This is a genomic window from Streptomyces sp. NBC_00820 (assembly GCF_036347055.1).
Classification (GTDB): domain Bacteria; phylum Actinomycetota; class Actinomycetes; order Streptomycetales; family Streptomycetaceae; genus Streptomyces.
The window spans coordinates 7376484-7431366 of record NZ_CP108882.1; the positions used below are offsets into that span (position 1 = coordinate 7376484).

Annotated in this window: 52 protein-coding genes and 2 pseudogenes (1 of these 54 running past the window's edge); 26 read left to right on the top strand and 28 right to left on the bottom strand. The window is 72.8% G+C overall.

Features of this window, described 5'->3' with window-relative positions; genetic code table 11:
• Positions 1–301: the 5' portion of a MarR family winged helix-turn-helix transcriptional regulator gene (locus OIB37_RS32895; protein WP_330461246.1), read on the bottom strand. Its footprint begins 149 nt before the window's first position; the window shows 301 of its 450 coding nt (coding positions 1–301); its start codon is at positions 299–301; its stop codon lies beyond the left edge, outside the window.
• Between the two features lie 79 nt (positions 302–380).
• Between OIB37_RS32895 and OIB37_RS32900 the strand changes: the two genes are divergently transcribed.
• From OIB37_RS32900 to OIB37_RS32910, 3 genes and pseudogenes are all read left to right on the top strand, one after another.
• Positions 381–1445 (top strand): ABC transporter permease, encoded by a 1065-nt coding sequence (locus tag OIB37_RS32900; protein ID WP_330461247.1) that lies wholly within the window; start codon positions 381–383, stop codon positions 1443–1445.
• A 39-nt stretch (positions 1446–1484) separates the two neighbouring features.
• Positions 1485–1805 carry a hypothetical protein gene (locus tag OIB37_RS32905; protein ID WP_330461248.1) on the top strand — a complete coding sequence of 107 codons (321 nt, stop codon included), beginning with the start codon at positions 1485–1487 and terminating at the stop codon, positions 1803–1805.
• Positions 1775–2182: pseudogene (locus OIB37_RS32910) on the top strand (ROK family protein); the annotation flags it as partial. The gene OIB37_RS32905 and the pseudogene OIB37_RS32910, both read left to right, overlap by 31 nt.
• A gap of 42 nt (positions 2183–2224) precedes the next feature.
• On the opposite strand, the gene OIB37_RS32915 reads toward OIB37_RS32910, so the two are convergent.
• Complete coding sequence (locus OIB37_RS32915) at positions 2225–4255, bottom strand: NPCBM/NEW2 domain-containing protein (RefSeq protein ID WP_330461250.1); 2031 nt, start codon at positions 4253–4255, stop codon at positions 2225–2227.
• A 173-nt stretch (positions 4256–4428) separates the two neighbouring features.
• On the opposite strand from OIB37_RS32915, the gene OIB37_RS32920 reads away from it, so the two are divergent.
• A complete protein-coding gene (locus tag OIB37_RS32920; protein ID WP_330461251.1) occupies positions 4429–4563 on the top strand; it encodes a hypothetical protein in 135 nt (44 codons plus the stop codon).
• A 93-nt stretch (positions 4564–4656) separates the two neighbouring features.
• Here the strand turns inward: OIB37_RS32920 and OIB37_RS32925 are convergent, their stop codons facing one another.
• Together OIB37_RS32925 and OIB37_RS32930 are read right to left on the bottom strand one after the other, a co-directional pair.
• Positions 4657–5028: a VOC family protein gene (locus OIB37_RS32925; protein WP_330461252.1), complete on the bottom strand. Its 372-nt coding sequence runs from the start codon at positions 5026–5028 to the stop codon at positions 4657–4659.
• Between the two features lie 325 nt (positions 5029–5353).
• A complete protein-coding gene (locus OIB37_RS32930) occupies positions 5354–5680 on the bottom strand; it encodes a hypothetical protein (RefSeq protein ID WP_330461253.1) in 327 nt (108 codons plus the stop codon).
• Between the two features lie 694 nt (positions 5681–6374).
• Between OIB37_RS32930 and OIB37_RS36375 the strand changes: the two are divergent.
• Positions 6375–6494: pseudogene (locus OIB37_RS36375) on the top strand (Cmx/CmrA family chloramphenicol efflux MFS transporter); the annotation flags it as partial.
• 516 nt (positions 6495–7010) lie between these two features.
• Here OIB37_RS36375 and OIB37_RS32935 read toward each other — a convergent pair.
• The 6 genes from OIB37_RS32935 to OIB37_RS32960 all read right to left on the bottom strand — a co-directional run bounded on the left by OIB37_RS32935 (position 7011) and on the right by OIB37_RS32960 (position 14527).
• Positions 7011–7976 carry a pirin family protein gene (locus OIB37_RS32935; RefSeq protein WP_330461254.1) on the bottom strand — a complete coding sequence of 322 codons (966 nt, stop codon included), beginning with the start codon at positions 7974–7976 and terminating at the stop codon, positions 7011–7013.
• A 114-nt stretch (positions 7977–8090) separates the two neighbouring features.
• A complete protein-coding gene (locus tag OIB37_RS32940; protein ID WP_330461255.1) occupies positions 8091–8678 on the bottom strand; it encodes an HD domain-containing protein in 588 nt (195 codons plus the stop codon).
• 112 nt (positions 8679–8790) lie between these two features.
• On the bottom strand, positions 8791–10776 hold the full coding sequence (locus tag OIB37_RS32945; RefSeq protein ID WP_330461256.1) for a PE-PGRS family protein: 1986 nt from the start codon (positions 10774–10776) through the stop codon (positions 8791–8793).
• Positions 10777–10918: 142 nt separating this feature from the next.
• Positions 10919–11893 carry a pyridoxal-phosphate dependent enzyme gene (locus tag OIB37_RS32950; protein ID WP_330461257.1) on the bottom strand — a complete coding sequence of 325 codons (975 nt, stop codon included), beginning with the start codon at positions 11891–11893 and terminating at the stop codon, positions 10919–10921.
• Positions 11894–12074: 181 nt separating this feature from the next.
• On the bottom strand, positions 12075–13403 hold the full coding sequence (locus OIB37_RS32955) for a vWA domain-containing protein (RefSeq protein WP_330462059.1): 1329 nt from the start codon (positions 13401–13403) through the stop codon (positions 12075–12077).
• A 266-nt stretch (positions 13404–13669) separates the two neighbouring features.
• Entirely contained in the window at positions 13670–14527 is an 858-nt protein-coding gene (locus OIB37_RS32960) for an AAA family ATPase (protein WP_330461258.1), read from the bottom strand.
• A 165-nt stretch (positions 14528–14692) separates the two neighbouring features.
• Between OIB37_RS32960 and OIB37_RS32965 the strand changes: the two genes are divergently transcribed.
• From OIB37_RS32965 to OIB37_RS32980, 4 genes are all read left to right on the top strand, one after another.
• Entirely contained in the window at positions 14693–15265 is a 573-nt protein-coding gene (locus tag OIB37_RS32965) for a TetR/AcrR family transcriptional regulator (protein WP_330461259.1), read from the top strand.
• 328 nt (positions 15266–15593) lie between these two features.
• Positions 15594–16274 carry an ABC transporter permease gene (locus OIB37_RS32970; protein WP_330461260.1) on the top strand — a complete coding sequence of 227 codons (681 nt, stop codon included), beginning with the start codon at positions 15594–15596 and terminating at the stop codon, positions 16272–16274.
• Entirely contained in the window at positions 16271–16942 is a 672-nt protein-coding gene (locus tag OIB37_RS32975; protein WP_330461261.1) for an ABC transporter permease, read from the top strand. The genes OIB37_RS32970 and OIB37_RS32975 overlap by 4 nt, the downstream gene beginning before the upstream one ends.
• Positions 16939–17907 carry an ABC transporter substrate-binding protein gene (locus tag OIB37_RS32980; RefSeq protein ID WP_330461262.1) on the top strand — a complete coding sequence of 323 codons (969 nt, stop codon included), beginning with the start codon at positions 16939–16941 and terminating at the stop codon, positions 17905–17907. Before OIB37_RS32975 ends, OIB37_RS32980 begins: the two co-directional genes overlap by 4 nt.
• A 28-nt stretch (positions 17908–17935) precedes the next feature.
• Here OIB37_RS32980 and OIB37_RS32985 read toward each other — a convergent pair whose 3' ends face one another.
• From OIB37_RS32985 to OIB37_RS33000, 4 genes are all read right to left on the bottom strand, one after another.
• Positions 17936–19090: an ABC transporter ATP-binding protein gene (locus OIB37_RS32985; RefSeq protein ID WP_330461263.1), complete on the bottom strand. Its 1155-nt coding sequence runs from the start codon at positions 19088–19090 to the stop codon at positions 17936–17938.
• A 78-nt stretch (positions 19091–19168) separates the two neighbouring features.
• A complete protein-coding gene (locus tag OIB37_RS32990) occupies positions 19169–19843 on the bottom strand; it encodes a LutC/YkgG family protein (RefSeq protein WP_330461264.1) in 675 nt (224 codons plus the stop codon).
• Positions 19840–21357: a LutB/LldF family L-lactate oxidation iron-sulfur protein gene (locus OIB37_RS32995; protein ID WP_330461265.1), complete on the bottom strand. Its 1518-nt coding sequence runs from the start codon at positions 21355–21357 to the stop codon at positions 19840–19842. The genes OIB37_RS32990 and OIB37_RS32995 overlap by 4 nt, the downstream gene beginning before the upstream one ends.
• On the bottom strand, positions 21354–22109 hold the full coding sequence (locus tag OIB37_RS33000) for a (Fe-S)-binding protein (protein WP_330461266.1): 756 nt from the start codon (positions 22107–22109) through the stop codon (positions 21354–21356). The genes OIB37_RS32995 and OIB37_RS33000 overlap by 4 nt, the downstream gene beginning before the upstream one ends.
• A 256-nt stretch (positions 22110–22365) precedes the next feature.
• Between OIB37_RS33000 and OIB37_RS33005 the strand changes: the two genes are divergently transcribed.
• The 3 genes from OIB37_RS33005 to OIB37_RS33015 all read left to right on the top strand — a co-directional run bounded on the left by OIB37_RS33005 (position 22366) and on the right by OIB37_RS33015 (position 25736).
• Entirely contained in the window at positions 22366–23667 is a 1302-nt protein-coding gene (locus OIB37_RS33005) for an alpha/beta fold hydrolase (protein ID WP_330461267.1), read from the top strand.
• A 144-nt stretch (positions 23668–23811) separates the two neighbouring features.
• Entirely contained in the window at positions 23812–24702 is an 891-nt protein-coding gene (gene sigJ / locus OIB37_RS33010) for an RNA polymerase sigma factor SigJ (RefSeq protein WP_330462060.1), read from the top strand.
• Between the two features lie 113 nt (positions 24703–24815).
• Positions 24816–25736: a pentapeptide repeat-containing protein gene (locus OIB37_RS33015; RefSeq protein ID WP_330461268.1), complete on the top strand. Its 921-nt coding sequence runs from the start codon at positions 24816–24818 to the stop codon at positions 25734–25736.
• Here OIB37_RS33015 and OIB37_RS33020 read toward each other — a convergent pair.
• The gene (locus OIB37_RS33020; protein WP_330461269.1) at positions 25698–27278 is read right to left on the bottom strand and encodes a cytochrome P450; all 1581 of its coding nucleotides are present in this window, start codon (positions 27276–27278) and stop codon (positions 25698–25700) included. The genes OIB37_RS33015 and OIB37_RS33020 overlap by 39 nt on opposite strands.
• A 119-nt stretch (positions 27279–27397) precedes the next feature.
• Between OIB37_RS33020 and OIB37_RS33025 the strand changes: the two genes are divergently transcribed.
• Both OIB37_RS33025 and OIB37_RS33030 read left to right on the top strand, forming a co-directional pair.
• Positions 27398–28003, top strand: coding sequence for a TetR/AcrR family transcriptional regulator (locus OIB37_RS33025; RefSeq protein ID WP_330461270.1), 606 nt, complete (start codon positions 27398–27400; stop codon positions 28001–28003).
• 127 nt (positions 28004–28130) lie between these two features.
• Positions 28131–28856 (top strand): DUF2470 domain-containing protein, encoded by a 726-nt coding sequence (locus tag OIB37_RS33030; protein ID WP_330462061.1) that lies wholly within the window; start codon positions 28131–28133, stop codon positions 28854–28856.
• Between the two features lie 134 nt (positions 28857–28990).
• On the opposite strand, the gene OIB37_RS33035 is transcribed toward OIB37_RS33030, so the two are convergent.
• From OIB37_RS33035 to OIB37_RS33045, 3 genes are all read right to left on the bottom strand, one after another.
• Entirely contained in the window at positions 28991–30343 is a 1353-nt protein-coding gene (locus OIB37_RS33035) for a lactonase family protein (protein WP_330461271.1), read from the bottom strand.
• 150 nt (positions 30344–30493) lie between these two features.
• Entirely contained in the window at positions 30494–31747 is a 1254-nt protein-coding gene (locus tag OIB37_RS33040) for an FUSC family protein (protein ID WP_330461272.1), read from the bottom strand.
• Positions 31748–31912: 165 nt separating this feature from the next.
• Positions 31913–32407: an FBP domain-containing protein gene (locus OIB37_RS33045; RefSeq protein ID WP_330461273.1), complete on the bottom strand. Its 495-nt coding sequence runs from the start codon at positions 32405–32407 to the stop codon at positions 31913–31915.
• Between the two features lie 121 nt (positions 32408–32528).
• On the opposite strand from OIB37_RS33045, the gene OIB37_RS33050 reads away from it, so the two are divergent.
• Positions 32529–33455, top strand: a complete 927-nt coding sequence (locus OIB37_RS33050; protein ID WP_330461274.1) for a DUF3626 domain-containing protein — start codon at positions 32529–32531, stop codon at positions 33453–33455.
• Between the two features lie 220 nt (positions 33456–33675).
• On the opposite strand, the gene OIB37_RS33055 is transcribed toward OIB37_RS33050, so the two are convergent.
• Entirely contained in the window at positions 33676–34317 is a 642-nt protein-coding gene (locus tag OIB37_RS33055; protein ID WP_330462062.1) for a helix-turn-helix transcriptional regulator, read from the bottom strand.
• Between the two features lie 247 nt (positions 34318–34564).
• On the opposite strand from OIB37_RS33055, the gene OIB37_RS33060 reads away from it, so the two are divergent.
• Together OIB37_RS33060 and OIB37_RS33065 are read left to right on the top strand one after the other, a co-directional pair.
• A complete protein-coding gene (locus OIB37_RS33060; RefSeq protein WP_330461275.1) occupies positions 34565–37759 on the top strand; it encodes a bifunctional cytochrome P450/NADPH--P450 reductase in 3195 nt (1064 codons plus the stop codon).
• 198 nt (positions 37760–37957) lie between these two features.
• Entirely contained in the window at positions 37958–39247 is a 1290-nt protein-coding gene (locus tag OIB37_RS33065) for an ROK family protein (RefSeq protein WP_330461276.1), read from the top strand.
• A 245-nt stretch (positions 39248–39492) separates the two neighbouring features.
• Here OIB37_RS33065 and OIB37_RS33070 read toward each other — a convergent pair whose 3' ends face one another.
• The gene (locus tag OIB37_RS33070; protein ID WP_330461277.1) at positions 39493–40545 is read right to left on the bottom strand and encodes a PHP domain-containing protein; all 1053 of its coding nucleotides are present in this window, start codon (positions 40543–40545) and stop codon (positions 39493–39495) included.
• A 262-nt stretch (positions 40546–40807) separates the two neighbouring features.
• On the opposite strand from OIB37_RS33070, the gene OIB37_RS33075 reads away from it, so the two are divergent.
• A complete protein-coding gene (locus OIB37_RS33075) occupies positions 40808–41053 on the top strand; it encodes a hypothetical protein (RefSeq protein WP_330461278.1) in 246 nt (81 codons plus the stop codon).
• Positions 41054–41065: 12 nt separating this feature from the next.
• Here OIB37_RS33075 and OIB37_RS33080 read toward each other — a convergent pair whose 3' ends face one another.
• Positions 41066–42298 (bottom strand): ricin-type beta-trefoil lectin domain protein, encoded by a 1233-nt coding sequence (locus OIB37_RS33080; RefSeq protein ID WP_330461279.1) that lies wholly within the window; start codon positions 42296–42298, stop codon positions 41066–41068.
• Positions 42299–42391: 93 nt separating this feature from the next.
• Positions 42392–43057, bottom strand: coding sequence for a VanZ family protein (locus tag OIB37_RS33085; RefSeq protein ID WP_330461280.1), 666 nt, complete (start codon positions 43055–43057; stop codon positions 42392–42394).
• A gap of 293 nt (positions 43058–43350) precedes the next feature.
• On the opposite strand from OIB37_RS33085, the gene OIB37_RS33090 reads away from it, so the two are divergent.
• The 6 genes from OIB37_RS33090 (at position 43351) to OIB37_RS33115 (ending at position 47253) form a co-directional block, all read left to right on the top strand.
• The gene (locus OIB37_RS33090; protein ID WP_330461281.1) at positions 43351–43545 is read left to right on the top strand and encodes a hypothetical protein; all 195 of its coding nucleotides are present in this window, start codon (positions 43351–43353) and stop codon (positions 43543–43545) included.
• Positions 43542–43994: a monovalent cation/H+ antiporter complex subunit F gene (locus OIB37_RS33095; RefSeq protein WP_330461282.1), complete on the top strand. Its 453-nt coding sequence runs from the start codon at positions 43542–43544 to the stop codon at positions 43992–43994. The genes OIB37_RS33090 and OIB37_RS33095 overlap by 4 nt, the downstream gene beginning before the upstream one ends.
• A gap of 140 nt (positions 43995–44134) precedes the next feature.
• Entirely contained in the window at positions 44135–44392 is a 258-nt protein-coding gene (locus OIB37_RS33100) for a Na(+)/H(+) antiporter subunit B (protein ID WP_330461283.1), read from the top strand.
• Positions 44389–45117, top strand: coding sequence for an MnhB domain-containing protein (locus tag OIB37_RS33105; RefSeq protein ID WP_330461284.1), 729 nt, complete (start codon positions 44389–44391; stop codon positions 45115–45117). The genes OIB37_RS33100 and OIB37_RS33105 overlap by 4 nt, the downstream gene beginning before the upstream one ends.
• Before the next feature lie 22 nt (positions 45118–45139).
• Positions 45140–45487 (top strand): sodium:proton antiporter, encoded by a 348-nt coding sequence (locus OIB37_RS33110; RefSeq protein ID WP_330462063.1) that lies wholly within the window; start codon positions 45140–45142, stop codon positions 45485–45487.
• On the top strand, positions 45487–47253 hold the full coding sequence (locus tag OIB37_RS33115; protein WP_330461285.1) for a complex I subunit 5 family protein: 1767 nt from the start codon (positions 45487–45489) through the stop codon (positions 47251–47253). The genes OIB37_RS33110 and OIB37_RS33115 overlap by 1 nt, the downstream gene beginning before the upstream one ends.
• A gap of 138 nt (positions 47254–47391) precedes the next feature.
• Here the strand turns inward: OIB37_RS33115 and OIB37_RS33120 are convergent, their stop codons facing one another.
• The 3 genes from OIB37_RS33120 to OIB37_RS33130 form a co-directional block, all read right to left on the bottom strand.
• Positions 47392–48054, bottom strand: a complete 663-nt coding sequence (locus OIB37_RS33120) for a DUF4230 domain-containing protein (protein WP_330461286.1) — start codon at positions 48052–48054, stop codon at positions 47392–47394.
• 144 nt (positions 48055–48198) lie between these two features.
• The gene (locus tag OIB37_RS33125; protein WP_330461287.1) at positions 48199–48579 is read right to left on the bottom strand and encodes an anti-sigma factor antagonist; all 381 of its coding nucleotides are present in this window, start codon (positions 48577–48579) and stop codon (positions 48199–48201) included.
• Positions 48580–48810: 231 nt separating this feature from the next.
• Positions 48811–49761 carry an NADP-dependent oxidoreductase gene (locus OIB37_RS33130; RefSeq protein ID WP_330461288.1) on the bottom strand — a complete coding sequence of 317 codons (951 nt, stop codon included), beginning with the start codon at positions 49759–49761 and terminating at the stop codon, positions 48811–48813.
• Positions 49762–49832: 71 nt separating this feature from the next.
• Between OIB37_RS33130 and OIB37_RS33135 the strand changes: the two genes are divergently transcribed.
• Both OIB37_RS33135 and OIB37_RS33140 read left to right on the top strand, forming a co-directional pair.
• A complete protein-coding gene (locus tag OIB37_RS33135) occupies positions 49833–50801 on the top strand; it encodes a GlxA family transcriptional regulator (RefSeq protein ID WP_330461289.1) in 969 nt (322 codons plus the stop codon).
• A gap of 261 nt (positions 50802–51062) precedes the next feature.
• Complete coding sequence (locus tag OIB37_RS33140; RefSeq protein ID WP_443058296.1) at positions 51063–51878, top strand: hypothetical protein; 816 nt, start codon at positions 51063–51065, stop codon at positions 51876–51878.
• A 36-nt stretch (positions 51879–51914) separates the two neighbouring features.
• Here the strand turns inward: OIB37_RS33140 and OIB37_RS33145 are convergent, their stop codons facing one another.
• The 3 genes from OIB37_RS33145 to OIB37_RS33155 all read right to left on the bottom strand — a co-directional run bounded on the left by OIB37_RS33145 (position 51915) and on the right by OIB37_RS33155 (position 54777).
• Positions 51915–53549, bottom strand: a complete 1635-nt coding sequence (locus OIB37_RS33145) for an amidohydrolase (protein WP_330461291.1) — start codon at positions 53547–53549, stop codon at positions 51915–51917.
• A gap of 244 nt (positions 53550–53793) precedes the next feature.
• Positions 53794–54084 (bottom strand): DUF4235 domain-containing protein, encoded by a 291-nt coding sequence (locus OIB37_RS33150; RefSeq protein ID WP_330461292.1) that lies wholly within the window; start codon positions 54082–54084, stop codon positions 53794–53796.
• 243 nt (positions 54085–54327) lie between these two features.
• Positions 54328–54777 (bottom strand): nitroreductase family deazaflavin-dependent oxidoreductase, encoded by a 450-nt coding sequence (locus tag OIB37_RS33155; RefSeq protein WP_330461293.1) that lies wholly within the window; start codon positions 54775–54777, stop codon positions 54328–54330.
• Positions 54778–54883: the final 106 nt, after the last annotated feature.

Sequence of the window (54883 nt, forward strand, 5' to 3'; positions counted from 1 at the left end):
GCCGCAGGCCGGCCTCCGTGGCGTGCAGTCGATGGGTGCGTCGGTCGCCCGGGGCGGTCCGGCGCTCGAGAAGTCCCCGTTCGACCAGTCCGTTGACGGCCGTCCCCATGGACTGCGGGGTGATCGCCGCCCTGCGTGCGGCGGTCGCGCTGGTGACACCCGGATCGAGGATGGCCTGCGTCAGGGCGCTGTTCTGGGCGAGCGTCAGCTGGAACGGACGCAGGGTGCGCTCGATCCGGGACGCCATGATCTGGCCGATCTGCCAGGCGACGTAGCCGGTGCGCCGGTCGAAGGGGTTCACGTAGGCGGCCTCGTTTGTCAGTCAACTGATTGTAAGGTACACATATTATCAGTTACCTTCTGATTGGGGAACCGTTTCGATGTCCCAGCGAGTCGCCACCCGCCAGCCGAACAAGCACGCCCTGGACGTGGCCCATCCTCCTCCCCGCCCGGGAACCTGGCGCGCGGTTCTGCTGCCCGTGGCGGTCGTTCTGCTGATCGGCACCGTGTTCGTCAGCGTCTATCTCGCCGCCTTCCACGCGCCGCGCCCTCATGACCTCCGCGTGGGCACGACGGAGATCGGCACGCAGCAGGAGCACCTGCGCGAGGGCCTCGCCCGGGCGATCCCGGGCGGCTTCGCGCTGGAGACCTATCCCGACGAAGCCGCCGCCCGGCATGCCGTCCAGGACAGGTCCGTCTACGCCGCCTACCTCGGCAAGGGGCACCTGCTCTACGGCAGCGCCAACGGAGCCGCCGTCACCGCGACCGTGACCACCGCCTTCGGCTCCGCGGCACACGCGGAGCACCATGAGCTCTCCGTCCAGGACGTGGCCCCGGCGGCAGCGGGGGACACCCGGGGTCTCTCCGTGTTCTACGCGGCCTTCGGCCTGGTGCTGGCCGGATACCTCTTCGGCATGACGACCTACCAGCTCGCGCCCCGGCTGCAGTACCGCTGGCGCATGGCCAGCCTGGCCCTGTTCGGAGCCGTCGGCGGCGTCCTGGTCACGACCATCGCGGGAAGCACGGGCTTCGGTGCGCTGCCAGGCCCCTTCCTGCCCGTCGCCCTCGTCGTCGCGCTGATGGGTGCCGCGGTCGGCGCCACGACCATGGTGCTGCTGCGGCTGTTCGGCTCGGCGGGCGTCAGTCTCGCCTCGATCCTCCTGTTGATCCTCGGCAACAGCAGCAGCGGCGGGATCATGCCGGCGGCCTACCTGCCGGGTTGGCTGCGCCCGCTGTCCGAGATCCTGCCCGTCGGAGTGGGGGTCCGCGCGGTGCAGGGGCTGTCCCGGTTCCAGGACGACGGTCTGGCCCGCGCCCTGGTGATCCTCCCGGTGTGGATACTCGGGGCCGCCCTCGTGCTCTACCTGAAGGACGTGTTCCGCCGCGCGACACCGACCGTCGCGGGGGAGGCGGCCAAGGCCGAGCCGCAGCCCGCGGCTGCCTGACGCCGCACGCTTCCCAGCCCGGACGAGGCGGACGGCTGGATGCCCTCGTACGGATTCCTCGTACTGGACCGGCTCAAGGATGCAGTCGCGCGGATCGACGCAGGCGCACACGAGGCCGGCCGGGACCCCGCGTCTCTACGCGAGATCTACAACCTCAACGGCCTGATCGGGCCCGCCGAGTCCGCCGTGCCGTTCCAGGGCGCGGCGCGACAGTGGGTCGACCAGCTCGTCGCTCTTGTGCACGACTACGGGATGAACGGCTTCGCCTACCGGCCCGACGCCGACCACCTGCGCCAGTTGACGGTGTTCGCGCTGGAAGTCGTACCGGCGGTGCACGCTGCACCGGCGGAGGGTCACTGAGCATGACCGGCGTTGCCGGTGGGGCCGGGGTGCAGTCGGCCGCCGAGGAGCAGTCCGCCGCCGCGGTCGCGGACGCAGCGCGTCGGGGCGACCCGGTCGCCGTGGCCTCCTTCGAGCGGGCCGCACGGGCCCTGGCTGCCGGGATCGAGGCGACCGCGACGTCGGTCGAGTTCGGCATCGCGGTCATCGGCGGCGGCGTGGGCAAGGCGGGCGACGTGCTCGTCGCCCCGCTGCGCAAGGCTCTCACCGACTACGCCACGCTGTCCTTCGTCCGGCGACTCACCGCCGTGCCCGCGCAGATGGGCACCGCCGCCGGTCTCGTCGGTGCGGCGGTCGCCGCGCCGGCCCTGCCGGACACGACGGCCGTCGGGGTCTGAGCGCCGCGTGGCCACGGGGGCACCCCCGTGGCCACGGCCGGTTCAGCAGCCCAGCCGGGCGTCCGCCCAGTCCGCGTGATCGGAGTCGATGCCATCGCCGCCGTCGGTGACGACCAGCCGCACGACACGCGCGCCGCTGACGTCGGCGGTGAGCGGCTGGGCGGGCTGGGCGTTGGTCAGCACGCCCGTCGAGGCGACCTTCACGCCGTCCGCCCAGACCTCGAAGGTCACGCTGCCCTTCGTGCCCTTCTCGTCGTCCACACCCACCTGGGCGGTGACCTTCGAGCAGTGTTTCCCGGTGTAGTAGGCGACCTCGCCGGCGGCATGCACCCCGAGCCCCTTAGCGTACACCGTCGAGCCGAGGGTGAGCGGGCCGCCGTCGCCCGCCGCGCTCTCCCCGTTGCTGGTGTCACGCTCCACCGGTCCCCACCCGTTGGCCGCCGACAGCCAGGGCAGATCGCTCAGGTACGACGCTCCGGACGGCGGGGGCACCACCACGGACGCGGTCACGGGGAGGTCGGTGGAGGCCCGCTCTCCGGCGGGCGAGCGGTACCGGACGCGCAGGGAGAGGGCGTACGACCCTGCGGACGTCCCCGGCGGGGCCGTCACCCGCCAGCGGGTGCGCAGGGACGCCCCGGTGGGCAGGCCGGCCGCCGTGGCGGGGGAGAGGGCCCGTACGGTCCAGCCGTCGGGCCCGGTCAGCGCGGCCGAGACCTCGCGGGCCGGGGTGCGGCCCAGGTCGGTGACGGCCGTGGTGAGCGTGGCCGAGGTGTCCCGCTCGATGAACGGTGCCTCATCCAGGCCGGTTTCGACGGCGGGCGGATGCTCCGCCCAGCGTCCGTCGGCCGAGACCCGGAGCAGGACCGTGCCGTGGGCCGGTACGGTGGCCGCGATCGTGCCTGCCGTGTTGGTGTCCCGGTGCTGCCACAGGTCGCGCTGGGTGTAGCCGGAGGCGCGGGGCAGGCCCACGGCGGTGGCGCTGGTGGCGACGCGCTGAGCGGTCCCGGACTCGTTGAACAGGGCGACCGTGCGGCTGCCGTCCCCCATCTCCTTGGCGACCACCCAGCGTCCGCCCTCACTGGAGACGACCGCGCCCTGCCTGCCCAGCGGGTCCTGGTCGACCGCGATGACCTCCTTGTTGCCGAGGATGTCCAGGGTGGCGGGGGAGGCGGTGCGCAGGTCGGTGCCGATGAGCAGCGGGGCGGCCATGACCGCCCAGAGCGAGAAGTGGGAACGGTACTCGGTGTCCGTCATCCCGCCGTTGCCGACCTCCAGCATGTCGGGGTCGTTCCAGTGGCCGGGACCGGCGTACGGGGCCAGCGGCAGGTTCTGCTTGAGGATGGAGAGCATCGAGCCCCAGTTGTCGCTGATGTCCCCGGTGGTGCGCCACAGTTGGCCGACGTCGGAGGCCCACTCCCACGGCTTGTTCTCGCCCCACTCGCAGATGCTGTAGACGATGGGGCGCCCGGTGGCCTTCAGGGCGTCGCGCATGGCGCGGTAGCGCTGCCGGGCGTCGACGCCCTGGTTGTTGCAGTTGTCGTACTTCAGGTAGTCCACGCCCCAGTCGGCGAACTGCCGGGCGTCGCTCTCCTCGTGGCCGAGCGCGCCGGGGAAGCCCGTGCTGTCGCAGGTCTTGGTGCCGGCGCTGGTGTAGATGCCGAGTTTGAGTCCCTTGGCGTGGACGTAGTCCGCGACCGCCGAGATGCCGTGCGGGAAGCGGGCGGGGTCCGGCACCAGTTTGCCGTCGGCGTCCCGCTGGGGGAGCGCCCAGCAGTCGTCGAGGTTGACGTACTGGTACCCGGCGTCCTTGAGGCCCTCGGCCACGAAGAGGTCGGCGATGCCTTTGACCATGTCCTCGTTGAACTCGGCGCGGCAGTGCGTGGAGTTCCAGTTGTTGAACCCCATGGGCGGGGTGAGGGCCGGCCCCTCGGCCGGCGCTTCGGCCGGGGATTCGGGAGGCGCGGCGGTGGCTGCCGGGGCGGCGAGACCACCCGCGCCCAGCAGGGCCGCCAGGAGTGCGGCGGCCGTTCTGGTGCGGTGCTTGCGAGACATGCGGGGGTGAGGGTGACGCATCGTCGACGTTCCTCCGGCTCGCGGCGGACAGGGACGGGCACCGGTGCGCGATTACGGTAGGACGTGTCTGAGTCTGTTGGAAGAGGTGAGACGCATGCGTTCGATCCTGTTGGTTCGGCTGGCCGAAAGTCATCCAGCGTGACCCTCCGGGCGGTCCGGCGATTGATCACGGGATGAAGACACGCAGCATGCTCGCCATCGCCGACCGCACGGGCGCCTGGGCCGGCGGGTCCAAGGACTGCACGCTCAGGGACGGCACGGGCACGTTCTCGCCCGCCTGTCGCCGGTCACGGGTGAAGTACTCGTAGCCTGACGGCCGGCGTGATCAACGGTGGCCGCACCCGTTTCCCTGCCGGAGAACGGTCATCGCTGAGCGCCAGCAGAGGTCCAGCCCCTCCTCGTCAGCCCCGGAGGAGGCAGAAGGGGTGGCCCGCCGGATCTGCGAAGATCCTCCAACCGCGGGTGTCGGCGTGGAGCAGTGTGGCGCCGAAGCCGAGGACTTGCTCCTGGGCCTGGTCAAGGTCTGGGACATCGAGGTCCAAATGAAACTGCTGCGGGTATGCGCTGTCCGGCCATCGCGGCGACCGGTAATCCTTCACGCGCTGGAACGCAAATACGAGGCCAGAGCCCGTGTGAAGGGTCGAAAAGTCGTCACTGACTGCCCACCTGGGATCGGGCTGGTTGACCTCGCCGCCGAGGAGCGATTGGTAGAACCTGGCGAGTTCAAGGACGTCCGGACAGTCCAGAACCACGCACTGCAACTTGCCGATCACTGGTGATCCTCCAACAGCACGGGCCCCTGGCTCTGGTGAACCACGGCCCGACGTACAGGAGGGCACAGCGTGGGGCCGCCGAGCGCGTAGACCTTAGCTGCATCTCCCGCCACTCGTCCGTCACATCACGGTCTGCGGCTGGAGTATTAACAAGCGCCAGGAGGCGGGGCTGCCGGACGATCCGGAGCCGGAGTTCCGCACCTACTGTTACCTCATCACCGGCCGCCGGCCTTGGCGACATCACTGCATCGACGAGTTGCTCCGTGACATCGCCGACGAGGGGGCGGCGGTCTTCCGCCTCACCCTTACCCCCTCGTGCAACTGTTCAGACTCCGAGCTGAACGCGCGGACTGTAACTCGAAGGTTGCTGACCGGTGTCCTTGTTCCTTACAAAGCATCGGAAGTAGATCTCCTCGGCCCCCAGTTCAGTGTCCAGATCGTCACTGGACATGTTCGAGAAAGTTACGTGCATGGGACCCCCGACAGCGGCAACATCAGCGTGCCTGCCTCGCATGATGAGGTCGTCATCACCACTGTCCTGCTCCCACATGTCGCACCATGTTTCGAATCGGGCTCGGGTGGCGCTATCGAACTCGGTGAAGTTCGTGTTCCAGTCGACGACGAATTTCCACCGGGAGCCGGTCTGGTTCACGCTTGTGATTCTGGCACCGTTGATCCCCAATGTTGGGACGAGGTGGGTACTCTCCCCAACAGACGTTCCGGTTCCAACGGCGGGCCCCGTGGTGGCCGCTGACGCCAGAGGTACACTGCCTGCCAGTGCCAGCACTGCCGCTGTGGACACGATTGCTCTGCGAGTTCGCATGACGATCTCCATGAATGACCTGCCAGCTTCCGCAATAATCGTCGCGCACTCATTCAAATAATTGGCGGTGCGCTTGAGGTGGCCATCGGGCCAACCGAACCCCATTGCTCCGAACTACGCCTTGACCGCCTAGCGGCTGACGCTGTAGAGCCGACCCGGCGTCACTGCAACTCAGATAAACGGCGTCAAGTTGCACCAAAATCCTAAGCCGATTACCCCATCTGCGCATCCGGACCTCGGGCCAGAAAGACGTCCTGGCGTTCGGTGGTGCGCGTTGTCGTCGCGTCAATTATTGAAGTTTCCATACCCTACAGTGAGTCGCGTGTCCGGGTGGCTTTCCCGGGTTTTCCAGGACTCGCGCTGCCCGGAATCCGACTTCTCTGATGGTGCATCAGGAAGTGCGGGGGGAGAGATGCTCAGAGTCGCCCCCTGAGGAGCGGCACACGTCGGCCTGTGCAACGGGCTCGTCCAGCCGCCTCACTCACCATTCCGGCTGCCCTCACCGCAGCCGACGGTACAGGCTGCAGGCTCGTATGCGACCGCGGCGCTCAACGTGGGCGCCTCCGTCGGCCCTGTCATCGCTGCGGCCCCCCTCAGCACCGAAGCCGGGGACCTCGGGCCGCTCTGGGAGGGGGACTACTTGCACCTCTCAAGCGCGAGCGATGACCGGCTTGACGCCGCACCTCCACGGCAGACGCGCGCTACCTGCCGCACGACTTCGCACCGTGGGAGACGGTCTACGGGCGGAGGCCGAGATGTTGGGTCTCTGGGTCGGTGAGGATCGCGGGACGCTTGGACGGTCCTGCAACCCGAGTTCGCCGTGCGTGTCGTACCAGCTGCCGGTGACCTGTCGGCCTATGCGGACGCCGGCCACAGAGCGGCCCCCAGCGCTCTCGCCGGTCCCGTTTCCACCCGTCCAGGCGTTCACGTGATGCCGACCGGCTGCCGTCGGAGCGCCAACCTTCGGAAGCCTTACCTTGGGTCAGCATTCGTCCGGCCAAAGCTGCTCTCAGGTGATGCCCACACCTGGGTAACTCGGACAGTCCCGAAGGGGTCCGTCCGGCGGCATCCGGGGGCCCGCGCCACGTGCGGTTCTCATGACCGGAAAGCCGAGATGCGACGTTGAACTCTCTGGACGTGACAATCGGGTTTTCCCAGGTCAGCGCACCCTTCCGCGCGGCTTCAGGGGCACCGGCGGCAGCTCGGGCGCGGACAACGGACCCCCGTCGTAGCCCTTCACCTCGCCGAAACGTGCTCCCTCCATCCAGTCCTCCCGGGCCTGAGCGATCTCTTCCTGGGTACGCCCGACGAAGTTCCACCACATGATCAGTTCCTCGGCGAACGGCTCGCCGCCCAGCAGCATGATCGTGGCGTCCGACTCCGCGCGCAGGGGGAGTTCGGTGCGGCCGCAGCCGAGGTAGAGCATGGAGCCGGGGAGGACCGGAACTCCGTCGACGTGCACCTCGCCGGACATGGCCAGGACGCCGTACTCGAAGTCGGGGTCGAGTGGGAGGCGGAGGTCGGCGCCCTGGGTGAGGGTGAGGTCGGCGCCGACGATCGGGGTGTAGGCCGTACCGGGGGAGACGGAGCCGTCGAGGTCGCCGAGGATCACCGTGGCGGTCAGGCCGGGCGCGGTGACCGTCGGGAGGTCCGGGTGGTACTCGAACCTGGGCTCGGTGTGGCGGTGCTCGTCCGGGAGTGCGACCCAGAGCTGGGCGCCGTGCAGGAAGCGGGCGTGTGCCTTCGGGCTCTCCTCGGAGTGGCTGATCGCCCGGCCCGAGGTCATCAGGCCCAGCTGGCGGGGTCCGATGGTCTGGAGACTGCCGGTGGAGTCGCGGTGCAGCACCTCGCCCTCGTGCAGCCAGCTCACCGTCTGCAACCCGATGTGCGGATGCGGCGGAACCTGCATGCCGGGCTCGTCGGCGATGTCGTCGGGGCCGTAGTGGTCGACGAACGCCCAGGCGCCGATCATGCGCCGGCCGAGGTTCGGCAGCAGCCGGCGTACCTCGGTCGACTCGCCCAGTTTCACGCGGCGGGGGCTCAGCAGCTCGCGGACGGGGTCGGCGACGACGAATCCACGGCCACCGCACACGCTCGGTGCGGGCGTGCGGTCAAGGTTGCTCATACCGCCCAACTTAGCGTGCCCCTGTTTCGGTTGCCGAGCGGCCACCGCCCGCTGCGCACACAGGTAGCCACCTTGGCCGTACCCGCCGCCCCTCGCCGCGCACGCCGGCGGTGGTCAGCCGTAGGACATCTGGTAGGCCAGCCTGCGCTCCGCGCCCTCGCCTATCGCCGTGAGGACCTCGTCCAGCTCCATGAACCACTGCCAGGCCGGTCGCCCGTCGGCACCGGCCAGCCGGGCCACGACCAGGTCCTCCAGTTCCGGCACACGCTTGTTCTTCCAGACCTTGTCGGCGAGGCTCACCAGCAGGTCCTCCACCGTGATGTCCGGAGCGGTCCAGGAAGCGTGCGTCCCGGCGAACCGGGCCAGGCGGGCCTCCACCCCCTCGGCGAGGAGGAGTTCACGGCCCGCCTCCTCGTGCCGGGCGCCCGGTCCGGAGAGCTCGGCCAGGTGCACCGCCTTGCCCACGTCGTGCGTCGCCGCACCGAACAGCACCGCCGACGTGTCGAACTCCAGCCGGGGGCAGTGCTGTTCGGTCCAGAGTGCCAGTTGCGCCGCTACGTCGTGCACCGCTCGGAGGTGGGCAACCAGGCGGGGCGGGGCCTCAACTCGCGCCAGCAGCGCGGCGACCCGCTCCGGGAGTGGGCGCAGCGGTGGATCGGTGGTCGTGGCCGTCGCGATCGCCATCACGTTCGTCGCTGTCATCGCGGCAGCGTAGTGGTGGGGTGGTGGTGGCGCGTTGAGGGTGTGTCCGCGGCTGTCGGGTGAGGGTGGGAGCAGTCGCCGGTCCGCTCCTTGAGGGTCTGTATTCACCGGCTCACGGCTCCGGTGTGGCGTCGGTCGGGGGCTGGATCCGCTGGAGCATCTGTTCCATGACGGCGAGGGGCAGCGCCGGGTGCGCGGCGGCGGCTTGCGCGGTGTCGGGGTCCCGCAGCAGCCGGATCAACACCCGTGCGGGCAGCCCGGGATGGCGGGCGGCCGCGCCGCGCACGTGCGGGTGCGGGTCGTCGAGCAGCCGGACCGCCGCTTCGGGTGTCAGCCGTGCGTCGGACGCGGCCCGGTACCGTACTTCCGCATCGCCGTCCCGGCTGAACCTTTCCACCAGTTCCTCCGTCGACTCCGGGTCGTCCAGAGCAAGTTGGCGCATTCTCGCGTTCGGGTCGCCGGCGTGGCGGAGGAGGTCGTGACGGGGGAAGTTGGGGTGGCTGTGGGGGCGGTCGGGGTGGCTGAGGCTGCCGGTCCACCACTGCCACACCCGCAGCAGCATGTCGGCGGGCGCGTCGTCGCAGGACTCCGCGAGGAAGAGCTGGACGACGCGGTCGTCATCGCGGGCGAGGAGTTCGACGACGTCCGGCGGGAGATGCCGGGCCCTGGCGACGCTTCTGCGGACGAGGGCGTGCGAGGAGGCGGCCAGACGGCGCATGGCGCCGGCGTCCTCGTGCAGGGCCATGACCCAGTCGAGGGCGCGACAGTGGCGGCCTGAGTCGAAGTCGACGGGGATGGAGGCCCGTTGTTCCTCGGTGATGTCGGAGCGTGTGGCCACCACGGAACGTACGCCCTCGTCGGGGTCCTGGGCCAGGAGGCCGACCAGGTCCGCGTCGAGGCGCGGGTTGCCCGCGAGGGACCGGCGCTGGGCGGGCTCGCCGTGCCGGGCCAGGTCTTCGGCGAGGCCGCGTTCCAGGCGGCACGTGGACAGCGCCGCGTCTGTGAGTCCTTCGGTCTGGAAGACGGACCGGGGCATCGGGTGCTCCTCGTGGTACCGCAACAGCGCCTGGACGCGGACTTTGCCGGAGGGATCCTCGAGAAGCCGGCGTCGAGCCGCGGGATCCAGGTGAGGCCAGGCACTCCGGCAGGCCGAGGCCCGTACGGACGGGTCGTCGTCGGCAGCCAGGGCGGTCAGTGTCCGTGGGGGCAGTCCGTGCAGGCGAGCCGTCTCTTCGCGGACCCGGGCGGAAGGATCGGCGGCGAGCCGCTCGCAGGCGCTGTCGGTGAGCTCGGCATGCCGGTCCGCCGCGAGCATGACGAGGATCCAGCGGTGCCGGGACTCCGGCTCACCCAGGATCAGGCGCGTCCACTGGTCGGTCGAGAGGTCCGGCTGGGCTTCGGCCAGCAACTGCCGCACCTTCCGGTCCGGGTGGACGATGGCCGCCTCCACGACCTCTGCCGGCAGACCGCGCCACAGGAGGATGTGCGACAGGCCCAGGAGGCGGGCGCGCAGGTCGTCGGAAGCGGACGGGTTGAGAGTCAGACCGTCCGCCCACTTCGCGCGTACCTTCTGCGAGGGTTCTGGGTCCCGGAACAGCGATGACCAAGCGGCTGTCCGCTCCTGCGGGCTCTCCTGGACGGCTTCCCGCGCGGCCGTCACCTGCCGCTCCCGGATCCGGTCCACGGTGATCAGCCGGACCTCGTCTCCTTCGGTGGTCGCCCCCAGCAGGGTGTCCCCGTCCATCGAGAGTGCGACGAACTCCGGCTGCCCGGGCCGCTCGCCCAGCACTCCGGCGAGGTCCCACCCGTCCGTGAGCCGCACCCGCGTCCAACGACCGGGCGTGCGGCCCGTCCGGTCGCCCGCGACGCCGATGAGGAAGACGCCGTCCCCGGCAGGACCGAGGATCCCGCTCTCGGTCGCGAGTCGGTGCCACCGCGCGTTCAGCTCGGCGACCAGCTCGGGCCGGTCCGCCCGCACGCGCACGGACGACGTGGTCCCGCCCGCGACGACCAGGCGCCACGCGGCCCGCAGCGGCAGTACCTCCTCAGCCCCCCACTCGCCCGCGATGTGCAGTCCGGCGCGCCGCAGTATCTCCATGAACCTGTCACTCCCACCCGTCACGAGGGCTCATCCTGCCCGAGCCCGTTACCTCGCTCTTCGGCGGCACGGAACGGAGGCGGACGTGGCGGGGTGTGCGGCCGGCCGGGCGGCTGTTCGCCTGCGGCCGTCCGGTGATCGATCAGACGGCGTACCGTACGACCCCTTCCTCGGCGAACGTGAGTGCCTCCGCGTGTCCGAACAGGCCCGGCAGGCCGCCGGTGTGCACGAACACGGTCCGTTCGCCGGGCCGTACGTCGCCCGTGCGGACGGCGGCGACCAGGCCGGCCATGGCCCGGCCGGTGTAGGTGGGGTCGAGGACGAGTCCCTCGGTGCGGGCGGCGAGGTGGAGCGCCTGTGCCGTCTGGTCTGTCAGGGCCGCGTAGCCGCTGCCGACCTGGTCCCGGCGCACCCGCAGGCGGTCCGCCGTGATCACCTCCGCGGTGAGCGGGCGCGCGAACTCCGCGACGGCCGCGGCGGGATCGGCCAGCGCGCCCACGTCGACACCGAGCACCGCGTCGGTGCCGAGTGCGGCCACCAGGCCCGCCATGGTGCCGCCGGAACCGAGCGCCACCACCGCCGTGCGCAGGCCGGGTACCTGCTCGCGCAGCTCCTCGCCGCAGCGCACGTACCCCCGGGCGCCCAGCGAGCTGGACCCGCCGAACGGGATCAGCGCCGGGCTCGCGTCCTGCGTGCGCAGTCTCGCGCAGACCTCGGCCGCCGCCGTGTCCAGACCGGCCTGGTCGACATCGCCCGCCCAGACCACCCGTGCCCCGAACAGTCCGTCCAGGGCGAGGTTCCCGGAGCGCGACGCGTTCGCCGAGCCGCGCAGCACGAGGACCGCTTCCAGGCCCAGCCTCGCGGCCGCGGCGGCCGTCAGCCGGGCGTGGTTGCTCTGCGGGGCGCCCGTGGTGACCAGGGTGTCCGCGCCCTCGGCGAGCGCCGCGCCCACGGTCCACTCCAGTTTGCGGATCTTGTTCCCGCCCCCGCCCAGGCCGGTCAGGTCGTCCCGCTTGACCCACAGATCCTCCGGACCGAGCCCGAGCGCGGCCGCCAGCCGGGGCGCCGGCTCCACGGGGGTGGGGAAGGTGCCGAGCGGTACGGGCGGGTGGGTCATGGCGTACGTCCTAGGGTGGGGGTGCGAGTGCCTGCGGGTCGTGTCGCGGGGTGTGTCTCGGGGCGCGAGTGCCTCGGGGTGAGGGTGGGGTGGCGGGCTCGCCGTGGGCGGTCGGCGGGCCCGGGTCTCCGCTCGGGTGCAGGGGTCCGCAGTCCCAGTCGACCACGTCCGTCCCCGCCCGTCACACCGGCAGCAGCCGTGTGATCAGCGCGCCGAGCTGCCGGGCCGTGCGGCACTCGTGCATCTCGACCAGCTCGGCGTAGGCGGGCGCGGCGGAGTCGCCGGTGCCCCATTGGGCGTGGGACTCGGGGTTGAGCCAGTAGACGCGGCGGGCGCGGCGGGCGAGGTCGCGGACGGCGGGGAGATTCGGGTCGCTCATGTTCGTACGGGCGTCGCCCAGCACGAAGACGGTCGTGCGCGGGCCGACCGAAGCGCCGTACCGCTCGGCGAACTCGCCCAGGGCGACGCCGTAGTCGCTGCTGCCGTGCCAGCCGGTGAGGGTCGCCTCCGCGCGGATACGGGCGCTGAGCCCGTCGGGGTCGGCGCGGCCGTGGTCGAGCAGGCCGGTCACCTCGTCGAGACGGTTGACGAAGGCGAACACGCGGACCTTGCTGAACTGGTCGTGCAGCGCCTGCACCAGCAGCATCGTGAAGTCCGAGAAGCCGGAGACCGACCCCGACACATCGCACAGCAGCACCAGTTCAGGCCGCACCGGGCGGCGTCTGCGCAGCACCGGGCGCATCGGGACACCGCCGGTGGACAGCGAGGAACGCACGGTGCGGCGCAGGTCGATGGTGCCGCGCGCGGCCCGGCGGCGGCGCGCGGCCAGCCGGGTCGCCAGCTTGCGCGCCAGCGGCTGAACGGTCCTGCGCAGTTCGGCGAGTTGGTCCCGGCCGGCGAAGAGGAAGTCCACCCGGTCGGCGGTCGGGCGGACCGCCCGCCGGGCGATCTCGTCGCGTCCGCGCCGCTCGGCGACCCGGCGCCGCGCCTCGGCCCCGACCATGCGCCGGAATGCCTCGATACGGCGCCGGATCTCGTCGTCCAGCAGCCGGTCGGCGAATCCCGTGGCGCCGCCCCCGGCCCGGACGTCGGACCGCACCCGGGCCAGCAGGGTCTGCGGGCGCAGCCGGTCCAGGGTCTGGTACGCCGACCAGCCGTCCGAACCGGGCGAACTCCCGTATCCGCCAAGGCCGTCGACCGCCTCCGCCGCCAACTGGGCCAGCAGCGCCTGGTCGTCGCCGGCCAGAGCCGCGGCGAGCCGGTCGCGCAGCTCCTCGCGGCCCGCCGGTGCCGTGTCCGGACCGCCCATGCCGCGCGGGAAGTACAGGTCGAAGACGGGGTCGAAGACGGCCCGTTGGCCCGGCCCGTGCAGCAGGGTCGCGGCCAGCCCCTCCCGCAGCAGATCCCGGTCGGCGAAGCCGAGCGCCTCGACGGCGAGGGCCGCGTCCACGGTCTCCCCGGTGCCGATCCGCACGCCGTGCGCGCGCAGCGCCCCGACCAGACCGGTGATCCGCCCGGCGACGCTCGTGACCCCGGCGGCGCTGCCTTGGCCGCCTTCGCCGTGCTCGGCATCGACGCCTCGGCCGCTGTCCACTCCGGCGGCTCCGGCCGTCCCGTCGCCGTCCTGCGCACGGGCCGTCCCGTCGCCGCCCTCCAGGTGGGCCGGATCGTCGCCGTCGTGCACCCGGCGGACCCTGCCGGTTCCGGCGCCCCCCGCGCCCCCCGCGCCGCCCTCGACGCCGTGGCCGACCCCGATGCCGGCGCCGTAGACGGCGCTCACAGCGCGCTCAGGTCCAGCTTGGCGGCGGCCTTCTGCACGTCGTCCTGGTGCTTGAGGATGACGCCCAGGGTGTCCCGTACGACTGTCTCGTCCAGCGTGCCGGCCCCGAGGGCGAGCAGGGTGCGGGCCCAGTCGATGGTCTCGGCGACCGACGGCACCTTGCGCAGGTCCATCGCGCGCAGCGCGCCCACGACCCGGACCACCGACTCGGCCAGCGCCGTGTCCAGCCCCGGCACCTTCAGCCGGACGATCCTGCGCTCCAGCTCCTCCTCGGGGAAGCCGATGTGCAGGAACAGACAGCGGCGGCGCAGTGCCTCGGACAGCTCGCGGCCGGCGTTGGAGGTGAGGACGACGAAGGGGCGGCGGGTCGCGGTGATCGTGCCCAGTTCGGGGACCGTGACCTGGAAGTCGCTGAGCACCTCCAGCAGCAGACCCTCCATCTCCACGTCGGCCTTGTCGGTCTCGTCGATCAGCAGCACGGTCGGCTCGTCGCCGCGGATCGCGGTCAGCAGCGGGCGGGGGAGCAGGAACTCCTCGCTGAAGACGTCGGTGCGGGTCTCGTCCCAGCTCTCGTCGCGGCCCGCGCTGATGCGCAGCAGCTGCTTGGCGTGGTTCCACTCGTACAGCGCCCGGGACTCGTCGACGCCCTCGTAGCACTGGAGGCGCACCAGCCGTGCCGCCGTGACCTCGGCCACGGCCTTGGCCAGCTCGGTCTTGCCGACCCCGGCGGGGCCCTCCACCAGCAGGGGCTTGCCGAGCCGGGCGGCGAGGAAGACGGTCGTGGCGACGGCGGGTGAGGCGAGGTATCCGGTCTCGGCCAGGCGGGCGGAGACATCGTCGACGGATGAGAACAACGGGGCCTCCGGTGAGGGTCTGGCTTCGGCCGGGATCGCCCGGGATCGGCGTCCGGACACCTATCTAAGCGCTTGGTCAGTGCTCTTGTCACGGGATTCCCCCGCGCGTCCCAGCCAGGTAGACCGATCGGTTTTCGTCCCTCCCGGACGCGGTAACCTCGCCCTATGACGACCACGGACCAGGATTCCCCCCGGGACCGGCTGCTCGACGCGGCAGCCCGGCTCGTCTACCGCGACGGTGTCTCCGTCGGCGTCGAGGCGCTGTGCCGCGCGGCAGGCGTCTCGAAGCGGTCGATGTACCAGCTCTTCGGCAGCAAGGACGAGGTGCTGGCCGCCAGCCTTCAGCGGCGTATCCCCTGGTACGACGCCCAGCTCACGCCCGCCGACGCGGAGGGCGGGACGCCGCGCGAGCGCATCCTCTACGCCTTCGAACGCCTGGAGCGGGCCTCCGCCGAACCCGACTACCACGGCTGCCCGTACCTGGCCGTGCTGGTCGAGCTGAAGGACTCCGGGCATCCAGCGAGCCAGGTCGCCCGCGGGGTCAAGGAGCGCCTGGCGGAGGCCTTCCGCACGCAGGCCGAACGCGGCGGCGCCCGCGATCCCGAACTGCTCGCCCGCCAGCTCATGCTGATCTTCGACGGCGCCAGCGCCCGCGCAGGCGCCCACGTCGAGCACCTGGACGACGGACTCGCCACGACCACGGTGACGGCCCTGCTGGACGCCGCGGGCATGCGGTAGCCGTCCCCACTGCCGAGGGCCGGACAGGGCCGCGCCGCCGGCCGACGCTCCGGCGTCGTGCGGTCAGTCGTCCGGTACCGCCGCGGCAGGAGCGGCAGCGTGAACCCGCGCCCCCTCGCGCTGCGCGCCGCACGCTGCACGCCGCCGTGCCGGCGATCGCGGCACACGTACTGGGGTGGGAGTTTCCCGGCCGGCCCCCGCTCGCCGGTCGGCGGGGTCGTCGCGTCGGTCCTGACCGCCCTCGCCACCGCCTCGCCACGCGCCCCCGCCTCCCCCGGACGGCTCACCCCAGCACGCCGCCCCCGCCCGCCCCCGCTGCAATGGACTCGTGACCGCGCCCCCGGACGACTGCCTCGCGCGCAACGAGTGGATCTGCGGCGCCTATCTCAGCACCCGCTGCCACATCCTGCTGGACGCGGTCGTCCAGCACCTCCAGCTGACGGCGGTGTCGGTCCTGATCGGGCTTGCCGTCGCCCTGCCGCTGGCGGTGCTGGCACGCCGCTGGGGCTGGGCGGCCGGACCCGTGCTCGGGGTCACGACGATCCTCTACACCATCCCCTCCCTGGCGATGTTCTCCCTGCTCCTGCCCGTCTACGGCCTCTCCGCGACCCTCGTCGTCGCCGGGCTGGTGCTCTACTCGCTCACGCTGCTCGTACGCAACATCCTGGCCGGGCTCCGCGCGGTCCCGCAGGAGACCCGGCAGGCAGCGCGCGGCGTCGGCTACGGCCCGGTCCGGCTGCTGCTCACCGTCGAACTGCCCCTCGCCCTGCCCGCCGCCATGGCCGGGCTGCGCATCGCCACCGTCTCGGCCGTCTCCCTGGTGACCGTCGGCGCGATCGTCGGCTTCGGCGGCCTGGGAAACCTGATCTACGCCGGCATGAACACCTACTTCAAGGCCCAGGTGCTCACCGCGTCCGTGCTGTGCGTGCTCATCGCCGTCGCCGCCGACCTGTTCCTGCTGGGCGTGCAGCGGCTGCTCACCCCCTGGGCCCGAGCGGCCCGCGCATGAGCCTGCCGACCGCCACCTGGGACTGGCTCACCGACCCCGCGCACTGGTCGGGCGCCGACGGCATCGGGAACCGGCTGCTCCAGCACCTCGTGCTGACCGTCGTCTGCCTGGCCGTCAGCTGCCTGATCGCGCTGCCGATCGCCCTGGTCCTCGGGCATCTCGGCAAGGGCGGCGCGCTCGCGGTCAACATCTCCAACGTCGGCCGCGCCGTGCCCACCTTCGCGGTGCTGGTCCTGCTCCTGCTGACCCCGGTCGGGAAGTGGGGCGAGGGACCCACGGTAGTCGCCCTGGTGCTGTTCGCCGTGCCGCCGCTGCTCACCAACGCCTACGTCGGCATGCGCGAGGTGGACCGGAGTGTCGTACGGGCGGCCCGGGGGATGGGGATGACCGGGCGGCAGATGCTGCTGCGCGTGGAGCTTCCCCTCGCGTCCCCGATGGTCCTCAACGGGGTACGGATCGCCGCCGTCCAGCTCGTGGCCACCGCCACCATCGCGGCCCTCGCGGGCGGCGGCGGCCTCGGCCGGATCATCACGGCCGGCTTCAACCTCGCCAGCACACCCCAGGTGGTCGCGGGTGCCCTCCTCGTCGCCGCGTTCGCCCTCGTCGTCGAGGCCGTCTTCGAGATCGCCGAACGCCTGGCGCCGACGTGGGTGAGGGCCGGCCGATGAGAGGCCGTACGGCCGCCGCGGCGGCCACGCTCGTCGCCCTGACCGCCTGCACCGGCGGACCCTCCCTGGAGAACCGGGGCGCGGTCACCGCACCGCCCGGCGACAGCCACCACCTCACCATCGGCTCCGCGGGCTTCACCGAGAGCGACCTGCTCGCCCAGTTGTACGCGCGACTGCTGAACCAGGCCGGATACAAGACCTCCGTCCTCACGGTCGCCAACCGGGAACTGTACGAACCGGCCCTGGAATCCGGCCAGATCGACGTCGTACCCGAGTACGCGGCCACCTTCGCCGACTGGCTGAACGCCAAGACGCACGGCGCCGACGCACCCCCGGCCGGCTCACCCGACCTCGACGCCACCATGAAGGCCCTGCGCGGACTCGCGGCGCCCCGCGGGCTCGTGGTCCTGCCGCCCGGCCGGGCCGTGGACCAGAACGCCTTCGCCGTCAGCGCCTCCTACGCACGCCGCCACCACCTCAGGACCCTCAGCGACCTCGGCGCCTCCGGGCTGAAGGTGCGGCTGGCCGCGGGGGACGAGTGCGTGCAGCGGCCGTACTGCGCTCCGGGTCTGAGGAAGGTGTACGGCATCGACGTCACGGGCGTCGACCCCAAGGGCGTCGGCACGACACCGGCCAAGCGGGCCGTGCGGGAAGGCCGGGACCAGATGGTGCTGACCACGTCCACGGACGCCACCCTGGACGCGTTCGGGCTGGTCCTGCTCGCCGACGACAAGCATCTGCAGAACGCCGACTACGTCGTCCCGGTCGTCAACCGTTCCCGCGCGGGCAGCGCACGCGTCGCGAAGGCACTGGGCAGGCTCAACGACGTCCTGACGACAGCCGACCTGGCGGACATGAACCGGCAGGTCGACAGCTGGCGCCGGCTGCCCGCCGACGTCGCGCGGAACTACCTGAAGGACAAGGGCCTGCTGAAACAGCCCAGGGCGGCCCCGGGCGCCGAATAGCTCCGGACAGCCCCGGGCGTCGGCAGTGTCACGCGTCCGCCACCGAGTCGAACGGCACCTGCCCCCGGGCGACGCCCAGCGCGTCCGCGTCCACCGAACGGCGCAGCGCCTCGTGCAGTTTCGCCGGGGTCAGCACCCCCACGAACCGGGACCCGTCCAGCACCGCGACCCACCCGGCGTCGTACTGCAGCATCACCCCGAACGCCTGCTTCAGCGGGGTTCCCACCGGTACCCACGCGGTCATCCGGTGGGCGAGGCCGGCGACCGCGCCGCCCGCCGCCAGCTCGTCGATGCCCACCCAGCCGTGCAGATCGCCGTGCGTGTCGAGGACGACCGCCCACCGCGCGCCCTCGGCCCGCAGCCGCGCCGCGGCCCGCTCGGCGGGCTCGTCCAGGCGGGCCACCGGCGGCTGTTCCAGGTCGTCCGGCTCGATGGTGGTGACCGACAGCCGCTTCAGGCCCCGGTCCGCGCCCACGAACGACGCGACGTACGGCGTCGCGGGCGTGCCCAGCACCGCCCCGGGCGTGTCGAACTGCTCGATCCGGCCCTGCCCGTACACCGCGATGCGGTCGCCGAGCCGGACGGCCTCCTCGATGTCGTGCGTGACCAGCAGCACGGTCTTGCGCACCGCCTCCTGCATCCGCAGGAACTCGTCCTGCAACTGCTCGCGCACCACCGGGTCGACCGCGCCGAACGGCTCGTCCATCAGCAGGACCGGCGGGTCGGCGGCGAGCGCCCGCGCCACACCCACCCGCTGCCGCTGGCCGCCGGAGAGCTGTTCCGGGTAGCGCGGCCCGTACGTCTTCGGGTCGAGCCCCACCAGATCGAGCAGCTCGGCCGCCCGCGCCCGGGCCTTCGCCCGCTTCCAGCCCAGCAGCGCGGGCACGGTCGCCGTGTTGTCCAGGACCGTGCGGTGCGGGAAGAGGCCCACCTGCTGGATGACGTAGCCGATACGGCGGCGCAGCCGCACCGGGTCGACGTCCGCGACGTCCTCGCCGTCCACGAAGATCCGGCCGGAGCTGGGTTCGATGAGCCGGTTCACCATCATCATGGTCGTCGTCTTGCCGCAGCCGGAGGGGCCGACCAGGGTGACGAGTTCGCCCTCGGACACCTCGAAGGAGAGGCCGTCCACGGCCGTCGTACCGTCCGGGTACCGCTTGGTGACCTGATCGAACCGGATCATCCCCTCACGCTAGCCGGGGTCCCGGCGGCCCGCCCGGCCCCGCCGACCGAAGGGATGAGGCGCGCCGGGCCGCCCCGGTCAGCGCAGCAGGACGACCTCCAGCGTGCGCGGCCCGTGCACGCCCTCCACCCGGTCCAGCTCGATGTCGCTGGTGGCCGAGGGGCCGGAGATCCAGGTCAACGGGCGGGTGGGGGAGAGGCGTTCGAGGGCCTGCGGGACGGAGGCCACGACCTGGCCGGGGACGTGGACGACGCAGATGTGGTGGTCGGGGACGAGCGTGATCCGGCGCCGGCCCTGACCGGGGCCGCCGTCGAGGACGAGGGTGCCGGTCTCGGCGACCGCGACCGCGCAGCCGGTGACCACGCTGTCCACGGCGTCCAGTTCGTGGGGGGTGCTCGCGGCACGGTCGGGGACGTGCGTGGCGTCGGCGGCGGACAGCCACCACGGCGGCAGCCCGGCCGGTACCAGTACGGTCCGCGCGCCGCGCTCCGCCAGCAGCCGTGCGAGGAGCATCGGCAGCCCCTCCTCGTCGGCGCGGTGCACGACGGCCCGGTAGTCCGCGAGGTTCTCGGCCAGCAGCTCGACCGTCCGTTCGACGTCCCGCGCGCCGTGTTCGCGCAGATAGGGGCGGGGAAACGCCTGCTCGTACTGGGGGTACCGCCCAGGCCGTTCAGGCACTGGGGGAGTGTCGTCCCGGGGGACGTCCGCCAGCGCGCGCCGTACCCGGCCCAGGATCCTGTCCCGGCTGCTCACTTGAGGCCGTCCTCTCCCGTGCTCCCGGCCGCGTCCGGTCCGGGGGTGTTCTTGCCGCCGCGCGTCCGCAGCCACCAGTCCCGGAACGGCTCCGCCGGTACGGCCGGCAGGTCCCGGCTCGCGCTCCAGGCCCGGCCGGGGCCCGGCAGGGTGCGTGGATGCAGGCGGCGGGTGCGGGAGGCGAGCCGCTGTCCGGCGCGGAGCACACCGGGACGGGTGAACGCCCAGCCTGCCGCGCGCATGGCCGCACGCTCGGCCGCGTGCCCCCTGGCCGGCTTCAGGACCACCTTGTTGCCGTTGCGGACCACCGGACCCCCCTCCACCACCCGCTCCCGCAGGTGCACCAGCACCTCGGGGATGTCGATGGCGACCGGGCACACCTCGTAACAGGCCCCGCACAGCGAGGACGCGTACGGCAGGGAGGCGTCGATCTCGCTCGCGGTGCCCCGCAGTTGGGGGCTGAGGATGGCGCCGATCGGACCGGGATAGACCGATCCGTAGGCGTGGCCGCCCGCGCGCTCGTACACCGGGCACACGTTCAGGCAGGCCGAGCAGCGGATGCAGCGCAGTGCCTGCCGTCCGACCTCGTCGGCGAGCGTGTCGGTGCGGCCGTTGTCCAGCAGGACGAGGTGGAAGGCGCGGGGGCCGTCCTCGTCCGTGGTGCCCGTCCACATGCTCGTGTACGGGTTCATGCGCTCGGCCGTGGAGGAGCGGGGGAGCGTCTGGAGGAAGACCTCCAGGTCCCGCCAGGTGGGCACGGTCTTCTCGATGCCGACCACCGAGATCAGCGTCTCCGGCAGGGTCAGGCACATCCGGCCGTTGCCCTCGGACTCGACGACCACCAGGGTGCCCGTCTCCGCGACCATGAAGTTGGCGCCGGAGATGCCCACCTTGGCCCGCAGGAACTTCTCCCGCAGGTGCAGCCGGGCCGCCTCGGCCAGTTCGGCGGGGGTGTCGGTCAGGTCCGCCGGGGCCGGGCGGCCCCAGGCGCCCATCTCGGCGCGGAAGATGTCCCGGATCTCGCCCCGGTTGCGGTGGATGGCCGGGACGAGGATGTGTGAGGGGCGGTCCTTGCCCAACTGCACGATCAGCTCGGCGAGATCGGTCTCGTAGGCCCGGATGCCCGCTTCGAGCAGGGCCTCGTTGAGCCCGATCTCCTGCGTGGCCATCGACTTGACCTTGACGACCTCCGACTCGCCGGTCTCCTCGACCAGTCGGGTCACGATCCGGTTGGCCTCGTCCGCGTCCGCCGCCCAGTGGACCGTACCGCCGGCCGCGGTGACCGACTCCTCCAACTGCTCCAGATAACGGTCGAGATGGAGCAGCGTGTGGTCCTTGATCCGGCGGCCCGCCTCCCGCAGCTCCGCCCAGTCGGACACCTCCGCGACCGCCTTCGCCCGCTTGGCGCGGATGGTGTGCGTGGCGTGCCGCAGATTGCCGCGCAGGGTCCGGTCGTGCACGGCGTCGCGTGCGGCCTCCGGGAAGGCGGGCATGCCCAGGTACGTCCCGCTCATAGGGCCGGCTCCTCCTCCGTGCTCGCCAGGATCTCCGCGATGTGCACCGGGCGCATGCCGGTGCGCAGCCGGGTCATCGTGCCGCCGAGGTGCGTCAGACACGAGTTGTCGGCCGCGCACAGCACCTCCGCGCCCGTCGACTCTGCGTTGCGCACCTTGTCCGCGCCCATCGCCGCCGAGACGTCGGGATTCTTCACGGCGAAGGTCCCGCCGAAACCGCAGCACTCCTCGGCACCCGGCAGTTCCGCCAGCTCCAGTCCCTTCACGGCATCGAGCAGCCGCCGCGGCCGGTCGCCGAGCCCGAGGGCGCGCAGCCCGTGACAGGTCGGGTGGTACGTCACCCGGTGCGGGTAGTACGCCCCGACGTCCGTCACCCCGAGCACGTCGACCAGGAACTCCGTCAGCTCGTACGTCCGCGGCACCACCGGTGCGAGGACGGCCGAGAGCGCGTCCCCGCGTCCCTCGGCCCGCGCCCGCTCACCCATGCGTGGGTAGCCCTCCCGCACCATCGCCGCGCAGGAACCGGACGGGGTCACGATCGCGTCGTAGGCCCCGAAGACATCGGAGAAACGCCGGGCCAGCGGCTCCGTGCGGTGCCGGTAGCCGGTGTTGTAGTGCGCCTGCCCGCAGCACGTCTGGGCCATCGGGAAGTCGACGTCGACGCCCAGTCTGGTCAGCAGTCTCACCACGGCGCGGCCGGTGTCCGGATAGAGCGTGTCGTTGACACAGGTCAGGAACAGGGCGACGCGCATCGCGGCTCCTCGGCGTCGGTCGGCGGTCGGCGGTCGGCAGTGGTCGGTCGTCGGCGTCGGTCTTCGGACGAGTGCAGGGTAGTGGGCGGGCCCCGGGGATCACGAGACCGCGTGCCGCGGGACGTCCTGGCCGGCCCGGACCTGTCGGCGGAGCACGCGGACGGGGCTGCGCTCCCGGAGGCCCGGCCGCGGCGGCACGTGTGCTGAACTGGGACGCGTCCGTCCCTCGCCTGTCCCACCCGTCCCAGGAGCCCCGTTGAGCCTCAGTTACCGCCAGCCCGGCGTCGTCCTCACCGACCGCCACTTCACGGTGCCCCTCGACCATGCCGACCCGGGCGGCGAGACCATCGAGCTGTACGCACGTGAGGCCGTGGCGAGTGACAGGGCGGGACAGGAACTGCCCTGGCTGGTCTACCTCCAGGGCGGTCCCGGCTTCGGGGCGAATCGTTTCGTCGGGCGGCAGTCGTGGCTCGACCGCGCCCTGAAGGACTACCGGGTCCTCCTCCTCGACCAGCGCGGCACCGGCCGCTCCACCCCCGCCACCCGGCAGACACTGCCCCTGCGCGGCGGCCCGGCCGAACAGGCCGACTACCTCGGCCACTTCCGCGCCGACTCGATCGTCCGGGACTGCGAGGCCATCCGCCCGGGGCTGACCGGCGGCGCCCCCTGGACGGTGCTCGGCCAGAGCTTCGGCGGGTTCTGCGCGGTGTCGTACCTCTCCCTGGCCCCCGAGGGCCTCGACACCGTGCTCGTCACCGGCGGCCTGCCCTCCCTGCACGCCCACGCCGACGACGTCTACCGGGCCGCCTACCCGCGCGTCGAGCGCAAGGTCGCCGCGCACTACGCCCGCTACCCGCAGGACGTCGAGCGAGCCCGCCGTGTCGCCGACCACCTGCTCACCCACGACGTCGTCCTGCCGAACGGCTACCGCCTCACCGTGGAGGCCTTCCAGTCCCTCGGACTGATGCTGGGCACGAGCGACGGCAGCCACCGCCTGCACTACCTGCTGGAGCACGCCTTCGTCCGCACCCCCGGCGGCCCGGAACTGTCCGACGCCTTCCAGGAGGAGGTCCAGGGTCTCCTGTCGTACGCCGGCCACCCCCTCTACGCCCTCGTCCACGAGACGATCTACGGCCAGGACGGCCGTCCCACCGACTGGGCCGCCGAGCGGGTGCGCGCCGAGTTCCCGCAGTTCGACGCGGCCAAGGCGGTCGCGGGTGACGCCCCTGTGCTGTTCACCGGCGAGACCGTCCACCCCTGGATGTTCGACAACGATCCGGCGCTGCGCCCCCTGCGCGAGACCGCCGGCCTGCTCGCCGCCCGCACCGACTGGCGCCCCCTGTACGACCCCGCGCGCCTCGCCGCCAACGAGGTACCGGTCGCCGCGGCCGTCTACCACGACGACATGTACGTCGACACCGCCCACTCCCTGCAGACCGCCCGCGCCATCCGCGGCCTGCGCACCTGGGTGACCGACGAGTTCGAGCACGACGGCCTGCGCACCGGGGCACCCCGCGTCCTCGACCGGCTCCTCGCCCTGGCCCGCGACGAGGTGTGAACCACCCGGCGCGAGCGGCGGCGCGATCACCACGAGTCCGGCCGGCGACGGGAGTTGCCGCGGGGCGCGACAGGGCGCCCTGGGACCGGAGTCGCGGTGGGGCGCGGGGCGTAGTCTGCCGCCATGGTCGAACGGGGGAGCACCATGAACGGCACCGAACTCGCCGAGCGCTTCGAGGAGCACCGCGGCCATCTGCGCGCCGTGGCCTACCGGATGCTCGGCTCGCTCGCCGAGGCGGAGGACGCGGTGCAGGAGGCGTGGCTGCGGCTCGGCCGCGGCGACGCGGAGGAGATCAGGAACCTCGGCGGCTGGCTCACCACCGTCGTCGGACGGGTCTGCCTGGACATGCTCCGCTCGCGCGGCACGCGCCGCGAGGAGCCGATGGACGAGACGTTCGTCCCGGACCCGCTCGTCCGCCCGCTGCGGGCGACGGACCCGGAGCAGGAGGCCCTGGAGGCCGACTCGGTGGGACTCGCCCTCCTGGTCGTCCTGGAGACGCTGGAGCCCCCGGAGCGGCTGGCGTTCGTCCTGCACGACATGTTCGCCGTGCCGTTCGACGACATCGCCGCGATCCTGGAACGCACCTCCGCCGCGACCCGCCAACTCGCCAGCCGGGCCCGCCGCCGGGTGCGGGGCGCCGCCCCGGCGGCCGACCCCGACCTCGGCCGGCAGCGCCAGGTCGTCGGCGCTTTTCTGGCGGCCTCCCGCGCAGGTGACTTCGAGGCGCTGCTCGCCCTGCTCCACCCGGACGTGGAGCTGCGCGCCGACGCGGGCTCGCTGGTGCGGGGAGCGGCCGCCTCCAAGTCCGTACGCGGGGCGCGGGCGGTGGCCGAACAGGCCTCGCTGTTCTCGGAGTTCGCCGGGTTCGCCCGGATCGCGCTGGTCAACGGCTCGGTCGGCGTGGTCACCGTCGTCGAGGGCAAGCCGTTCGCGGTCGCCGCGCTCACGGTCGCCGACGGCAGGATCACCAGCATGTACATCCTCGCCGACCCCGACCGGCTCGCCCGCCTCGGTCCGGCCGCGACGCAGGGGTGAGCGTGGCGGAGGAGTGAACGTGGCGGAGGGGTGAGCGCGCGGGTCGCTGCCCGCGCTCCGGCCCGGCGGACCTCGTCGTGCCGGCCAGCTCACCTGGTCAGTAGGGTGAGGGCATGCTGGAACAGACCACCGAGGGCTCCGCGTTGCGGGGCGACTGCGCACAGTGCTTCGGACTGTGTTGCGTCGCCCTGCCCTTCGCGGCCTCCGCCGACTTCGCCGCCGACAAGCCCGCCGGCAAGCCCTGCCGGAACCTCCTCGGCGACCATCGCTGCGGCATCCACACCGAACTGCGCGCGAAGGGCTTCACCGGCTGCACGGTCTACGACTGCTTCGGCGCGGGGCAGAAGGTCTCGCGGGTCACCTTCGGCGGGCAGGACTGGCGTACGGGTTTCGGTGAAGACGCCCGCCGGATGTTCGACGTGTTCCCGGTCGTCCGCCAACTCCACGAACTGCTCTGGTATTTGACCGAGGCCCTCGGACTCGACGCCGCCCGGCCCGTCCACCCCGGTCTGCGCGCGGCGCTGGAGAAGACCGAGCGGCTCACCCTCGGGACCCCCGAGGAACTGGCCGCGCTGGACGTGGCCGCCCACCGGCAGGAGGTCAACGTGCTGCTGCTGCGCACCAGCGAACTGGTCCGCGCCGCGGCAGCCGACGCCAGTGGCGGCAAGGACAAGGACAAGGGCAAGGGCAAGGGCAACGGCAGCGGCAAGGGAAACGGGAAGGCCAAGGGGAAGGGCAAGGGCAAGAGCAAGGACCGGCGGGGCGCGGACCTGATCGGCGCCCGGCTCAGGGGCGCCGATCTGCGCGGGGCCACCCTGCGCGGTGCCTGCCTCATCGCCGCCGACCTCACCGGGGCCGACCTGCGCGACGCGGACATGATCGGTGCCGATCTGCGCGACACCGACCTGACGGACGCGGACCTCACCGGCGCCCTCTTCCTCACCCAGCCGCAGCTCAACGCGGCCCGTGGCAGCGCCGGAACGCGGCTCCCCGGGTCACTCACCCGCCCCGCGCACTGGACAGCGCGCGGCTGACCCGGAGCCTCGCCCCGAGCAGTCGTCCGCCACGGCCACCGGCGTCGTCACCGGCGCCGTGGGCGACGGCGCGGACGAGGGCATGGTGGGCGCGGGCGCGGGTCGCCGTTCCAGACCCAGCCGCAGCCCCTCCGGCATCACCGTCAGACGCTCGGTGACCCGGAGCCGGTAGCCGGGGTCGGGCCGCAGCTCGTAGCGGCGCAGCAGCAGCCCGAGCACGAGGGTCGCCTCGTGCAGCGCGAACTGGCGGCCGATGCATGCCCGGGCGCCGGTGCCGAACGGCTTGAAGGTGTGCGGAGCCCGGCCCCGTACGGCCTTGGCGTCGAACCGGTCCGGGTCGAAGCGCTCGGCGTCCTCGCCCCACACGTCCGGATCGCGGTGCAGCAACGGCAGCAGCACCAGCGCCCACGCGCCCCGGCGCATCGGATGCTCCCCGGCCAGCACCGTGTCCTGCCGGGCTTCCCGGGCGTAGGCGGGCGCGGTCGGCCACAGCCGCAGCGACTCGTCCAGCACCCGGCGCAGGTAGCGCAGCCTGGCGACCTGGTCGTATCCCGGATCCGGGGTGTCGCCCCAGACGCGGTCCACCTCGGCGCGGGCACGCGCGGCGACCTCCGGGTGCCGGGCGAGGTAGTGGAGGGCGAAGGAGAGCGCGCCCGAGGTGGTCTCGTGGCCGGCCACCAGGAAGGTGATCACCTGCTTGCGGACGTTCTCCGCCGACAGCCGCTCCCCGGTCTCGGGGTGGGCCGTCGCCAGCATGCGGTCCAGCAGGTCCCCGGTGCCGCCGCCGGCGTCGGCGCCCTGCCGTGCGGCCACGAGGTCGTCGACCGTGCGGTTGAGGTAGGCGATGTCCGCCTCGTTGCGCCGGGCCGCCCCGCGCAGCAGCAACGGGGCCAGCGGCGCGGGCACGCTGTTGCGGCGCTGTGCGTGGGTGAGGGTGCCCACCATCGCCGTCACGAAGGGATGCGGGCGGTCGCGCTCGAAGGAGCCGAAGTCGTGCCCGAACCCGGTGCGCGCGATCGTCTCCAGGGTCAGCTTCGTCATGTCCCCGGGCACGTCCACCGTGCGCCCGGCGGTCAGTTCGCCGTCCCAGTGGTCGGTCAGCCTCCCGGCGGCCTCCAGCATCATGCCGTGGTAGGTCTGCATGGCGTCCCGGCTGAACCCGGGCGCGAGGACGTCGTGCGCGAGCTGCCAGTTGGGCTCGTGGTTGTACGCCGTGAACAGCCCGTCCCCGACGACCGGCCGCAGGTTGGCGACCCCGAGGCCCACGTGCTTGGCGAACCGGGACTCGTCCGCGAGGTCGGCGGCGAGCCGCGCGCCCCACACGAACACGAACTCCTTGCCGAAGGCCCGGCGCCGGAATATCGGGCCCAGCTCGCGCCCGAAGCGCATCGAGTCCTGCAGGGGGGTGCGCCGGTCGACGCCCACCACGTCGCCGAGCAGCGGCAGCCGGTGTGCCGGACGCGGGATGCGGTGCAGCTCCGGCCATCCCTGCTCGGCGCTCCGGAACCCCTTCGGCAGTGCGGTCTGCGTCGTCTCCGCCATGACGCGATCTCCCTTGATCCAGCGGGCGGTTGTGCTTGTGCGCGCACGTGTTGTACGTGAGTTCAATAGCGCTCCCAGTCTGGTCCGCTCGCTGAATCGGCGTCAAGTAAAGTGGCGGCATGCCCGCGAACCAGGGGGAACGCGCCCGGCGCAGACTCAGCACCCAGGAGCGGCGCGAGCAACTGCTCACGGTCGGGGCGAGGCTGTTCTCGGAGAGCCCGTACGACGAGGTGTGGATCGAGCAGGTCGCCGAGATCGCGGGGGTCTCCCGCGGGCTGCTGTACCACTACTTCCCGAACAAGCGGGACTTCTTCGCGGCGGTCGTGGAGCGCGAGAGCGAGCGGATGCTGCGGATGACGGCCGCCGTGCCCGGCGTCCCGGTGCGCGAGCAGCTCACCGCCGGCCTCGACACCTACCTCGGCTACGTCCAGGCCCACGCCCACGGCTTCCGCGCCTTCCACCGTGCCGACGCGGCCGGGGACCAGGCGGTGCGCCGCGTCTACCGGCGGGCCCTCGCCGCCCAGGAGCAGCAGATCCTCGCCGCACTGGCGGCCGACCCCGAGTTCGGGCCCGTCCTCGACACCGCCCCGCATGTGCGGATGGCCGTGCGCGGCTGGCTCGCCTTCACCACCGCCGTCTGCCTGGAGTGGCTGCGCGACGGTGAGCTGACACGGGAGCAGGTCCGGGATCTGTGTGCCCGCGCGCTGCTGGGCGTCATCGCCTGAGTCCTTCCGTCGCCTGAGTCCTTCCGTCGTCCGAGTCCTTCCATCGGCGGGGTGTGGTTGGCGTGCGCCCGGATCTTCGATAGGTTAGGCAAGGCTTACCTAAGGAGAGTACGGGATGGGTGACGGGATGGGTGACACGCGGGACTGGGCGGCCGGCCCCGGCGCGGCGGAACGGGCACGGTCCGTGCTCGCCGCCGCCTGGTCGTGCGGGGTGAGCGCCGGCGGCGCGAGCGAGGAGTACGTCGGCGCGCACACCGTGACCGAGGGCGGCGGGGTACTGCTGGAGGTGCCCGAGGACAGCACCCTGTATGCCGCCGCGCTCTGTGCCCCGCGCGGGGAGCCCTCGGCCGTGCTGGAGTTCGCCGACGTGGCTCCGGTCCCGGTGCGCAACCGCATCCGCGCCCGGCTGTCGCTGGCCGGCTGGTTCGCCCCGGCCGAAGGCCCGCTGCTCTTCCGGCCCACGCGCGTGGTGCTGTGGCAGAGCTCCGGGGCCGTCCTCGTCGGCCTCGACGAGTTCGCCGCCGCCCGGCCCGACCCGCTCGCCGGCGCGGAGGCCCACCTGCTGACCCATCTCGCCGACGCCCACCCGGACGCAGTCGAGCGGCTCACCCGGCTCGTACGGCCCGAGAGCCTGCACGCCGCGACCCGCGTGGTGCCCCTCGCCGTGGACCGCCACGGCCTCACCCTGCGCATCGAACGCACCCGCGCCCACGGCGACGTACGCCTGCCGTTCCACGCGCCCGCCGACGCCGTCACGCAGCTCACCGAACGCATGCACACCCTGCTCACCCAGGCGAGCGTCGCGGCCTGCCCGCGCGCACTGCAGTGGCAGCGCGCCGACGGCGAGGGCTGAGGCGAACCGCGCGCCGGACGGGCGCGGTTCGGCGGCACCGGCGCCCACGCGGCGGACCCCGACTCGCCGGAGGCGGCCGAGTCCTGAGAGCGCGGGCCGATACCGCAGGCCGATGCCGTCGGCCGCCCCGCGTCCTACAGCGGCAGCGCGCAGACGGCGACGGGGGCCGGGAACGGCTCCCCGGCCAGGCGCAGTTCACCGGTTCCGGGGTGCACGTGGAAGACGCTGACCGTGCTGGAGCGCTGGTTGGCAGCGAACAGCAGCCGGCCGTCCGGGGAGAGGGCGATCTGCCGGGGGAAGTCGCCGGCCACCGGCACCGTGCCGAGGAGCCGCAGCCGCGCCCCGCCGGCCTCGACGGCGTACCGCGCGACGCTGTTGTGGCCGCGATTGGCCAGGAAGGCGTACGAGCCGTCCGCCGTCACCACGAACTGCGCGGGGTAGTTGGTGACCGAACCCGAGCCTGAACCTGTGCCCGATCCGGAACCGGTGCCCGAGCCCGTGGGCTGTGGGTCGCCGATCGTCAGGCGGCCCGTGGGGGTGTCGTAGGCGCACACCGCGACCGTGTCGTCCACCTCGTTGGCCAGGTAGGCGTACCGGCCGCCCGGGTGGAAGGTCAGATGGCGCGGGCCCGCCCCGGGCCGCGTGTGCGCCCGGGCCACCTCGGTGAGCGTGCCCTTGGAGGTGTCGAGGCGGTACGTGTAGACGGTGTCGGTGCCGAGGTCGACGGCGAGGACGTGACCGCCGTCGGGGCTGGTGAGGACCTGGTGCGCGTGCGGGCCTTGCTGACCCGGGCCCGGTGCGGGGGTGGCGTGAGTGACGAGGTCGGCGCGCTCGCCGAGTGCGCCCGAGGTGTCGATGGGGTGCACGGCGACACTGCCCGACTGGTAGTTCGCGCTCAGCAGCCAGCGACCCCCGGGGTGCACCGACAGATGGCAGGGGGCCGCGCCGCCCGTGCTCCGGGCCCCGAGGACCCGTCCGTCCGCGAGGCGCACGGCGCTGACCTCACCGTCCTGGCGTTCGTCCACCGCGTACAGGGTGCGGCCGTCCGGGTGCCGCGCGAGGTACGACGGGTCGGGGACCCTTGCGAGCGTCCCCGAGCCGGTGATCCGCCCCGTCACCGGGTCGTACGACGCCCGTCCGACACCGGCGCCACCGCCCTCGGCGGAGGTGTAGGTGCCGAGGAGGAGCGGCCTGGGCCTGCCGGGCCCGCGGGGCGTGCGGGCCGTGGCCCGCCGGTCCGCGGGCGGGGGCGTGCTGCCTGCCGGGGGTGCTTCGCCGTCCGGCGGCGACGCCGGCGCGGGGACGGCCAGCACGGCCGCCGCGCCCGCGACGGCACCGGCGAACCGGCGCCGGGTCCAGCCTCCCTGTGACGCCTGTGATGCCCGTGACGCCTGTGACGTCCGGTCCGGCTCGGTCGGTCGGTCCGGCCGTGCGTCCGTGTCCATGCCGTACCCCAGGTCGTCGGTTGCCTCGGTCGTGACAGCCACCTTGGCGTGGACCCGGTGCGAAACGCAAAAACGGCCGACGGCGTCGCACGGAACGCAACGCCCCGCCGTCCCGCGTACGGCCGTCCCGTGTACGGCAATCCCGCGTACGGCTGTCCCGCGTACGGCCGTCCCGCGTACGGCCGTCCGGCCTCACGATGAGTCCTCGTCGAATTTGGTGCGCTCCCGCCACAGTTCGTCCTGGACGCCGAGGCGCTCGCGCAGCCGCTGCAGCCAGGGCAGCTTCGCGCGCTGCCCCCGGGACACCCGGTCCAGCTCCTCCAGCAGACGACTGGTGCGGTGCTCGGTGTCGAGTTCGTCGATGATCCGGTCCACCTCGGTCAGCACCGCGCCCAGCAGCTGCCAGTTCTCCCCGTCCTCGCGGACCTGCTCCCTGAGCAGCTCGGCCAGCCGGTCGCGGGTGCCCGCGGCGGTGTGCAGCTCGGCGGCGAGCCGGGCCTCGGCGGACTCGGCGTTCTCGCTCAGGTGGGTGGTCACCAGCACCGCGAAACTGACCACCGCGTCGGCGATCTCGGACAGCAGCTGCTCCACGATGACGCCGGCCCGTGCCGGGAACAGCTGCTCCGACCCGCGGGCCTTCGCCAGGTCCGTGAAGGTGCGGGCGAGCACCCGCAGCACGACCGTGCAGATCTCCAGCGTGTCCAGGCCGGTGCGCAGCACCACCCGGTGCAGCAGGCCCTCCTTGACCCGCGGGTTGAGCCGCAGACTGTCTTCGGCCTGCCGCAGCGCCGCGTCCACCTGGACGATGTCGTGGTCCAGCCGGCGTGCCTCGTGCAGCCGTTCGGCCGCCAGTTGCCAGGGAACGCGGTCGGCGGCCTCCTCACCCATCCGCAGCATGAACTGCCGCAGCCGGCGCGCCAGGTCCTCGATGGACTGGCCGGCCTCGTCCAGCCAGACCGGGGGTGGCAGCAGCAGGTTGCAGGCCATCCCCACGATCGCGCCGATCAGCGTCTCCACGATCCGCGCCCAGGCGGTGAACCCCACGGTGGTCACGCCGAGCACCAGCATGGCGCTGATCGCCACCTCGGCCACGTACTCGTCGACCCGGACCAGATGTCCCACGGTCAGAGCGGCCACGATCAGCAGTGCCAGGCTCCACCAGGTCAGCCCCACCAGCAGACTGAAGGCGATGGCGACCAGCACACCGGCCACCACCGAGCCCACCCTGCGGACGCCGTTCGTGAGCGTGGCGTAGAAGGTGACCTGGACGACCAGCAGGGCGGTGAGGGGCGCGGTCAGCGGGGCCGGCTCCGGGCTGAGGCGCAGCGCGATGACGTAGGCGATCGTCGCCGCGGTGGCCGACCGCAGCGTCTGTACGACCACCGGCTCCCCGCTGCGCTCCAGCAGGCGCCGCAGTCTCTCCGTCCACTTCTGTACGTCAGGCATCCCTTGGCCTGTTCCCGTTCCGGGCTCCCGTCGAACGAGGCCGATCGAGCACTGGACCGGTACCTGCCCGGCTGAGGTGAGGGGCCGAGCAGCGGCGGCCGTCGGCCCTGCGGTCGCGGCCGGCCGCTGCGGCGGAGGCGGCCGCCGGTGGCGTGTCTCAGACCCTCAGACGTACAGCTTGTCGATGAAGGCCATCAGATTGCCGGTCGAGCGGGCGATCTGCTCGTCCAGGGTCAGGCTCTCCTCGAGGCGGGAGCCCGACTCCGGGAGCTTCTTCCCGCGCACGTACAGGGAGCACGCCAGGTCGGTGCACATGTAGACGCCGACCGAGTTGCCCTCGCGGCCCGCGGTGCCCGCCTTGCGTGCCGTCATCAGGGAGACGCCGCCCCCGGGGTGGGTCGTCAGGCACACCGAGCACATGCTGCGGTGCAGGAACCCGCGCCGCGAGGCCGGGAAGCGCAGGGTCACGCCGACGAGCCGGCCCTCCCGCTCGACGAGCAGACAGCTGCGGTCGGGCGCGCCCGGATCCCGCCAGCCGAGGAAGTCGAGGTCCTCCCAGGGGCGCTCGTCGAGGTCGCGCGGGACGGCCAGCCGCTTGGCCTCGCCCTTGGAGCAGTTGATGAAAGAGCCGCGGATGTCCTGCTCGGTGAGCGACTTCATGGAGGATTCCTTTCGGAGGGGGCCCGGCTGCCGTGAGTCCGCCGTCTGGAGGCGGACGCACGGCACAAGCTAGGGGTCCTAGGTTAATCATGAGCTTAGTTAGGCATGGGAGGGTGGGCCAATGGTTTTGGAGGATGCCCCGGCGTCGCGTGGGTGCCGGGCACTGGAACACGTGGCGGCGCGGACCAGCGGGCCGCCACTGGACCCCGGCGTCCGTATCACCCTCAACTTCCACCCGGACCGGCTGTCCGCCGGAGTACCGATCCTGCGGGCGCTCGCCCGGGACGGCGCCTACCACTCCCAGTTCGTCACCGGCACCAGCAACGGAGGCCTCACCGCCCACCCGGGCGGAGACCGCTGGCGCTGGGAGAGCCGGATCTTCGGCGGTGCGTACGACGACGCGGTCCCGGCGGAGCGTCCGGTCTACGGCGCCCTCGACTTCCGCCGGCAGGTCGTGGGCGCCGCCCCGCGCTTCGGCTTCTCGCACCTCAGGCTGGCCGCCCCGGTCCTGAACCGGGCCACCTTCTGCTATCCCGACAGTGCCGCCGAACCCTCCGACTTCGGCGTGGCCGGGGCCATGCCCCTCATCGCGGTCGCCGAGGCCGACGAGCAGGACGCGCTCGATGACTACGTCGAGAGCCATGTCCACGGGGGTGTGGTGCTCGCCCGGGACGTCGAGGCGCTCGTGCTGGACGCGAGTTACCGGGGCACGCCCGTGGAGACGGCGGCCCGGGCCCTGCCCTTCCCCGTCCACTGGCACCCCGGCTACCGCCTCACCGTCCCCGGACTCCGCCGCCACGCCGACTACCGAGGTCCGCGGTACGCCGACCTCGCCGCGCGCATCGCCGAGCACGGCCTGATCACCCCGCGAGTCATCGGCGACGCGGCCCGCTCCGGACGGTACGACCTCCAGGACCTGAAGATGGTCTGGCACACCCTGGCCCGCTTCGGAGCCCCGGAGGGCGCGGGCACGGCGCGTTCCACACCGGCGCCCTCCCGATCCGGCGGCCACGCCGCGACGGCGGAAGCGACGGCTCCGGGGCGGTGAGGATCACCCGCGGCGGACGTGGGTACCCGCGTACTGGCGTACCCGCGTACGGCGGCGTCCGCCGCCGGCCGCACGGGCAGGGTGCGCACGTCCTCGTCCGCGGCTCGGCCGCTCGGCCGCTCGGCCCCACCCCACCCCACCCCGTCCCGTCAGCTCCCGCCGCGTGCCGGGGTCGGGGGCGGGGGCGGGCTGGGCGGGGCCGAGCAGGGGCCGGGGGCCGTCACTCCGCCTCTGTGGCCGTCCTGGGCTCCGGCGGCCACACGCCCGGGGTGAGGACGCCCAACGCGTAGGCGCGCGCGACCAGTTCCGTGCGGTTGCCGGCATCCCAGCGGGCCGACAGACGGCGCAGATGGTAGGTGACGCCGTCGCGACTGAGGCCGAGTTCGCGGGCGGCCCGGTCGGTCGTGGCGCCGGCGGCCAGCAGGGCGAGGACCCGGCCCTCGATCGCGGTGACCGCGGCGGGCTCCGGCTCGCGCGGGGCCGCACACTCGCCCCGTACGTGCAGCATCACCAGCAGCGCGGGCGTCTCGCCGCCGGTGTCGCTCACCGGGTCCGCCGTCAGTTCCCCGTACCGGTCGGGCCCGGCGGGCGGGCTCCAGGACACCGAGACCTGGTAGCGCGAGCGGCGCCGCATCCGCAGCGCCTCGGCGATCCGCTCCACCTGGACGGCCTCCTGCGGGCGGAACAGGTCCAGCACATTCCGCTCCCGCAGCCGTCCCGGCGTCGTACCGAACTCCGCCGCCATCGTCAGATTGGCCAGCACCACCGAGCCGTACACGTCGCAGAGGGCGATCGGCATCGGCACCCTGTCGAAGAGCAACAGGGCGCGGTTGCGCCACACCACGCCGTTGGCCGGCTCCATCCTCACCCGAGCCTCCCGGGGTTCCGGGCCGCTCCCTCTTCCGCGTTCATCCCGGCTCATCCAAGACGAAGATCCAGGTCAGCGGCAACTTCGCGGGACACGGGCGAGTACGCGGCCGTGGCATCGCGCAAGATCTCCGGCCGGATTCGCACTGCGTGAACGTGTAGTGCGACGGCAAGGGCCCGCCCCGCCGGTCGACCAACCTGGTGCGCAGTACCTCCTTACCGCGAAAGGCAGTTGCCGAGCCATGCCCCCCACCGCACTGCGCCCCGAGGCCGCCGAGGACCGACCCGGTCCGGTCGTCATCCCCCTCGTCGACATCTCCGCCATCGGCCCCGGCCGCACCCCCGTCCAGCAGGTCATGGAACTGATGCGGGAGCACGGGCCGGTGATCGTGCGCCGCCTGCACGGGTGGAACACGCTGTTCGTCGCCGACGCCGACATGGTGGCCGACCTCGCCGACGAGGAGCGGTTCGCCAAGCACATCTCGCCCGCCCTGGAGAACGTGCGCGAGTTCGCCGCCGACGGTCTGTTCACCGCGTACAACGACGAGCCCAACTGGGCCAAGGCGCACGACATCCTGATGCCCGCCTTCGCGCTCGGCTCGATGCGCACCTACCACCCCGTGATGCTGAAGGTGACCCAGCGGCTCCTCGCCTCCTGGGACCGTGCGGCGCGGGACGACCGGGCGGTCGACATCCCCGACGACATGACCCGGATGACGCTCGACACCATCGGACTGGCCGGATTCGACTTCGACTTCGGCTCCTTCGACCGCAACGAGCCCCACCCGTTCGTGGAGTCGATGGTCCGCTGCCTCGAGTGGAGCATGAACCGGCTGGCCCGCGTCCCCGGCAAGGACTACTCGGCGGCCGACGAGGCCTTCCGCGAGGACGCCGACTACCTCGCCCGCGTCGTCGACGAGGTCATCGCCTCCCGCACCGGCACCGACCAGAGCGCCGCCGAGGACCTGCTCGGCCTCATGCTCACCGCCGAGCACCCGGACGACGGCACCACCCTCGACACCGAGAACATCCGCAACCAGGTCATCACCTTCCTGATCGCGGGTCACGAGACCACCTCCAGCGCGATGTCCTTCGCGCTGTACTACCTGGCCAAGCACCCGGCCGCTCTCCAGCTCGTCCAGCGCGAGGCCGACGCGCTGTGGGGCGACACCCCCGACCCCGAGCCGACGTACGACGAGGTCGGCAGGCTGACGTACACCCGGCAGGTCCTCAACGAGGCGCTGCGCCTGTGGCCGACCGCGCCCGCCTTCACCCGGCGCGCCCTCCAGGACACCCTGCTCGGCGGGCGGATCCCGCTCAAGGCCGGACAGCCGGTCACCGTGCTCACCTCGATGCTGCACCGTGAGCCGATGTGGGGCGACAACCCCGAGCTGTTCGACCCCTCGCGGTTCACCGCGGAGGCCGAGGCGGCCCGGCCGGTGCACGCCTTCAAGCCGTTCGGCACCGGTGAACGCGCCTGCATCGGGCGGCAGTTCGCCCTGCACGAGGCGACCATGCTGCTCGCGATGATCGTCCACCGCTTCCGGCTGCACGACCACGCCGACTACGAGCTCACGGTGAAGGAGACGCTCACCCTCAAGCCCGAGGGCTTCACGCTGACCCTCACCCCGCGCACCCCGGCCGACCGCGTGCACGCGCCGCTGCCGGGTGCTCCCGCCGCCATCGTGGAAGGCGCGCGCGACGACGCCGCCCTCCCCTCCCGTGTCCTTCCGGGCACCGGTGCCCTCCTCCTGCACGGCAGCAACTACGGCACCTGCCGCGAGTTCGCCGCGCAACTCGCCGACGAGGCCGCCGACCTCGGCTGCGACACCCAGGTGGCTCCCCTGGACGACTTCGCCGACGGTCTGCCCACCGACCGTCCGGTGATCATCACGGCCGCCTCCTACAACGGCCGCCCCACCGACGACGCCACCGCCTTCCACGCCTGGCTGGACGGCACCCCCGACCTGACCGGCGTGACGTACGCCGTCCTCGGTGTCGGCGACCGCAACTGGGCCGCCACCTACCAGCACGTGCCGACCCGCGTCGACGACCGCCTCGCCGAACTCGGCGCCACCCGGCTGACCGAGCGCGCCGCCGCCGACGCCTCCGGCGATCTCAACGGCACCGTCCGCGAGTTCACCGCCCGGATGCGCACCGCCCTGCTGGAACAGTACGGCGACCCCGACGCCACGACCGCCACCGCGGCCGAGCCCGCCACCGGCTACGAGGTCCGCACCCTGACCGGCGGCCCCCTGGACGCACTCGCCGAGCGCCACGGGCTCGTGCCCATGACGGTTGCCGAGGCCCGCGACCTCACCGCCCCCGGCTACCCGCGCGTCAAGCGACTCCTGCGCGTCGCCCTGCCCGACGGCGTCACCTACCGCACCGCCGACCACTTCACGGTGATGCCCGAGAACGACCCGGCCCTCGTCGAGCGTGCCGCCGCCGCGCTCGGCGTCGACCTGGACACCGTCCTCGACATCCGCGCCGCCCGCCCGCGCCGCGACGGCCTCGCCGTCGACCGCCCGCTGACGGCACGCCAGTTGTTCACGTACCACGTCGAGCTGAACGAGCGTCCGACCCCGCACCAGCGGGCCGCGCTCGCCGACGCCAACCCGTGCCCGCCGGAGAAGGTGGCCCTCGCCGCCCTGACCGACGACGACCCGCGCACCCTCGTCGAGGTCGTCGAGGACAACCCGGCCCTGCGCGGCGCCCTCGACTGGCCGGCCCTCCTCGACCTGCTCACCCCGCTGCGCCCGCGCATCTACTCGGTCTCCTCGTCGCCCGCGGCGGACTCCCGCCACGCGGACCTCATGGTCTCCCTGCTGGAGGCCCCCGCGCGCTCGGGCAACGGCGTGTACCGGGGGACCGGTTCCGGTTACCTGAACTCCCTCAAGGCCGGCGGCACCGTGCTGGCGCGCGTGCAGCCCTGCCGCGAGGCGTTCCGGATCGACAGCGCCTCCCCGGAGCCGGTGATCATGATCGGTGCCGGTACCGGGCTCGCGCCCTTCCGCGGCGCCATCGCCGACCGTACGGCGGCCGTGGCCGAGGGCGCCGAACTCGCCCCCGCCCTCTGCTACTTCGGCTGCGACGCGCCCGACGCCGACTACCTCCACTCCGAGGAGCTGCGCGCCGCCGAGGCCGCCGGGGCCGTCTCGATGCGCCCGGCCTTCAGCGAACAGCCCGAGGACGGGGTGATGTTCGTCCAGCACCGCGTCGCCGCCGAGGCCGACGAGGTCTGGGAGCTGCTGACCGCCGGAGCCCGCGTCTTCGTCTGCGGCGACGGCTCGCGGATGGCGCCCGGCGTGCGTGAGGCGTTCCGCACCCTCTACCAGGACCGCACGCCCGGCGCCGACCGGGCCGCGGCCGACGCGTGGCTCGACACGCTGGTGGCCGACGGGCGTTACGTCGAGGACGTCTACGCGGCGGGCTGACCGGTCCGGGCCGGGCGGGGCGCACACCGAGGCAGGTGCGCCCCGCCCGGCCCGCCGGCGCGTGACGCGCCCCCGCGCGGCACGGCGTCATCCGCCTCGCACATAGCTCACAGCGTGAGATAAGAGGCGGCAACGAGTCGCCCCCGGTCCGTCCCGGGAGGTATGTTGCAGGTCGGGCTGGGTTTCGGAGGGGGACACGTGGCGGGGCGGAACGGGCGCACGGTGCGCGACCTGAGGCGGGGCAACCGTTCGGCCGTGTTGCAACGGCTGTACTTCGACGGCCCGCTCAGCCGGTTCGAGCTGGGCCCGGTCACCGGACTCAGCTCCGGGTCCGTCAGCAACGTCGTCGCCGACCTCGTCACCGACGGCCTGGTCGAGGAGGCCGGCAGCGTCGACTCCGACGGCGGCCGCCCCCGTACCCTTCTGCGCGTGGCCCCGCACAGCGGCCAGATGATCGGCGTGGACGTCGGCGAAACCCGCGTCCGCATCGAGCTGTTCGACCTGGCTCTCACCGAACTCGCCCGCGCCGAACGCCCGCTGACCCCGCAGGTCTACGACGCCGACGTCATCGCCGGGCACATCCGCGACGGTGTCGCCGAGGTCCTCGCGGCCGAATCCGCCGTACCCGAAAGGCTGCTGGGCGTCGGCGTCGGTGTCCCCGGCATCGTCGAGCACACCGCCGAACACGGCGCCGTCGTGCACGGGCAGACGATCGGCTGGGACGCGGTCCCGCTGGAGCGGATGCTCCGGTCCGCCTCCCCCCTGCCGGACACGGTGCCGTACTTCATCGACAACGGCGCCAAGACCCTGGGACAGGCCGAGATGTGGTTCGGCGCGGGGCGCGGCGCCCGCAGCGCCGTCGTCGTCCTCCTCGGCTCCGGCGTCGGCGCCTGCCTGGTCACCCCCGAGGTGGAGCACGGGCGCGCCGTCGAGTGGGGGCATCTCACCGTGCGGGTCCGGGGACGCCGCTGCCGCTGCGGTGCGCCCGGCTGCCTGGAGGCCTACGCGGGCGCCGAGTCACTGCCGGCCCGCTGGCGCGAGGAGGGCGGACGCCCGCCCGAGGACAGCGACGAGGAGACCGCCCTCACCGCGATGCTCGCCGCCGCCTACCCGGCCGACGGCGCCGCCCCCGACCCGGTCGCACTCGCCGTCCTGGAGGAGACCGCCGAGTACCTGGGCGCGGGGCTGTCCGACCTGATCAACCTCTTCCAGCCCGAGCGGATCCTCGTCGGTGGCTGGGCCGGGCTCCAGCTCGGCACCAGATTCCTGCCCGCCGTACGCCGGTACGCGACGACGTACGCTCTGCGTCACCCGGCCGACAAGGTCACCATCGACCTCGGCCGGCTCGGCCCCGACGCGGTCACCGTCGGTGCGGCGATCCTGCCCCTCGCCGACTTCTTCGCCCGGGGCGGCCGCCGTGCCGAGCCGGCCACCGAGGACCGCCTCCCGGCGTGGCGGACCGCCCTGGAGGACCGGACACCGCGCTGAGCGACGGCACGGACGGCCTCGCGGGCATGAGGAAGCCCCGGTCGCGACGGGGGAATCACGACCGGGGCGGTCAGATGGTGGGCACGCATGGCGGTCGCCTCGCGGCGAAACGCTCCACAGGGCTTCAGCCGGACGATCGTCCCTGTGGGCAGAGGTGAGGCCCGGGGACACTGTCCCATCCGCACCCACGTTCTGTTCAACGGGTGACCGTCCCGTGGTGTTCCGGCCACGTGGCGTGATCCGGGTCACGCCCGGGTCGCCGGGTCCGCCGCGCGCCCCGGCGTACGGCCCTCCCGTGTCCAGGCCAGCAGCTCGTCGGCCGACCAGGTGGTCACCACCCGCTCGGCGGGCACCCCGCACTCCTCGGCGCGGGCACAGCCGTAGACCTGCCAGTCCAGCTGGCCGGGCGCGTGCGCGTCGGTGTCGATCGAGAACAGTGTGCCCGCGGCGACGGCCCTGCGCAGCAGCCGCCGGGGCGGGTCCAGCCGCTCGGGGCGGCTGTTGATCTCCACGGCCGTGCCCGACTCGGCACAGGCGGCGAAGACCTCGTCCGCGTCGAACTCCGATTCCGGCCGGCCACGGCCCGTGACCAGGCGGCCCGTGCAGTGCCCGAGGACGTCCGCGTGCGGATGGCGTACGGCGGCCACCATCCGGCGGGTCATCGCGCGCGCGTCCATCCGCAGCTTGGAGTGCACCGACACCACCACGACGTCCAGCCGCTCCAGCAGCTCGGGCTCCTGGTCCAGCGAGCCGTCCTCCAGGATGTCGCACTCGATGCCGGTGAGCAGCCTGAACGGCGCCCAGCGCGTGTTCAGCTCCGCCACCAGGTCCAGCTGCTCGCGCAGCCGCCCGGGTGACAGACCGCGGGCCACGGTCAGCCGGGGGGAGTGGTCGGTCAGGGCCGTCCACTCGTGCCCGAGGCGGGCCGCCGTCCACCCCATCTCCTCGACCGTGCTGCCGCCGTCAGACCAGTCCGAATGCGTGTGGCAGTCCCCGCGCTGCAGCGCCAGCAGCTCCCTCCCGCCCTCGACGGCGAGCGGCGCCCCGGCCTCCTCCTCCAGGTTCCGCAGATAGCCCGGAACCTCCCCGGCCAGGGCCTCCCGCACCACCTGGGCGGTCTTGGGCCCGACCCCCTTCAGGGACTCCAGGGTCCCGGCCCGCGTCCGCAGGGCGACCTGCCCCTCGGGCAGCGCCGACAGCACCCGGGCGGCGGTACGGAAGGCCCGTACCCGGTAGGTGGGCGCCTGCGACCGCTCCAGCAGGAAAGCGATCCGGTCCAGGGCCGCGACGGGATCCATGGTCACCTCCGGCACCCGTACGGACCTCCAGGGTTCCCCACAGGTGCGGCCGCCGCACGACGACTCCGGGCCCGCGGGACGTGCCCGTCGCACGGTGGCGCCGGGACCGCGGAGTGCGCCCGTCGTACGGCGACTCCGGGCCCGTGGGACGTGTCCGTCGTACGGCGACACCGGGCCCGTGGGGCGCGCTCGTCGTGCGGCGACGCCCGGACGGCTTCCGTGGACGAGTCGTCCGCCCGCGTCGCGTTCTAGGCTCTATTGCATGACCGAACAATCAGCCCCTTACATCTCGCATCCGCGGATCCTGGTGCTGGGGGTGTGCCAGGGCAAGCCGGGCGAGCCGCCGTTCCGGATCATGGAGATCGACGGTCAGGTGATCGGTGAGGTCACGTCCATCACCGGCGTGCTGGAGGCCGCCGCCTTCCATGGCATCACCATCCACGACCTGGACGATCCGGATGTGATCCGCTGGGTGGGCGGCGGCAAGTTCACCTGGCGGCCGCACTGAGCCGTAGAAGGCTCAGCCGACCGTCCACTTCTGGTTCGCCCCGCCGGTGCACGTCCAGATCTGCAGACGGGTGCCGTTGGCCGAGGAGTTCCCGGTCACGTCCAGACACTTGTCGGCCTGCGGATTGACGATGTCGTGCGCCGCCGAGACGGCCCATTTCTGGTTCGCCGCGCCCGAGCAGTCCCACAGCTGGGTGACCGAGCCGTCCGCCGTGCCGTTGTCCTTCACGTCGAGGCACTTGCCGAGCGCCCGGATCGTGCCGTCCGAGCCGACCGTCCACTGCTGCGCGGCGGTGCCGTTGCAGTCGTAGAGCTGGACCGGGGTGCCGTTGGCGGAGTTCGCGGCGGCCACGTCCGCGCACTTGCCCGCCAGGCCCCGGATGGCCACGCCGGCCGCGCTGCCGCTCGTCGTCACCGACACCGAGTCCACCACCAGCTGCTGCGGGAACTGCGTCGAGCCGTCCGGGTCGCCCGGCCAGTAGCCGCCGACGGCGAGGTTCAGGATGAGGAAGAACGGCTTGTTGAACACCCAGGTCTTCCCGCCCAGGTCGGCGGGTGTGCGCCGCTGGTAGACGTTGCCGTCGACCGACCAGGTGATCGAGTCGGGTGCCCAGTCGACGGCGAAGCTGTGGAACGCGTCCGCGAAGGCCTGGCCGCCCGGCAGGGAGTAGGGCGCGCCTATGCCGCCCGAGCCGGAGTAGCCGGGGCCGTGGATGGTGCCGTGCACGGTCGAGGGCTCGAAGCCGACGTTCTCCATCACGTCGATCTCACCCGAGTCCGGCCAGTTGACGGGCGTGCCGAGCATCCAGAACGCCGGCCACATGCCCTGCCCGCGCGGGATCTTCATCCGGGCCTCGACGTGCCCGTACTGTGCGTTGAACTTTCCGGCCGTGTTCATCCGGGCCGAGGTGTACTGGCAACTTCCGTACCAGCACTGGTAGTTCGCCGGATTCTCCTTGCGGGCCGTGATCACCAGATGGCCCTGGCCGTCCAGGGCCGCGTTGTGCGTACCCGAGGTGTAGTACTGCCGCTCGTGGTTGTTGACGTTGTCGCCGGTCTCCAGCGTCCACTTCGAGGAGTCGACGGCCGCGCCGGCGGCCCCGTCGAAGGTGTCGGAGAACGTGGTGGCGGCCGCGGCCGCCGGCGCGGCGCTCTGCGCGTGCGCCGGGGCCACGGCGGCCGAGCCGACCAGGGCGACGGACAGGGCGGCGAACAGGCATCTGCGGAGCAGGCGTGGGGAGGCCATGACTCTCCGTTTCACGTGGGGGTGTGATGCCTCTTGATTTAAGGAGTGAGATATGGGCGCGTCAATACCTTGGTACAGACCTGTAGTCGGCGGTCACCCGTCCACCTGCTTGCGCACCCGCGCGTGCACCGCCCGTCCGAGCCGTCGCCCCAGGAGCAGCCAACCCACCAGTGCCCCGCTGGTGTTGAGGATGACGTCGTCGATGTCGAAGGCGCGCCCGGTGATCAGCGCGCCCTGGGTCAGCTCCACCATCAGCATCACCAGCGCCGTGAGGAACAGCACGCGCAGGACCCCTCGCGCACGCGGGGCGAGCACCGGTACGAGCACCCCGAACGGAATGCCGAGGACGATGTTCCCGCCGACCTGCTTGAGCGCGTCGCGCAACTGCGCCTGGTTCAGGTAGGCCTGGAGGGAGCGGCCGGGGTGCAGATTGCTGTGCGTCAGGGCCACCGACGCGGGGGAAGGCCGCAAGGTGAGCCGGGCGAGGACGACGGCGAACGCCACCATGCAGACGAAGGCGAGCAGCATCGCCAGGAGCCGCAGGGGGAGGGGGAGGGGTCGCTGTCCGGGAACCGGGCGCTCTTCCGCGGAGCCGCGCCCCTTCGGGGACCGGCGCACCGCGATGATCCGGCGCCGGCGCGGCGAGCGGTGTTCCTCGGGGGCCGGATGCCGCTCGGATCCCGTCTTCGGCCCCCCGGGCCGTCCCCGCCACCGCGGGGCGCGCAAGACCTCGGGCAGGCGTAGGGCGGTACGGCTCATTCGGTCCTCCAGACCTCAACGTCCCCGTGTCATAGGGCGGTTACCCGAAGCACGGCCGACGATGCCGCCGCCGCCACGGCTCCGTGTGCGCGCCGGAGGTTTCGTTCACGCTCCCGGGGCGACCCGGTGCGCGGACCCGCGTGCCGTCGCCCCCGACGGGGCCCGCGGTGCTTGGATGCCCGGAGCGGAGCGGTATGTGCGAAGTGGCTGATGCATGCGGAGAACGATGGATTCCTCGGGGAATCGACGAAATCCGCCCGAAAGCCCGGAGAAGTGAACCCAGGAGGTGGTGGATGACCCGGCGCGCGGACCCGCGTACGGTCCTCCTCGCCCTCGGTGAACTGCTCGCCTGGTGGGCCGGGCTCGCCCTGCTGTGGCTGGTGTTCATCACGTCGCTCTCCACCCTGGAGCTGGCCGTGGGCGCGGGTGCGGCCGCCGTGAGCGCGGCGGCGGCCCGCGCCGGGCGGAAGGCGGTGTGCCGGCGGTGAACGGCTGGATCCTGGCGGCGACCGTCGAGCTGGGCGGGGGAGGGGCGGCCGTTCTGTGGGGCGTGACCACCGGCCCGACGGCCCGCCGCGCCGTCGCCCAGAACCTGGCCACCTCCGTGGTCTGCCCGGCCCTCCTGCTGCTCGCCCAGGGCTACGGCCGCCCGTCCTATCTCGACCTCGCCCTGCTCGCGGCCATCCTGGGGCCCGTCGGCACACTCGTCTTCGCCCGCCTCCTCGCCGACGAGGAGGAGCGCGACCGGACCGGTGCCCGGGGGCCGACCTGGGCTGCCGCGGCCCTGTGCGCGGCCGTCGTGGTCGCGCTGTGCGTGGCCACCGGCCCGAGCCGCGCCCTGGCCAAGCCGGTGGTGATCGGAGCACTGGTGATCACCGGGAACTTCGTCGCCTCACGCGCGCTGTCGAGCGGCCTCCGCGGGGTGCGGGGTGACTGACGCGGTGCGGTGTGGATGCGGATGCGGGCGTGAGCGTGGGTGCGGGCTCGCGGAGGCGGTTGCGGAGCGGCGCGTGCAAGGGGTCGTCGGGGTCGCCGGAGCCGTCGCGCCGCGCAGTGTGCCGGGGCCGGAGGTGTCGCGTGGCTGACGCCCTCGTCGTCGTCCTCCTGCTGGTGGCCGCCTGCGCCACCGCCGCCGTGGCCGTGCGCGATCCGGCCCGGCAGGCACTCGTGCTGTCGGTGCTCGGTCTCGTCCTGGCCGTCCTGTTCACGGTGCTGCAGGCCCCGGACGTCGGCCTGTCCCAGCTGGCCGTCGGATCCACGCTCACCCCGCTGCTGATCATGCTGGCGGCGCGCAAGGTCAGGCGGCGCGGCCGGACCGAGGACGACCCCCGGTGAGCCGCCGCCTGCGCCTGTGGCTGCTGGCCACCGGGAGCGCCGGAGTGGCCGCGCTGCTGGTCGCCGCCGCACTCGATCTGCCCGCCTTCGGCGGCCGATGGCACCCGTACGGCGAACGCGCCGTGCAGGCCTCGCTCTCCCGGCGCACCGCCAACACCATCGCCTCCGTCAACTTCGACCAACGCGCCTACGACACCCTCGGCGAGATCGGCATCCTGTTCGCCGCCGTCCTCGGCTGCGTGGTCCTCCTGCGCCTGGCCCGCGACGAACACCGGGCGCGGCCGGAACCCGCCGAGGTGGCCCGCCCGGTCCGCCGCTACGCGCTGATCGTGCTGCCCGTCGCGCTGCTCACCGGCATCTACCTCGTCGCCCACGGCCAGCTCAGTCCGGGCGGCGGCTTCCAGGGCGGGGTCGTCGCGGCCACCGCCCTGCACCTGCTGTACCTCGGCGCCGACTACCGCGCGCTGGAACGGGCCCGCCCCCTCGCCGTGTTCGAGACCACCGACGCACTCGCCGTCGGCGCGTACGTCGTCCTCGGCCTCGCCGGTGTCGTAGCGGGCACCGCGTGCCTGGCCAACACGCTGCTGCCCTACGGCACCTTCAACACGCTGTCCTCCGGCGGCGCCGTCCCCCTGCTGAACGCGGCCGTCGGCATGGAGGTGGCGAGCGCGGTCGTCGTCCTGCTCGCCGGATTCCTGGACCAGGCCGTCGAGATCGAGGAGTGACACGGGAGTTGAGCACACCGTGATGCACGTCTTTCCCTACCTGGTCGCCGCCTACGTCTTCCTGACCGGCTGCCACGGCCTCGCCACCAGCCGGAACCTGATCCACGCGGTCGGCTGTCTCGCCGTGTGCCAGTCGTCCACGTACATCCTGCTGCTGGCGGTCGGCTACCGGGACGGGGGGACCGCGCCGGTCTTCTCCGACATCCGGCCCGGCTCGCGTCCGCTGGTGGATCCCGTCGTCCAGGCCCTCACGCTCACCGACATCGTCGTCGGCGCCACCGTCACCGCGCTGCTGCTCGCGCTGGTCCTGCAGATCGCCAAGCGGCACGGCACGGTCGACCCCGACGAGCTGAGAGAGCTGCGCGGCTGATGCGTCACCTGCTTCCACTGCTCGTCGCCGTACCGCTGCTCGGCGCCGCCCTGCTGGTGGCCCTGGGCCGCCTGCTGCCGCGGGCCGCCGCGGAGATCACCGGGTGCGCGGTCTCCGCGGCCACCGCCGCCCTCGCCCTGGTGCTGCTCCTCGACTCCTCGCCGCCGCTGGTCGAATGGGTCGGGAACTGGCGCCCGGTCGACGGGCGGAGCGTCGGCATCGTGCTGACCGGGGACGGTCCCGCCCTCGGCACGGCCGCGCTCGCCTCGTTGCTGACGTGCGCGGCACTCGCCTACTCCTGGCGCTACTTCGAGGAGCCGCCTCGCGGTCACGCCGGCGCGTTCCCGGCTCTGCTGCTGGTCTTCCAGGGGGCCATGTGCGGCTTCGTGATCGCCGGGGACCTGTTCGACCTCTTCGTCTTCTTCGAGCTGATGAGCGTCGTCGCCTACGTGCTGACGGGCTACCGCATCGACGACGCCAAGGCGGTGCAGGGCGCGTTCACCTTCGGCGTCGTCAACTCCTGCGGCGCGTACGCGATGTTGCTGGGCATCGGCCTGCTGTACGCCAGGACCGGCGAACTGGGGATGGCGATGATCGGACGCGGCCTCGACGAGAGGGCCCCGGACGGCGGCCCGGACGCGCTGGTCCTCGCCGGGTTCGTGCTGGTGCTGACCGGACTGCTGGTCAAGGCGGCCGCCGTCCCCTTCCACTTCTGGCTCCCCGACGCACACGCCGTCGCCCCCACCCCGGTGTGCATGCTGCTGTCCGGCGTGATGGTGGAACTGGGCGTCTACGGCGTCTGGCGGGTCTACGGCACCGTCTTCTCCGGCCCCGGCGGCATCCCGGCCCCCGACCTGACCCGGGTCCTGGTCACCCTCGGCGTGCTCACGGCCGCCGTCGGCGCGGTCATGTGCTGGTACCAGCGGCACATCAAACGCCTGCTGGCCTACTCCACCGTCGCGCACACCGGCCTGTTCCTGATCGGGCTCGGCGTGCTCACTCCCGAGGGCGACGACGGGGTCGCGCTGTACATCCTCGGCCACGCCGGGGTGAAGGCCGCGCTGTTCGCCTGCACCGGCGCCCTCCTCGACCGCTACGGCAGCGTCGACGAGCACGAACTGCACGGCAGAGCCGGGGCGATGCGCGGGTTCGCGGTGATGTTCGCGGTGGGCGGCCTCGCCCTGGCCGGCCTGCCGCCGTTCGGTACCGGGCTCGGCAAGGCCGTCACCGAGGAGGCGGTCGGCGGTCCGCTCACCGTCGTCTACGTGATCGCCTCCGCGATCACCGGGGGTGCCGTGCTGCGGGTCGCCGCCCGCGTGTTCCTGGGACTCGGGCCGCGCCCGGAGGACGCCGCGGAGGAGACCGGCGGCTCCGACGAGCAGCCGGAGACCGGCGGCATCCTCAGCCGCGTCCCGGACAGCATGACCGCGGTGCCCGCCGTGCTGCTCGCCGGCGCCCTCGCCGTCGGCGTGGCCCCCGGCTTCGGCGATCTGGTCGCCCGCTCGGTCAACGAGGCCGGTTCCGGCGGCGCCCACGCCTTCGCGCACTGGACGGCACACGGCGTCCTGCTGGACCTCCTCGCCACGGCCCTGGCCGCGGGCCTCGCCGCCCTGGCCGTCACCCGCCCGCACCGGGTCGCCGCCCCCGACTGGGCCCTGCCCCTGCGCCGCGTACAGTCGGGCCACATCGGCGACTACGTCGCCTGGCTCCTGATCGGCACCACCACACTGGCCGCGCTGGCCCTGCCGGCGGTGGTGGGCGGGTGAACGGAGTTGCCGCGGTCCCGTACGGACTCCGGGGCGGGTACGTATGCGCGAACGGCCGCCGGGACCCCGTACTCGGCGGCTTCGGCTGAGCACGGGGTCCCGGCGGAGGGCCTGGCAGAGGGGCGGACGGTCTGCCCGTCAGGGGTCGTAGGAGACGCGTACCTCCTTGAAGCCGAGGGAGCGCAGCAGGCCCTGGAGCATGTCGGTGGTGTTGGTCTCGGCCCGGGCGGTCAGCTCGCTGTCGTTCGCGGCTTCGCCGATGTGTTTCACGGCGAGTTTCTGCACCGCCTGCTCGCCGTTGGGGTTGTCCGAGAACAGGTCGCCGATGCGGTCGAGCAGCCCGCGCTGTTTGGAGACGGCGTAGGACCGGTCGGGGTCCAGGGCCGGTTTGCCGAGCCGGGCGTGCGGCAGCCGCAGGGTGGCTTTCGTGCGGTCGGAGTTGACCGTCACGTCCTTCTCGCCCAACTTGCCGAGGTCGACATACGCGTCCACGGTGCCGGCGCCGACGTACAGGGTGCGGGTGCCGCGGATCGCGTCGGGCAGGTACTTGGCGTCCTTCTCCAGGTCCACCACGACCTGGAAGTTGCCCGAGGCGGCGTCGTAACGGCTCATGTCCTGGATCGACTTCAGGAGCGCGGGGCCGGAACGGTCGTGGGACTCGGTGCCGAACAGGTCCTTGATGCCCGGCAGTACGGCCAGCCGGATCCCGGCGAACAGTAACGCGAGCACCAGCGCGAGCGCTGCCAGGACCTTGGCCCAGCCGGGCATGCGCCGGGGCGGGCGTCTGACGGAAGTCGTCATGTCGGCGGTCCTCCTTCCTGCCCCTCCGCATTCCCCCCGAACGCCGTGCCAGACCCTCTCGTTGACCGATTGGTACTCAATGACGTACGCGCGGGATCAATTCCCTTGCGAAATAGCCCGGTTCGGCCGTGAAGGGAGAAACGGTCACACCGGGCCGGGCGCGTTCTCGGACCGTCCGAGAACCGCGTCCAGCGTGGGGTGCGGAGGCAGCAGCCGGGTCAGACCGGTGACCCGGAAGACGCGCAGGGTCAGCGGGTGGGTGCACACCAGGTACAGCCGCCCGCCGTGTTCGCGTAAGCGGCCGTGGGCCCGGTGGATCAGGCGCAGTCCCGAGCAGTCGAAGAACTCGACCGGCCGCAGGTCGAGCACGATCCGGGCGCCCGGCCGGCCGGTGGCCCGGTCCAGGAAGGGGAGGATCTCCGCCGCGGCGGAGATGTCGATCTCGCCCCGCAGCTCCAGGACCGTGTGCCCACGGTCCTCGTGTACGCGCAGATGCCGGGTGAACGGGGCGGGCTCCTGTCGCACGACGGCATCACCTCCCACCCGCGCCCGGAGGCCGCTGCCTCGCTCGCCAAGTTACCTTCGACAGAAGGAATTTGAGCATGTTCGATTGACATATGTCATCGAGTTTGACGCGAGTGGTTCGGTGGAGTCGTGTCCGTGTTCCGGTTCGTCCGGTCCGCCAGCCGGTCGTCCGGCCGGTCGTCCGGTCAGTCGACGGACCCGGCCGACGGCCGGGTCCGTCGGCGGGACCGGTCAGTCCGCCAGCAGGACCAGCTTGCCCGTCGTGCGGCCCGTGTCGCCCAGCTCGTGCGCCTTCGCGGCCTCGGCCAGCGGGAAGGTGCCCGCGATCGTCGCGCGCAGCTTGCCCGACTCCGCCAGCCCGGCGATCTCCCGCATCCCGGCCCGGTCGGCGTCGACCAGCATCCGTACCGCCCGCACGCCGAGGCGCTCGGCCTCTTCGTGGAACTCCGGCGAACCGACCGGCAGGATCGACACCACGACGCCGCCCGGCCGCAGTACGCGCAGTGACCGTACGGACGTCTCGCCGCCGAGCGTGTCCAGGACGACGTCGACGTCCTGGACCGCCTCGGTGAAGTCCGTGGACCGGTAGTCGATCACCTCGTCCACGCCGATCTCCCGCAGGAAGTCGTGCTTGCCCTCGCTCGCCGTGCCGATCACGTACGCGCCGAGCGCCTTGGCGATCTGTACGGCCACGTGCCCGACCCCGCCTGCCGCGGCGTGGATCAGCACCCGCTGGCCGGGCCGCAGTCCGGCGTGCTCGGTCAGCGCCTGCCAGGCGGTCAGGGACACCAGCGGCAGCGCGCCCGCCTGGGTGTGGTCGATCGAGGCCGGCTTGTGCGTCAGGGCGCGGACCGGGGCGATCACGTACTCGGCGTGCGAGCCGTGACCGAACGGGTAGGGCAGCATGCCGAAGACCTCGTCGCCGGGCTCGAAGGCGGCGACGCCCACGCCGGTCTCCACCACCTCGCCGGAGACGTCCCAGCCCAGGACGAACGGCGGCTCGCCCAGGAACCCGCCGGTGGCCCGGTGCTTCCAGTCGGTCGGGTTGACCCCGGCGGCCCGCACCCGGACCAGTACCTCGTTGGGACGCGGCACGGGCCGCTCGATCTCGACTTCCTTCAGGACCTCGGGGCCTCCGAGGACGTCCTGGCTGATGGCACGCATGGTGTTCACATTGCTCATGGTCACCCAGCCTGCCCGGAATCGCCCGTCCGGAAAATGGCATGATTGCCAACCTTCGATAGGATCGTGCCATGCGTGGCACACCCAAGGAAACCCCGGCCCCCGAGCGTGTGGTCGTCCTCGCCCTCGACGGCGTCTACCCCTTCGAGCTGGGCATCCCCAGCCGCATCCTCGGCGCCGCCGACGGCCACTACGAGGTGCTGACCTGCACGGTCGACGGCCGCCCGGTGCGCACCAACTCCGACTTCGGCATCGACGTGCGGCACGGCCCGGAGATCCTGGAGACCGCCGACACGGTCGTCGTCACCTCCGTCCCGCCCGAGTTCCTGCCCACGGAACTGCCCGACGAGCTCGCCGCCGCCCTCGCCCGCATCCGCCCGGACGCGCGGATCGTGTCCATCTGCACCGCCGCGTTCGTCCTCGCCGCGGCCGGGCTCCTCGACGGCCGCCGGGCCACCACCCACTGGCAGGTGGCCGACCTGTTCCGCCGCCGCTACCCGCGCGTGGATCTCGACCCGGACGTCCTCTTCGTGGACGACGGCCGGATCCTCACCTCCGCCGGGGCCGCCTCCGGCGTCGACATCTGCCTGCACCTCATCCGCACCGACCACGGCAGCGAGCTGGCCAACAGCGTCGCCCGCCGCTGCGTGGTACCCCCGTTCCGGGACGGCGGGCAGGCCCAGTACATCGAACAGCCCGTGCCCGGCAGCGGCGCCGCGAGCACGGCAGCCACCCGCACCTGGGCCCTGGAGCGCCTGGACGAGCCGCTCACCCTGACCGACCTCGCCGGACACGCCCGGATGAGCCTGCGTACCTTCGCCCGCCGCTTCGGCGACGAGGTCGGACTCAGCCCCGGCCGCTGGATCGTCCAGCAGCGCGTCGCCCGCGCCCGGCACCTGCTGGAGTCCAGCGACCTCTCCGTGGACCGCATCGCGGCCGAGGTCGGCTTCGCCACCGGCGCCTCCCTGCGGCAGCACCTGCACGCCTCGATCGGGGTGTCCCCACAGGCCTACCGGCGGACCTTCCACCAGTCCCGCTGAGAGCCGGCCTGCCGTTCCGCGGCCCGCTGAAGGCCGCGCGTCCCGCCGATCGTCTCGGCCGCCGACTGCCGACCGTTTCGGCCGCCCGCCGAGTCGGAGCCGAACGTTTCGGCCGCCCGCCGCGTCGGAGAAGCGCGACGACGGCAGAGGCGCGTGGCAGAGCCGCGCGGCAGACGCGCGTGGCGGAGCGAATGGGGGCCGGGAATGCGAAGAGTGCGGGTGACCACGACGGTGCGCGCGGCGGTGACCGCTGCCGCGGTCATGACGGCCGTGCTGGTGAGCGGGTGCGACGACGGGGCGGGGGCGCCGCTGGTGATCGAGGGCACACCGCCGGCCGCCCCGTACGGCGGCCCGCTGTACGTACCCACCACGGACCCGGAGGATCACAGCCCCCGGTCCCTGCTCCTGGCCTCCGGGGCCGCCGGCAGGGCGCTGGAATGCGACGGGCGGATCTTCGAGGGCGGCGGACCCGACGGGTGGAGCGCCTCCGACGGCGGCGACACACCCGAGGACGGGCTGAGGCTCTTCTTCGACATCTTCCAGCCGTCGCAGCCGGACCACGGCTACCGGGTGGAGCGCCGGGACGCCGCCCGCGTGCTCTACTCCTTCGACGCCGGCGGTCGTACCAAGGTGGCCGTCGTGGTGGCCAAGGACCAGAAGGACAGGCCGGGTTGGGGACCGGAGACCAATGCCTCCTGCGACCCCGCCGAACTTCCCGCGCGGTACGCGGCCGACCTGGGCTGGGAGGTCTGGACGGACCGTGCGGGCAAACGGGTGCCGGTGAGCAGGCTCACCTCCGCGTCCGGTTCGGAGCACTGCGACTGGCAGTCGGCGCGCTTCCTCGATCTCGACGGCCGCGAGTACGCCCGTGACCCCGAGGGCGTACTCGGCCGTGACGGACTGCTCAGGGCGCCGTACCGCCGGCACGTCCGCATGCCGTCGGACGCCCGCGACACCGGCTACCACTACCGGGGGTGGCGTCTGTGGCTGACGGACGACCACGAGACGGCCTACGTCCGCACGAGCGACGGCGTGGAGGCCTGGCCCCGCGTGAAGGCGGACGTCGGCTGCCGGTGACAGGTGCCGGTCACCGGGGCGCTCTCCCGCCCGCCCTCACTCCCCAAGCGCCGCGTACACCCGCTCACCCTCCACGTAGGTGACCGCCACCCTCGTCTCCGAGATCGCCTCGGGCGGTCCGGCGAACGGGTCGCGGTCCAGCACCACCAGATCGGCGAGCGCTCCGACGGCCACGCGCCCGCATTCGTCCAGACGGTTCACGTACGCCGACCCGGCCGTGTACGCCGTCAGGGCCTCCGTGAGACTCAGGCGCTGGTGCGGCAGGAACACCGGTCGGGTGCCGCCCGGTTCGACGCGGTTGACGGCGACATGGATGCCGTGGAGCGGGTCGGGGCTGCTCACCGGCCAGTCGCTGCCCGCCGCGAGCCGGGCGCCGGAGCGCAGCAGCGCCGCGAAGGGGTACTGCAGGGCGGCCCGTTCGGCCCCGAGGAAGGGGATCGTCAGCTCGTCCATCTGCGGTTCGTGCGCGGCCCACAGCGGCTGGATGGTGGCGGTGGCGCCGAGCCCGGCGAAGCGCGGCACGTCCCGCGGGTGGACGACCTGGAGATGCGCCAGGTGCGGCCGGGTGTCGCTCGGCCCGTTGGCCGTCCGGGCCGCTTCGACGGCGTCCAGCGCGTCGCGTACGGCGCGGTCGCCCAGCGCGTGGAAGTGGCACTGGAAGCCAAGGGCATCCAACTCCGTGACGTAGTGGGGAAGTCGGGCCGGATCGATGAAGCTCTTGCCGCGATTGGCGGTGACGTGGCCGCACTTGTCCAGGTAGGGGTCGAGCAGCGCGGCGGTGTGGTTCTCGGCGACCCCGTCCAGCATCAGCTTCACGGTGTCCGCGTGGAGCCGCCCGCACCTCAACGCGGCCCGCCTCTCGGTGAGTTCGGGGATCTGTTCGGCGCCGCGCGTCCGGTCCCACCACAGCGCCCCGGACACGCGCGCGGTGAGTGAACCGTCCCGGGCGGCGGTGCGGTACGCCTCGGCCGGATCGGCCATGCCGGCGAAGTCGCCGACCAGCGCGTCCTGCCACGCGGTGATGCCGAGCGCGTGCAGATGCCGCTGGGCGTGCAGGAGCGCCGCGAGCCGGTCGGCCGCGGTGGCGGGCGGGACGAGCCGGCCGACCAGCCGCATCGCACCCTCCTGCAGCGTGCCGCCCGGCTCGCCCGAGGAGTTCCGCTCGATCCGCCCGTCGGCCGGGTCCGGTGTGTCGCGGTCGACGCCGGCCAGCTCCAGCGCGCGGCTGTTCACCCAGGCGCCGTGATGGTCCCGGTTCGGCAGGTACACGGGCCGGTCCGGCACGATCGCGTCCAGCAGCTCCTTCGTCGGCGTACCCCCCTCGAACGCCTCCATCGACCACCCGCCGCCGAGGATCCACTCCCGCCCCGGATGGGCCTCGGCGTACGCGCGCACGGCGGCCACGCTCGCCTCGGCCGTCGTCGCCCCGGTCAGATCGCACCGGAGCGCCTCCAGGCCGGCGGAGACCGGATGGACATGCGCGTCCTGGAAGCCCGGCATCAGCAGCCGCCCCGCGAGATCCACCACCTCCGTGCGCGGCCCGGCCAGTTCGCGCAGCCCGTCGTCGTCCCCGACGGCGGTGACGCGACCCCCGGTGACGGCGACAGCGGTCGCCGTACGACCCCCGGGGGTGAGGACGGGGCCACCTGTGAAGAGCAGATCAGCGTGCATGAAGTCTTTCCGGACAGGGCGGTCGGCAGTGATCGGAACCCGCCGGGAAGGGACGCCGGACCCCGATGAAACCTTCCATGTGCCCTACAGGTCAACGGCGTTGACATAAGGCGCGCGCGGCGCGGGGACGTGAGTGAACGGGCGCGCTGCCTCAGCCGTGCCCACTCTCACGCCTCGCCCTCTCAGCCGCGCCCGCGCTCCCGCCCCGCCCTCTCAGCCGCGCTCGCTCTCCCGCCCCGCCCCCTCAGTCGCGCCCGCCCGTCCGCCCGCGCCGGGACCGGGCGACGGCCCGTGCGCCGGTGCGGTCCACGGCCGTGCGCACCACCGCGAAGATGGCGCCCTGGACCGCCGACGCGAGCAGGATCTCGCCCCAGCCGCGGTCCGGGTCCAGGGCGTCGGGCGCGTGCTCCTCGTGCCGGATCGTCCGCCACACCTTGCGGTAGGCCAGTCCCGCCAGAGTCCCGCCCGCCCAGCTCAGCACGAAGCCGAGCGGCTGGTAGAGGAGAGGGAGCTTTTGCTGCTTGATCTTCGCCATGGGTGACACCTACCTCGCCGCCCGGCGCGCAAGCCGTCCGGCGTTCCGGTGCCACCCGTTCGCCCGCTCGCGGGCGCGAAAGGGCCCCGCCGCGACGGGGGAGCGCGGCGGGGCCTGAGGCACGGGTGCCCGCCCCGGAAGGGGTTCATACGTCCGCAACGCAGATTTTTCTAAAAGGAACCGCTTCCCGGCCGGAATCAGCAGGGGTGCCGCCCCCGGTCCTCCCTCGGCCCGTGCCCCGGATCAGCTCCCGTCCACCGGCTCCAGGACGAACACCGGGATCTCCCGGTCGGTCTTCTCCTGGTACTCGGCGTACGGCGGGAAGGCGGCCACGGCCCGCTCCCACCAGTCGGCCTTCTCCTGGCCGGTCACCTCACGGGCCCGCATGTCCCGCCTGACCGTTCCGTCCTGCAGCTCGACGTGCGGATCGGCCTTGACGTTGAAGTACCAGACAGGATGCTTGGGGGCTCCGCCGAGCGAGGCGACCGCGGCGTACGTGCCGTCGTGCTCCACCCGCATCAGCGGTGTCTTGCGGATCTTCCCGCTCTGCGAGCCACGGGTGGTCAGCAGGATCACCGGCAGCCCCGTGTCCAGCAGCGTGGTCCCCTTCGTGCCGCCCGAGCTCTCGTACAGCTCGACCTGCTCGCGCACCCAGTCCGTCGGGCTGGGCTCGTACTCACCTTCAAGAGGCATGGGATCCGTCCCCTTCGTCGGTATCGCCGGTCGCTCCGGCGCAGTCCTGCGGCCTGCTCAACACCGCGGGCCGCCGCAATCATCCGTACCGCGGGCCGTCTCGGCC

What these genes read in the sequence shown, in the direction of transcription:
- OIB37_RS32900 (WP_330461247.1), top strand. Translation starts at nt 381, where the DNA reads ATGTCCCAGCGAGTCGCCACCCGCCAGCCGAACAAGCACGCCCTGGAC.
- OIB37_RS32905 (WP_330461248.1), top strand. Translation starts at nt 1,485, where the DNA reads ATGCCCTCGTACGGATTCCTCGTACTGGACCGGCTCAAGGATGCAGTC.
- OIB37_RS32915 (WP_330461250.1), bottom strand. Translation starts at nt 4,255, where the DNA reads ATGCGTCACCCTCACCCCCGCATGTCTCGCAAGCACCGCACCAGAACG.
- OIB37_RS32920 (WP_330461251.1), top strand. Translation starts at nt 4,429, where the DNA reads ATGAAGACACGCAGCATGCTCGCCATCGCCGACCGCACGGGCGCCTGG.
- OIB37_RS32935 (WP_330461254.1), bottom strand. Translation starts at nt 7,976, where the DNA reads ATGAGCAACCTTGACCGCACGCCCGCACCGAGCGTGTGCGGTGGCCGT.
- OIB37_RS32940 (WP_330461255.1), bottom strand. Translation starts at nt 8,678, where the DNA reads ATGACAGCGACGAACGTGATGGCGATCGCGACGGCCACGACCACCGAT.
- OIB37_RS32945 (WP_330461256.1), bottom strand. Translation starts at nt 10,776, where the DNA reads ATGGAGATACTGCGGCGCGCCGGACTGCACATCGCGGGCGAGTGGGGG.
- OIB37_RS32950 (WP_330461257.1), bottom strand. Translation starts at nt 11,893, where the DNA reads ATGACCCACCCGCCCGTACCGCTCGGCACCTTCCCCACCCCCGTGGAG.
- OIB37_RS32965 (WP_330461259.1), top strand. Translation starts at nt 14,693, where the DNA reads ATGACGACCACGGACCAGGATTCCCCCCGGGACCGGCTGCTCGACGCG.
- OIB37_RS32975 (WP_330461261.1), top strand. Translation starts at nt 16,271, where the DNA reads ATGAGCCTGCCGACCGCCACCTGGGACTGGCTCACCGACCCCGCGCAC.
- OIB37_RS32980 (WP_330461262.1), top strand. Translation starts at nt 16,939, where the DNA reads ATGAGAGGCCGTACGGCCGCCGCGGCGGCCACGCTCGTCGCCCTGACC.
- OIB37_RS32985 (WP_330461263.1), bottom strand. Translation starts at nt 19,090, where the DNA reads ATGATCCGGTTCGATCAGGTCACCAAGCGGTACCCGGACGGTACGACG.
- OIB37_RS32995 (WP_330461265.1), bottom strand. Translation starts at nt 21,357, where the DNA reads ATGAGCGGGACGTACCTGGGCATGCCCGCCTTCCCGGAGGCCGCACGC.
- OIB37_RS33000 (WP_330461266.1), bottom strand. Translation starts at nt 22,109, where the DNA reads ATGCGCGTCGCCCTGTTCCTGACCTGTGTCAACGACACGCTCTATCCG.
- sigJ (WP_330462060.1), top strand. Translation starts at nt 23,812, where the DNA reads ATGAACGGCACCGAACTCGCCGAGCGCTTCGAGGAGCACCGCGGCCAT.
- OIB37_RS33015 (WP_330461268.1), top strand. Translation starts at nt 24,816, where the DNA reads ATGCTGGAACAGACCACCGAGGGCTCCGCGTTGCGGGGCGACTGCGCA.
- OIB37_RS33020 (WP_330461269.1), bottom strand. Translation starts at nt 27,278, where the DNA reads ATGGCGGAGACGACGCAGACCGCACTGCCGAAGGGGTTCCGGAGCGCC.
- OIB37_RS33025 (WP_330461270.1), top strand. Translation starts at nt 27,398, where the DNA reads ATGCCCGCGAACCAGGGGGAACGCGCCCGGCGCAGACTCAGCACCCAG.
- OIB37_RS33030 (WP_330462061.1), top strand. Translation starts at nt 28,131, where the DNA reads ATGGGTGACACGCGGGACTGGGCGGCCGGCCCCGGCGCGGCGGAACGG.
- OIB37_RS33040 (WP_330461272.1), bottom strand. Translation starts at nt 31,747, where the DNA reads ATGCCTGACGTACAGAAGTGGACGGAGAGACTGCGGCGCCTGCTGGAG.
- OIB37_RS33045 (WP_330461273.1), bottom strand. Translation starts at nt 32,407, where the DNA reads ATGAAGTCGCTCACCGAGCAGGACATCCGCGGCTCTTTCATCAACTGC.
- OIB37_RS33050 (WP_330461274.1), top strand. Translation starts at nt 32,529, where the DNA reads ATGGTTTTGGAGGATGCCCCGGCGTCGCGTGGGTGCCGGGCACTGGAA.
- OIB37_RS33055 (WP_330462062.1), bottom strand. Translation starts at nt 34,317, where the DNA reads ATGGAGCCGGCCAACGGCGTGGTGTGGCGCAACCGCGCCCTGTTGCTC.
- OIB37_RS33060 (WP_330461275.1), top strand. Translation starts at nt 34,565, where the DNA reads ATGCCCCCCACCGCACTGCGCCCCGAGGCCGCCGAGGACCGACCCGGT.
- OIB37_RS33070 (WP_330461277.1), bottom strand. Translation starts at nt 40,545, where the DNA reads ATGGATCCCGTCGCGGCCCTGGACCGGATCGCTTTCCTGCTGGAGCGG.
- OIB37_RS33075 (WP_330461278.1), top strand. Translation starts at nt 40,808, where the DNA reads ATGACCGAACAATCAGCCCCTTACATCTCGCATCCGCGGATCCTGGTG.
- OIB37_RS33080 (WP_330461279.1), bottom strand. Translation starts at nt 42,298, where the DNA reads ATGGCCTCCCCACGCCTGCTCCGCAGATGCCTGTTCGCCGCCCTGTCC.
- OIB37_RS33085 (WP_330461280.1), bottom strand. Translation starts at nt 43,057, where the DNA reads ATGAGCCGTACCGCCCTACGCCTGCCCGAGGTCTTGCGCGCCCCGCGG.
- OIB37_RS33090 (WP_330461281.1), top strand. Translation starts at nt 43,351, where the DNA reads ATGACCCGGCGCGCGGACCCGCGTACGGTCCTCCTCGCCCTCGGTGAA.
- OIB37_RS33110 (WP_330462063.1), top strand. Translation starts at nt 45,140, where the DNA reads ATGCACGTCTTTCCCTACCTGGTCGCCGCCTACGTCTTCCTGACCGGC.
- OIB37_RS33115 (WP_330461285.1), top strand. Translation starts at nt 45,487, where the DNA reads ATGCGTCACCTGCTTCCACTGCTCGTCGCCGTACCGCTGCTCGGCGCC.
- OIB37_RS33120 (WP_330461286.1), bottom strand. Translation starts at nt 48,054, where the DNA reads ATGACGACTTCCGTCAGACGCCCGCCCCGGCGCATGCCCGGCTGGGCC.
- OIB37_RS33130 (WP_330461288.1), bottom strand. Translation starts at nt 49,761, where the DNA reads ATGAGCAATGTGAACACCATGCGTGCCATCAGCCAGGACGTCCTCGGA.
- OIB37_RS33135 (WP_330461289.1), top strand. Translation starts at nt 49,833, where the DNA reads ATGCGTGGCACACCCAAGGAAACCCCGGCCCCCGAGCGTGTGGTCGTC.
- OIB37_RS33140 (WP_443058296.1), top strand. Translation starts at nt 51,063, where the DNA reads ATGACGGCCGTGCTGGTGAGCGGGTGCGACGACGGGGCGGGGGCGCCG.
- OIB37_RS33145 (WP_330461291.1), bottom strand. Translation starts at nt 53,549, where the DNA reads ATGCACGCTGATCTGCTCTTCACAGGTGGCCCCGTCCTCACCCCCGGG.
- OIB37_RS33150 (WP_330461292.1), bottom strand. Translation starts at nt 54,084, where the DNA reads ATGGCGAAGATCAAGCAGCAAAAGCTCCCTCTCCTCTACCAGCCGCTC.
- OIB37_RS33155 (WP_330461293.1), bottom strand. Translation starts at nt 54,777, where the DNA reads ATGCCTCTTGAAGGTGAGTACGAGCCCAGCCCGACGGACTGGGTGCGC.